Annotated in this window: 50 protein-coding genes, 1 pseudogene and 1 riboswitch (1 of these 52 running past the window's edge); of the genes and pseudogenes, 29 read left to right on the top strand and 22 right to left on the bottom strand. The window is 61.0% G+C overall.

Features of this window, described 5'->3' with window-relative positions; translation table 11 throughout:
• The 3 genes in view from PY649_RS22865 to PY649_RS22855 are tightly spaced (at most 42 nt apart) and all read left to right on the top strand, a layout consistent with a single transcriptional unit that may run on beyond the window.
• A protein-coding gene (locus tag PY649_RS22865; RefSeq protein ID WP_285871021.1) for an ROK family transcriptional regulator crosses the window boundary here: on the top strand, positions 1-988 show its 3' portion. The gene continues 218 nt to the left of window position 1, outside the view; only the last 988 of its 1,206 coding nucleotides appear in the window; its start codon lies off the left edge, out of view; its stop codon occupies positions 986-988.
• A 42-nt stretch (positions 989-1,030) separates the two neighbouring features.
• Entirely contained in the window at positions 1,031-2,131 is a 1,101-nt protein-coding gene (locus tag PY649_RS22860) for a Gfo/Idh/MocA family protein (protein WP_285871019.1), read from the top strand.
• A 15-nt stretch (positions 2,132-2,146) separates the two neighbouring features.
• Positions 2,147-2,788 carry a ThuA domain-containing protein gene (locus PY649_RS22855; RefSeq protein ID WP_285871018.1) on the top strand — a complete coding sequence of 214 codons (642 nt, stop codon included), beginning with the start codon at positions 2,147-2,149 and terminating at the stop codon, positions 2,786-2,788.
• A gap of 106 nt (positions 2,789-2,894) precedes the next feature.
• On the opposite strand, the gene PY649_RS22850 is transcribed toward PY649_RS22855, so the two are convergent.
• Positions 2,895-3,734: an oxidoreductase gene (locus PY649_RS22850; protein WP_285871016.1), complete on the bottom strand. Its 840-nt coding sequence runs from the start codon at positions 3,732-3,734 to the stop codon at positions 2,895-2,897.
• 105 nt (positions 3,735-3,839) lie between these two features.
• On the opposite strand from PY649_RS22850, the gene PY649_RS22845 reads away from it, so the two are divergent.
• Positions 3,840-4,766 (top strand): LysR family transcriptional regulator, encoded by a 927-nt coding sequence (locus PY649_RS22845; protein ID WP_285871015.1) that lies wholly within the window; start codon positions 3,840-3,842, stop codon positions 4,764-4,766.
• A 91-nt stretch (positions 4,767-4,857) separates the two neighbouring features.
• Positions 4,858-5,886 carry a CorA family divalent cation transporter gene (locus PY649_RS22840; protein WP_285871014.1) on the top strand — a complete coding sequence of 343 codons (1,029 nt, stop codon included), beginning with the start codon at positions 4,858-4,860 and terminating at the stop codon, positions 5,884-5,886.
• A gap of 29 nt (positions 5,887-5,915) precedes the next feature.
• Here the strand turns inward: PY649_RS22840 and PY649_RS22835 are convergent, their stop codons facing one another.
• From PY649_RS22835 to PY649_RS22800, 8 genes are all read right to left on the bottom strand, one after another.
• Positions 5,916-6,971, bottom strand: a complete 1,056-nt coding sequence (locus tag PY649_RS22835) for an ABC transporter ATP-binding protein (RefSeq protein ID WP_285871013.1) — start codon at positions 6,969-6,971, stop codon at positions 5,916-5,918.
• A 31-nt stretch (positions 6,972-7,002) separates the two neighbouring features.
• Positions 7,003-7,809, bottom strand: a complete 807-nt coding sequence (locus tag PY649_RS22830) for an aldo/keto reductase (protein WP_285871012.1) — start codon at positions 7,807-7,809, stop codon at positions 7,003-7,005.
• A gap of 4 nt (positions 7,810-7,813) precedes the next feature.
• Entirely contained in the window at positions 7,814-8,644 is an 831-nt protein-coding gene (locus PY649_RS22825) for a carbohydrate ABC transporter permease (RefSeq protein ID WP_285871011.1), read from the bottom strand.
• The gene (locus PY649_RS22820) at positions 8,641-9,498 is read right to left on the bottom strand and encodes a carbohydrate ABC transporter permease (protein ID WP_285871009.1); all 858 of its coding nucleotides are present in this window, start codon (positions 9,496-9,498) and stop codon (positions 8,641-8,643) included. Before PY649_RS22820 ends, PY649_RS22825 begins: the two co-directional genes overlap by 4 nt.
• A 275-nt stretch (positions 9,499-9,773) precedes the next feature.
• Positions 9,774-10,994, bottom strand: coding sequence for an ABC transporter substrate-binding protein (locus tag PY649_RS22815; RefSeq protein WP_285871007.1), 1,221 nt, complete (start codon positions 10,992-10,994; stop codon positions 9,774-9,776).
• Between the two features lie 64 nt (positions 10,995-11,058).
• Entirely contained in the window at positions 11,059-12,180 is a 1,122-nt protein-coding gene (locus PY649_RS22810) for a mannonate dehydratase (RefSeq protein ID WP_285871005.1), read from the bottom strand.
• 115 nt (positions 12,181-12,295) lie between these two features.
• Positions 12,296-13,474 carry a mandelate racemase/muconate lactonizing enzyme family protein gene (locus PY649_RS22805; protein ID WP_285871004.1) on the bottom strand — a complete coding sequence of 393 codons (1,179 nt, stop codon included), beginning with the start codon at positions 13,472-13,474 and terminating at the stop codon, positions 12,296-12,298.
• 116 nt (positions 13,475-13,590) lie between these two features.
• Positions 13,591-14,286 (bottom strand): RraA family protein, encoded by a 696-nt coding sequence (locus PY649_RS22800; protein ID WP_285871003.1) that lies wholly within the window; start codon positions 14,284-14,286, stop codon positions 13,591-13,593.
• A gap of 154 nt (positions 14,287-14,440) precedes the next feature.
• Between PY649_RS22800 and PY649_RS22795 the strand changes: the two genes are divergently transcribed.
• Both PY649_RS22795 and PY649_RS22790 read left to right on the top strand, forming a co-directional pair.
• Positions 14,441-15,226, top strand: coding sequence for an IclR family transcriptional regulator (locus PY649_RS22795; protein ID WP_285871001.1), 786 nt, complete (start codon positions 14,441-14,443; stop codon positions 15,224-15,226).
• 72 nt (positions 15,227-15,298) lie between these two features.
• Positions 15,299-16,494, top strand: a pseudogene (locus PY649_RS22790) (mandelate racemase/muconate lactonizing enzyme family protein).
• A gap of 150 nt (positions 16,495-16,644) precedes the next feature.
• Here the strand turns inward: PY649_RS22790 and PY649_RS22785 are convergent.
• Positions 16,645-17,934 (bottom strand): ABC transporter substrate-binding protein, encoded by a 1,290-nt coding sequence (locus PY649_RS22785; protein WP_285871000.1) that lies wholly within the window; start codon positions 17,932-17,934, stop codon positions 16,645-16,647.
• Between the two features lie 161 nt (positions 17,935-18,095).
• Between PY649_RS22785 and PY649_RS22780 the strand changes: the two genes are divergently transcribed.
• The 4 genes from PY649_RS22780 (at position 18,096) to PY649_RS22765 (ending at position 22,835) form a co-directional block, all read left to right on the top strand.
• Complete coding sequence (locus PY649_RS22780; protein WP_285870997.1) at positions 18,096-19,118, top strand: LacI family DNA-binding transcriptional regulator; 1,023 nt, start codon at positions 18,096-18,098, stop codon at positions 19,116-19,118.
• 42 nt (positions 19,119-19,160) lie between these two features.
• A complete protein-coding gene (locus tag PY649_RS22775; protein WP_285870996.1) occupies positions 19,161-21,017 on the top strand; it encodes a DUF2264 domain-containing protein in 1,857 nt (618 codons plus the stop codon).
• Entirely contained in the window at positions 21,014-22,039 is a 1,026-nt protein-coding gene (locus PY649_RS22770) for a hydroxyacid dehydrogenase (protein WP_285870994.1), read from the top strand. Before PY649_RS22775 ends, PY649_RS22770 begins: the two co-directional genes overlap by 4 nt.
• A 208-nt stretch (positions 22,040-22,247) precedes the next feature.
• Positions 22,248-22,835, top strand: coding sequence for a transglycosylase SLT domain-containing protein (locus tag PY649_RS22765; RefSeq protein ID WP_285870992.1), 588 nt, complete (start codon positions 22,248-22,250; stop codon positions 22,833-22,835).
• 135 nt (positions 22,836-22,970) lie between these two features.
• On the opposite strand, the gene PY649_RS22760 is transcribed toward PY649_RS22765, so the two are convergent.
• From PY649_RS22760 to PY649_RS22745, 4 genes are all read right to left on the bottom strand, one after another.
• Entirely contained in the window at positions 22,971-24,233 is a 1,263-nt protein-coding gene (locus PY649_RS22760) for a Gfo/Idh/MocA family protein (protein ID WP_285870991.1), read from the bottom strand.
• Between the two features lie 258 nt (positions 24,234-24,491).
• Positions 24,492-25,913: an enolase-like domain-containing protein gene (locus PY649_RS22755; protein WP_285870989.1), complete on the bottom strand. Its 1,422-nt coding sequence runs from the start codon at positions 25,911-25,913 to the stop codon at positions 24,492-24,494.
• Positions 25,914-26,169: 256 nt separating this feature from the next.
• Complete coding sequence (locus PY649_RS22750; RefSeq protein ID WP_285870987.1) at positions 26,170-27,315, bottom strand: Gfo/Idh/MocA family protein; 1,146 nt, start codon at positions 27,313-27,315, stop codon at positions 26,170-26,172.
• 144 nt (positions 27,316-27,459) lie between these two features.
• Positions 27,460-28,155 carry a TetR/AcrR family transcriptional regulator gene (locus PY649_RS22745; protein WP_285871071.1) on the bottom strand — a complete coding sequence of 232 codons (696 nt, stop codon included), beginning with the start codon at positions 28,153-28,155 and terminating at the stop codon, positions 27,460-27,462.
• Between the two features lie 182 nt (positions 28,156-28,337).
• Here PY649_RS22745 and PY649_RS22740 point away from each other — a divergent pair, with 182 nt between their 5' ends.
• The 6 genes from PY649_RS22740 to PY649_RS22715 all read left to right on the top strand — a co-directional run bounded on the left by PY649_RS22740 (position 28,338) and on the right by PY649_RS22715 (position 34,873).
• Positions 28,338-29,624, top strand: coding sequence for an ABC transporter substrate-binding protein (locus PY649_RS22740; RefSeq protein ID WP_285870985.1), 1,287 nt, complete (start codon positions 28,338-28,340; stop codon positions 29,622-29,624).
• 37 nt (positions 29,625-29,661) lie between these two features.
• The gene (locus tag PY649_RS22735) at positions 29,662-30,597 is read left to right on the top strand and encodes a carbohydrate ABC transporter permease (RefSeq protein WP_432761393.1); all 936 of its coding nucleotides are present in this window, start codon (positions 29,662-29,664) and stop codon (positions 30,595-30,597) included.
• Complete coding sequence (locus PY649_RS22730) at positions 30,590-31,474, top strand: carbohydrate ABC transporter permease (RefSeq protein WP_432761390.1); 885 nt, start codon at positions 30,590-30,592, stop codon at positions 31,472-31,474. Before PY649_RS22735 ends, PY649_RS22730 begins: the two co-directional genes overlap by 8 nt.
• A gap of 171 nt (positions 31,475-31,645) precedes the next feature.
• Complete coding sequence (locus tag PY649_RS22725) at positions 31,646-32,671, top strand: Gfo/Idh/MocA family protein (protein ID WP_285870983.1); 1,026 nt, start codon at positions 31,646-31,648, stop codon at positions 32,669-32,671.
• Positions 32,672-32,678: 7 nt separating this feature from the next.
• The gene (locus PY649_RS22720) at positions 32,679-33,749 is read left to right on the top strand and encodes a Gfo/Idh/MocA family protein (RefSeq protein WP_285870981.1); all 1,071 of its coding nucleotides are present in this window, start codon (positions 32,679-32,681) and stop codon (positions 33,747-33,749) included.
• Positions 33,750-33,793: 44 nt separating this feature from the next.
• Positions 33,794-34,873 carry an ABC transporter ATP-binding protein gene (locus tag PY649_RS22715; RefSeq protein WP_285871069.1) on the top strand — a complete coding sequence of 360 codons (1,080 nt, stop codon included), beginning with the start codon at positions 33,794-33,796 and terminating at the stop codon, positions 34,871-34,873.
• Between the two features lie 75 nt (positions 34,874-34,948).
• Here PY649_RS22715 and PY649_RS22710 read toward each other — a convergent pair whose 3' ends face one another.
• From PY649_RS22710 to epmA, 7 genes are all read right to left on the bottom strand, one after another.
• A complete protein-coding gene (locus tag PY649_RS22710) occupies positions 34,949-37,420 on the bottom strand; it encodes a glycosyl hydrolase 2 galactose-binding domain-containing protein (RefSeq protein WP_285870979.1) in 2,472 nt (823 codons plus the stop codon).
• 67 nt (positions 37,421-37,487) lie between these two features.
• Positions 37,488-38,447 (bottom strand): DUF1839 family protein, encoded by a 960-nt coding sequence (locus tag PY649_RS22705; RefSeq protein ID WP_285870978.1) that lies wholly within the window; start codon positions 38,445-38,447, stop codon positions 37,488-37,490.
• 8 nt (positions 38,448-38,455) lie between these two features.
• Positions 38,456-39,364 (bottom strand): amino acid--[acyl-carrier-protein] ligase, encoded by a 909-nt coding sequence (locus PY649_RS22700; protein ID WP_285870977.1) that lies wholly within the window; start codon positions 39,362-39,364, stop codon positions 38,456-38,458.
• A 5-nt stretch (positions 39,365-39,369) separates the two neighbouring features.
• The gene (locus PY649_RS22695) at positions 39,370-40,563 is read right to left on the bottom strand and encodes an acyl-CoA dehydrogenase family protein (protein ID WP_285870975.1); all 1,194 of its coding nucleotides are present in this window, start codon (positions 40,561-40,563) and stop codon (positions 39,370-39,372) included.
• Positions 40,563-40,814 carry an acyl carrier protein gene (locus tag PY649_RS22690; RefSeq protein ID WP_285870974.1) on the bottom strand — a complete coding sequence of 84 codons (252 nt, stop codon included), beginning with the start codon at positions 40,812-40,814 and terminating at the stop codon, positions 40,563-40,565. Before PY649_RS22690 ends, PY649_RS22695 begins: the two co-directional genes overlap by 1 nt.
• A 357-nt stretch (positions 40,815-41,171) precedes the next feature.
• Entirely contained in the window at positions 41,172-42,224 is a 1,053-nt protein-coding gene (locus PY649_RS22685) for a lysine-2,3-aminomutase-like protein (protein WP_285870973.1), read from the bottom strand.
• The gene (gene epmA / locus PY649_RS22680; protein WP_285870972.1) at positions 42,221-43,285 is read right to left on the bottom strand and encodes an EF-P lysine aminoacylase EpmA; all 1,065 of its coding nucleotides are present in this window, start codon (positions 43,283-43,285) and stop codon (positions 42,221-42,223) included. The genes PY649_RS22685 and epmA overlap by 4 nt, the downstream gene beginning before the upstream one ends.
• Positions 43,286-43,435: 150 nt before the next feature.
• Here epmA and efp point away from each other — a divergent pair, with 150 nt between their 5' ends.
• From efp to PY649_RS22665, 3 genes are all read left to right on the top strand, one after another.
• The gene (gene efp, locus PY649_RS22675; protein WP_285870971.1) at positions 43,436-44,005 is read left to right on the top strand and encodes an elongation factor P; all 570 of its coding nucleotides are present in this window, start codon (positions 43,436-43,438) and stop codon (positions 44,003-44,005) included.
• Between the two features lie 137 nt (positions 44,006-44,142).
• Positions 44,143-44,370, top strand: a complete 228-nt coding sequence (locus tag PY649_RS22670; protein ID WP_285870970.1) for a DUF4160 domain-containing protein — start codon at positions 44,143-44,145, stop codon at positions 44,368-44,370.
• Positions 44,363-44,776, top strand: a complete 414-nt coding sequence (locus PY649_RS22665) for a DUF2442 domain-containing protein (RefSeq protein WP_285870969.1) — start codon at positions 44,363-44,365, stop codon at positions 44,774-44,776. The genes PY649_RS22670 and PY649_RS22665 overlap by 8 nt, the downstream gene beginning before the upstream one ends.
• A gap of 12 nt (positions 44,777-44,788) precedes the next feature.
• Here the strand turns inward: PY649_RS22665 and PY649_RS22660 are convergent, their stop codons facing one another.
• Positions 44,789-46,651, bottom strand: a complete 1,863-nt coding sequence (locus PY649_RS22660; RefSeq protein WP_285870968.1) for an ABC transporter ATP-binding protein/permease — start codon at positions 46,649-46,651, stop codon at positions 44,789-44,791.
• A 168-nt stretch (positions 46,652-46,819) separates the two neighbouring features.
• On the opposite strand from PY649_RS22660, the gene PY649_RS22655 reads away from it, so the two are divergent.
• The 9 genes from PY649_RS22655 (at position 46,820) to PY649_RS22615 (ending at position 57,576) form a co-directional block, all read left to right on the top strand.
• Positions 46,820-47,662 carry an AAA family ATPase gene (locus tag PY649_RS22655; protein WP_285870967.1) on the top strand — a complete coding sequence of 281 codons (843 nt, stop codon included), beginning with the start codon at positions 46,820-46,822 and terminating at the stop codon, positions 47,660-47,662.
• Positions 47,663-48,023: 361 nt separating this feature from the next.
• Positions 48,024-48,101: riboswitch (SAM riboswitch) on the top strand.
• 47 nt (positions 48,102-48,148) lie between these two features.
• Positions 48,149-49,075: a homoserine O-acetyltransferase MetA gene (gene metA, locus PY649_RS22650; protein WP_285870966.1), complete on the top strand. Its 927-nt coding sequence runs from the start codon at positions 48,149-48,151 to the stop codon at positions 49,073-49,075.
• A gap of 2 nt (positions 49,076-49,077) precedes the next feature.
• Positions 49,078-50,265 carry a vWA domain-containing protein gene (locus PY649_RS22645; protein WP_285870965.1) on the top strand — a complete coding sequence of 396 codons (1,188 nt, stop codon included), beginning with the start codon at positions 49,078-49,080 and terminating at the stop codon, positions 50,263-50,265.
• Positions 50,266-50,578: 313 nt separating this feature from the next.
• Entirely contained in the window at positions 50,579-51,604 is a 1,026-nt protein-coding gene (locus PY649_RS22640) for an aldose epimerase family protein (protein WP_285870964.1), read from the top strand.
• A 227-nt stretch (positions 51,605-51,831) separates the two neighbouring features.
• Positions 51,832-52,605: a GntR family transcriptional regulator gene (locus tag PY649_RS22635; protein WP_285870963.1), complete on the top strand. Its 774-nt coding sequence runs from the start codon at positions 51,832-51,834 to the stop codon at positions 52,603-52,605.
• Positions 52,602-53,633: an SIS domain-containing protein gene (locus tag PY649_RS22630; protein WP_285870962.1), complete on the top strand. Its 1,032-nt coding sequence runs from the start codon at positions 52,602-52,604 to the stop codon at positions 53,631-53,633. Before PY649_RS22635 ends, PY649_RS22630 begins: the two co-directional genes overlap by 4 nt.
• A complete protein-coding gene (nagA, locus tag PY649_RS22625; RefSeq protein WP_285870961.1) occupies positions 53,633-54,790 on the top strand; it encodes an N-acetylglucosamine-6-phosphate deacetylase in 1,158 nt (385 codons plus the stop codon). Before PY649_RS22630 ends, nagA begins: the two co-directional genes overlap by 1 nt.
• Before the next feature lie 23 nt (positions 54,791-54,813).
• A complete protein-coding gene (locus PY649_RS22620) occupies positions 54,814-55,542 on the top strand; it encodes an SIS domain-containing protein (RefSeq protein ID WP_285870960.1) in 729 nt (242 codons plus the stop codon).
• 417 nt (positions 55,543-55,959) lie between these two features.
• Complete coding sequence (locus PY649_RS22615) at positions 55,960-57,576, top strand: ABC transporter substrate-binding protein (protein WP_285870959.1); 1,617 nt, start codon at positions 55,960-55,962, stop codon at positions 57,574-57,576.
• The last annotated feature ends 95 nt before the right edge of the window (positions 57,577-57,671 follow it).

The following is a 57,671-nucleotide window of genomic DNA, read 5'->3' as shown; positions in this document are numbered from 1 at the left end:
GCGTGTCATGCTGGAGCTCAATCCGGATGCCGCCCGCGTCGTCGGCGCAAAAATCGCAGCCAACCGCATGGTTTTCGTTGTTGCCAATTTCCGCGGCGAGGTGCTCTCGACGCTGACGCTCGCCCTTCGGGTCGACCGGCAGCCGATCAGCGTCATCACCGACCTCATCGAGGACGGCGTACGCCGCTGCGTGGTCGATGCCGATCTGGCACTCGATGAAATCGATTCGGTCTGTCTCGGCCTGCCCGGCGTTATCGAACACCGCACCGGCCACGTGCGTTCCAGCCCGATCTTCCGCGAAAACGGCGTCGATTTTGCCAAGGACATGTCCGAGCGGCTGGGCGTCACCACCATCGTCGAGAGCGATGCCCATGCGATCACCTTGGCGCACCACTGGTTTGGCGAGGCGAGAGATCTCGACGATATGGTGCTGGTGTCGCTGGAACAGACACTCGGCCTCGGCGTGTTGCATGGCGGCCAACTGTTCCGCGGCGCCGGTGGCTTGAGCCACAATCTCGGTGACCTCGCGCTCGGTATCGGGCCGCAGGGCATGATCAGGCTCGCGAGCCTGGCAGGTGAAAGTGCCATTCTCGGCGACCAGCCGAACGGCGGCCGCTTTGCCGAAGCCATCCGCCTCGGCCGCGGCATGGCCCATGCTAAAACATTGATTGCAGCCGAGGACAACACACTGATCAGCGCGGCGATCCGGGCGGGCGAAGCCTGCGGCATGGCGCTTGCCAATATCGTCACCTTGTTCGCGCCGCCGCGCGTTATCCTCGTCGGATCGAGCCTTGCGCTTGGCCAACCCTTCCTCGACAGCCTCCGGGACGCCTATTCCCTGGCGATCCCGCCATCGATCAAGGGCGTGACCGAACTCGTCTTCGATCAGTCGACGGATGAAACCTGGGCGCAGGGCGCGGCTGTGGTCGCACTGCGCGAACTCTACGAATCTCCTTGGGGAACGACAGGGCCGGCCCCGGCGCTCTGACCCCGCAAGGTATGCACAGACACTTCATTTGGAGGAAGTTCTATGGAAAAGGTCGGTATCGGCATCATCGGTTGCGGAAATATTTCCGGAGCCTACCTCACCGCGATGAAATCGTTCCCCATTCTCGATATCAAAGGGGTCGCCGACCTCAATCGCGAACTCGCCGAAACAAAGGCCGCCGAATTCGGCCTGAAAGCCGTTGACGTTGCCGCCCTGTTCGCTGATCCCACGATCGAGATTATCGTCAACCTGACCATCCCGAAGGCGCACGTCGCCGTCGGCCTGCAGGCGCTCGACGCCGGCAAGCACACCTATTCCGAAAAACCGCTCGGCATCAACTTCGCCGAGGGCAAGAAGCTCGCCGACGCCGCTGCCGCCAGGGGCCTGCGCATCGGCGCGGCTCCGGATACCTTCCTCGGCGGCGGCCACCAGACGGCGCGTGCTGTCATCGATGAAGGCGCGATCGGTATTCCGGTCGGCGGTACCGCCACCTTCATGTGCCCGGGCCATGAACGCTGGCACCCGAATCCGGCTTTCTATTACGAAGTCGGCGGCGGCCCGATGCTCGACATGGGTCCCTACTACATCACCGACCTCGTCAATCTGCTGGGCCCGGTTTCCCAGGTAGCCGGCTTTGCAGTGACCCCTCGCAAGGAACGCATCATCACCAGTGAGCCGCGCAACGGCGAGCGTATCCCGGTGCATGTGCCGACCCATGTCGCCGGCGTCATGGCCTTTGCCAACGGCGCTGTCGTGCAGATCGGCATGAGCTTCGACGTCGCCGGCCACAAGCACGTGCCGCTCGAAGTCTACGGCACCGAGGGCACGCTGATCGTGCCTGACCCGAACCGCTTTGCCGGCCCTGTCGAATACCTCAAGAAGGGCGGCCAGTTCGAGGAACGCGAAGTCACGGCCCCTTATGCCGACGGCAACTATCGCTCACTCGGTGTCGCCGATCTGGCGCATGCCATCCGCTCCAACCGGCCACACCGCGCCAATGGCAGCCTCGCGCTGCATGTGCTCGAAGTCATGGAAGCCTTCCAGACCGCATCCGACACAGGCCGCACGGTCGCCATTACCACCAAGACAGAACGCCCGGCCCCGCTTTCCGAATCCCTCGTGGACGGTAAGATCGGCCGCTAATTCAGGAGAACCATCATGCGTGAAGCACTTATCGTCTGGGGCGGCTGGAGCGGTCACGAACCGCAGGAATGCGCCCATATCGTCCGCGACATGCTGCAGGAGGACGGCTTCAAGGTCTACCTCGAAAACAGCACGGAAGCCTTTGCCGATCCATCGATCCATGACCTCAGCCTGATCGTGCCGATCGTCACCATGTCGAAGATCGAGAAGGAAGAAGTGAAGAACCTCGCCGCCGCGATCGAAAGCGGCGTCGGCATTGCCGGCTATCACGGCGGCGCCGGTGACAGCTTCCGCGAAAGCGTGGAATACCAGTTCATCATCGGCGGCCAGTGGGTCGCCCATCCCGGCAACATCATCGACTATACCGTCAACATCACCAAGTCAGACGACCCGATCATGGAAGGGATCACGGACTTCCCTTACACGTCCGAGCAGTACTACATGCATGTCGATCCGTCGAACGAAGTGCTGGCAACCACGACCTTCACCGGCGATCACGCCTACTGGATCGACGGCGTCGTCATGCCGGTCGCCTGGAAGCGGAAATACGGCAAGGGCCGCGTCTTCTATTCCTCGCTCGGCCACCAGGCCAAGGAATTCGACGTGCCGCAGATGAAAACCATCTTCCGCCGCGGCGCCAACTGGGCGGCGCGTTAAGTCCGCTTTCGTTCTTCGGAATGGAGGTTGGCTCTCTCCCCTCTTCTCCCCGCCCGCGGGGAGAAGACAACGGTTCCAGAAGCGGTCGCCGGCTTCAAACTCAGTCTCAGGCGTCAAGCCGCGTATTCGAACCGACACCCTTCCAAATTCCGAGATCGGCTAGCAACCGTTCCGCATGTTGGCGGACCGCATCGATGGCGTCATCACCCAATTGAAGCCGCAGCGGCGTGTTTTCGCTAGCCAGCGCAATATCGATCGCGGCTGCGGCTTTCAGTGGATCGCCGACCTGGGTTCCATCCATATCGAGCATCGCTTTTCGAACGCCGGCGAGCGTCTCCCGGTAGGCATCATGGCTCGGCATGAAACGCTCGGCATTGCTGACAAGTGACGTTCTGAAAGCACCGGGCTCGACGATGAGCACCTTGATCCCGAACGGCGCGACCTCTTGGGCGAGTGCTTCCGAATAACCTTCCAAGGCGAATTTCGTTGCGGAATAAGCTCCGACGCCTGCAAAGGACATCTGGCCTCCCATGCTGGAAATATTGACGATCGCTCCTTTTCCTCTTGCCCGCATGTGAGGAAGTGCCGCGCGGGTGACAGCCATGGCACCGAAGAAATTCGTATCCATCAGAGCGCGGAGTTCGGCCTCCGGCGTTTCCTCCAGCGCCCCGACAATTGCATAGCCTGCATTGTTAATGAGAACATCTATGCCGCCGAACGCCGTAATGGCGGCGGCAATGGCCTGCTCCGCGGCGGCGGCGCGGTTCACATCGAGTTCGACCGTCAAAAGCCGGTGGCCTCCCTCCGGCTGCAGCGATTGAAATTTTTCTCTCGCTCTCGCGGTGGCAACGACATTGTAGCATTTCGAAAGCGCATATCGAGCAAATGCAAGACCAAATCCGGATGAGGCGCCAGTGATGAACCAGGTGGGTGTCGAGGTGGACATAGCGGTGATCTCCTGACCGCAGTTGATGTTGAGACCTACTATATCGGCAGGAGATAGATTGATAATATGGTTCTATCCGCACTCCTTATGCGATAGGATTCATGAATGGACCGCGATCTCCTTGCTCATTTGCCGGTGTTTCTTGCCGTGGCGCGCCAGGGCAGTTTCGCCGGCGCGGCTGCGGAGCTTAGCCTAAGCCCCTCCGCAGTGAGCCACGCGATCCGGATGGTCGAGTCGCGGCTTGGCGCGACATTGTTTGCCCGCACCACCCGGAGCGTCGCCTTGACGGAAGCCGGAAACCATCTTCTGGGCATCATCAGGCCGGGGTTCTCGCAGATCGAAGACGGGCTTGACCAATTTCGCGCCAACACGGGCAATGTAACCGGCGCGCTGCGCCTCAACGTCCCTCGCACTGCGCTGGCATTGGCGATCACCCCTGTTATCGTCGAACTTGCGCAGCGTTTCCCCCAACTGACGGTGGAGATCGCCATCGATGATGCATCGGTCGATATCATCAGCGGCGGTTTCGACGCCGGAGTACGGTTGGGAGAAATGATCGCACAGGACATGGTCGCGACGCGTCTGACCCCTCCCTTTCAGATGATCCTCGTCGCAGCGCCGGATTATCTGGCCCGAAGGGGCGAGCCACGGGCCATACAGGAGCTCGCAAATCATAATTGCATCGGATTTCGGCAAATCACGTCGGGCAGCCTCTACGACTGGGAACTGAACGACGGTGGAACCATGGTCTCGGTTGCCGTCAGGGGAAGCTCGATCGTGACCGATGCCACCTATGCCAAGGAACTTGCCCTGGCGGGTGTCGGCATTGCCTATCTCATGGAACCTCTGGCCGGAGCGGAAATTGAAAGCGGAAAGCTGAAGCAGCTACTGCCTGAAACAGCAATCGAAGAGCCTGGTCTGTTTCTATATTATCCAAAGCGCGCCGCCACCGCGCCAAAGCTCCGCGCATTCATCGACGTCGCCAAACATAAGCTGAAATCTCAACTGGCGCAGCGCCGCTTGCCACTTTAGCCCGACCTGATAAACTGACATCCAGCACGTCACAAACTATTGTGCTGCTTGCGTTTTTGGTGCTGTAGAGCGCGGGATGGATCAAGGCGCAATGGGAGCATCGAACACCTCTGCTGTCGCCTACGGCACCGAGCCGGGTGTGCGCTTCGCCTCCCAGCTCGACGGACATGGCGGCTGCAAGCAGCTCTGCATGGACGAGGTCTGTGCCTGGAGACCCGGCGAGGGCGTGACCTGGCTGCATCTCGAGCGCGATCATCCGGCCGCCGCCGAATGGGTCAAGCACAAGAGCGGCTTCGACCCCTTCGTCATTGAAGCCCTGCTGGAGGAGGATTCCCGCCCCCGCGTCGAGCCGGTGGGCGACGGGCTGCTGATCATCCTGCGCGGCGTCTGCGCCACCTCGCCAGATGGTGCGACGCAGAAACCTGACGATATCGACCTGGTGCCCATACATCTCTGGGTCGATGGCAACCGCATCGTCTCCCTGCGCGACAGTGGTCACTACATCACGGCGCTGCGCGATATTCGTCTGTCGCTGGAGAAGAAAAAGGGGCCGCAACGTACCGGCGACCTGCTGGCCATGATCGGCGACAAGCTGGTGCGCGACCTGGAACCCGTCCTCGACGCCATGGATGAAGAGGTGGACGAACTCGACGAGCTGATCTTTCATGGTGACGCCAGTCAGGTGCGCGAACGTCTGAAGCTTTTGCGCCGGCGCGCGGTGCAGCTTCGCCGTTACCTCGCGCCGCCGCGCGATGCACTGAATCGCATCGAGCATGACGACGCGCCCTGGCTGGCCGAACGCGACAAGCTGCGCATGCGTGAGGTCATCGACAAGCTGATGCGCTATATCGAATATCTCGACGCCATCCGCGACCGCACCAGCATCCTGCATGACGACCTGTCGACCGTCATCAGCGAGCGCATCGCCCGCAATTCCAACCGCCTCGCCGCGCTTGCCGCCCTGCTTCTGCCGCCGAGTGTCGTGGCCGGCCTCTTCGGCATGAATGTCGGCGGCATTCCCGGCGTCAACGACACCTGGGCCTTCGTCATCATCGTCGTCTTCGTCACGGTAAGCTCGGTCGCCACCCTCTGGGTGCTGAAGCGCATCAACTGGCTTTAGATTGCCGCTGAACCGCACGCGTTTGCCGGTCAGCCCTCCAGCCGCTTGCCTGTTTCGGCGTCGAACAGGTGAATATTGTCGGTCTCGACACCGATCTTCAGGATTTCGCCCGGCGAGTTGAGAATTCGCTCGCGGAAGACGCCGATCAGGTCGTGACCGCCGAGACGCATGGCGACCTGGGTTTCCGACCCCATCGGCTCGACGGTGACGATCTCCGCGGAAAGCCCTTGCGGGTCCAATCTCAAATGCTCCGGACGAATGCCGAGCGTGATCGGTTGATCGCCGCGCGCAGCCGCGCCATTGACGGCGACCCGCGTCCCGTCATCGGTGACGAAGCTGCTGCCGTCCAGCCGCCCCTTGAGGATGTTCATGCTCGGCGAGCCGATGAAACCGGCAACAAAAAGATTGGCTGGGCGGTCATAAAGTTCGAGCGGTGAGCCGATCTGCTCGACGATGCCGCCATGCATGACGACGATGCGGTCGGCCATGGTCATGGCTTCGATCTGGTCGTGGGTGACGTAGATCGTCGTGGTCTTCAACCGCTGGTGATTCTGCTTGATTTCCGAGCGCATCTGCACCCGCAGCTTCGCATCGAGGTTCGAAAGCGGCTCGTCGAAAAGAAAGACTTTGGGATTGCGCACCATGGCGCGGCCCATGGCGACGCGTTGGCGCTGACCGCCGGACAGATGCCGGGGATAACGCTGCAAGTAGGGTTCGAGGCTGAGCATGCGCGCTGCTTCCCCCACCCGCTTGGCAATCTCCGGCTTCGGCGCGCCGGCAAGCCGGAGCGAAAAGCCCATATTGGCCTCGACCGTCATATGCGGATAAAGCGCATAGGATTGGAAGACCATGGCGATGTCGCGCTCCTTGGGAGCGACATTGTTGACGACCTTGCCGTCGATGGCGATCTCGCCGCCGCTGATGGCTTCCAGGCCGGCAATCATGCGCAGCAGCGTGGACTTGCCGCAGCCTGAAGGGCCGACCAGCACGGTGAACTCGCCGTCGGCTATGTCGACGGAAACGTCGTGCAACACTTCCAACGCGCCATAGCTCTTGCGTACCCCTGCAATTTTCACTGAGCCCAAAGGTCTAACTCCGCATATCGAGGAAAAAGGGTCAATCGTCCCAGCGGGGCGATTTTTCGGGATTGATGCGGCGGTAACCGCGGTTGAGAGCACGGATGTCGTTGATATCACTCTCGCTGAGCGAAACGGTGAGAGCGGCGTGGTTGCCGCGCAGATTCGTCTCGCTGGAGGAAGACGGGATGACGACATGTCCCTCTGCCATCAGAAAGGCGAGCGCGACCGCCGAGGCCGAAACGCCATGGGCAGCGCCAATTTTCGAAAGCACCGGATCGTCGCGGATTTCGCCCTTGGCCAGCGGCTGATAGGCAGTGAGCGTCAGGCCGATGCTGCGGGCATAGGCTACGAGCTTCGGCGCCTGCAGATAAGGATGGATCTCCACCTGATTGGTCGCGATGGCGCCCGGACCCAGAAGCGCGCGGGTCCGTTCCAGCAGGGCGATCGGAAAATTGGAGACGCCGATCAGCCGGGCATAGCCCTGCTGCTGGGCCTCGCCGAGCGCCAGCACGTAATCCTCGAAGGGCACCGCATCCTTGTGTGAGGGCCAGTGGATCAACAGCAGGTCGACCTGATCGACGCCGATCGTATCAAGGCTGGCGCGAACGGATGGCAGGAACTGAGCCGTGTCGAGCCTGGTGTCGGCAACCTTGGTGGTGATGAAGAAATCGCCGCGCGGCAGACCGGACGCGCGCACCGCCTTACCGACGGACTCCTCGCTATTATAGCTCTGCGCCGTGTCGAGATGCCGGTAGCCGATCTCGATCGCCTTCAAAATGGCCGCCGCGCCGTCATCGCCGATGCGGCCGCCGGTGCCCAGACCCAGTTTCGGAATGGTGGTCATGATCCTATCCCTTGGTTGCGCCGGCGGTCAGACCGCCGACAAAGAGGTTTTGGAAAAACAGGAAGAGCAGCGCGATCGGCACAGTCATCACCATCGAGGCCGCCATCACCCCGCCCCAGTCGGTGTTGAATTCGGTCGAGAATTCGGCAAGGCCGATCGGCAGCGTTTTCACGGAACTGTCGGTCGCAAAGCAGAGCGCGAAGATGAACTCGTTCCAGGTGGTGACGAAGGCATAAACGAGCACCGCCACCAGCCCCGGCGTCGACAGCGGCAAAGTGATGCGGAAGAGGATGCCGAGGCGCGAGGCTCCGTCGACGATCGCCGCTTCCTCCAGCTCGACTGGGATCGCCTTGAAATAGCTGGTCAGCATCCAGACGCTGAGCGGCAGCGTGATGATCATGTAGACGAGGATCAGGCCCCAATAGGTGTTGACCAGATGCAGGTAGCGCAGTGTGATGAACAGCGGCACGATGATCGCAGCCGTCGGCAGCAATTGCCCGACCAGTACGAAGGTCTGGAAGAACGGCTTTCCCTTAAAATCGAAGCGGGCGAAGCCGTAGGAGGCAAAGATGGCAAGGATCAACGCCAGCGCCGTCGAGCCGACGGAGATGATGACGCTATTCATGAAATAGCGCGGAATGTTGGAGTTGAAGATCACCGTGATGTAATTGGCGATTGTCGGCGCGTCGGGCAGCCAATGTGGCGGCACGGTGTAGAGCTCCGGCAGCGCCTTGATCGACGACAGCGCCATCCAGGCGAAGGGAAAGAGGCAGACCAGCACAAGCATGACAGACGCGATGGCGATGATAATGGTCGCAGGAACGCTTCTGTTCATCGCGCTTCCCTCGCCGATATCGCCTGCATTTTCAGGTAGATCGCGACAATGATCGCCGCCACCACGAAGAAGATCACCGACAGCGCGGCCGCCTGATTGAACTGAAAGCCCTCAAAGGCGAGCTTGAATATCTGGATCGGCGTGATCAGCGTGCGGTTGGCCGGACCGCCGCCAGTGATCGCGTAGATGATGGTGATGGAATTCAGCCCCCATATCACCAAGAGCAGCGTAACCGCCGTGATCACCGGCCAGACCTGCGGCAGCGTTACGAAGCGGACTTCCTGCCAGAAATTGGCGCCGTCGAGCTTGGCCGCCTCGTAGAGATCGGCGGGAATGGCCTGCAGGCCAGCCAGCACCATGATGGCGACGAAGGGAAAGAGTTTCCAGACGTTGATTGCGATCAGCACCGGCATCACCGTATCGCGATTGGTGAGCCAGCTAATGGGTGCCGGAATGACGCCCACACCAGTCAGCATGTAATTGATGATGCCGAACTCGGTATGGAACATCCACGCCCAGGTGGTGGCAGCGACGATGCCGGGCACGACCCAGGGGATGAGGGTAATGGAGCGCAAAAGGCTGCGGCCCGTGAATTCCAGATTGAGCAGGATCGCCGCCGCGGTGCCGAGCACGACCTGGAAGACGATCGAACCGCCGACGAAATAGATGAGATTGATGAAAGCCTGCGTCGTGACCGCGGGCCGCAGCACATTGGCGAAATTCTTGATCGTCAGGGCGCCCCGTGCGTCGGTGGCGCTGAGATAGCCGGTATAGAACACCGGATAGGCGATCAGCATCGCCAGCACGATCATCGCCGGTAGGATGAAAAGAAGTCCCGTCGATTGACGGCCCATGGGTCAACCTTTCCAGAAAATAACATCGCACGCCGGAGAACCCGGCGGGCTGTCACTGTCAAATTTGCATGCCCCATGCGAGCCGAGATTCTTCATCCGTCCTCGCCCTTCGAGGGCGCTTCGCGCCGCTTCCGGGTGAGGACTGATCTCCTCGGCAAGCGCCGTTCTCTCTCTCCGCCTCATCCTGAGGTGCCAGGCGATAGAGCGTCAGCGAAAGTGGGCCTCGAAGGAGGAGGTGGCCCCGCAGCCACCCCGTCCGCCGAACCCGCCCAGTCTCAGCTCTCAAGCAGCGCCTGGATTTCGTCATTGGCCTGGTCCATCGAAGCTTTCGGATCCTGGTCGCCGGAAAGGATGCGCTGAACACCATCGAACAGTGCCTGGCTGATCTGCACCCAATGCGGTGTGTTCGGAGACGGCCGGCCATAAGGCAGGATCGCCGCGAACTGCTTCAGCATCGGATCCTGGAAGCGCGGCAGGTTGAGCGCCGAGACGCGGGCCGGGAAGGTGTCGGTGAAGAAGCCCTGATTGTCAGACGTGTTCAGGAATTGCAGGAATTTCCTGGCGTCGTCCGGGTTCTTGGCGTCTTTCGGGATGACGTAGCTCCAGCCGCCGATGACGCCGGCGGTCTGCTTGCCTTCCGGATGCGGCGTCGCCATCGCACCGAGATTGATCTTGGCGTTGGCCTGGCGGATGGGCGCAACGTCGTACTGGCCGGTTTGATACATCGACACCTTGCCGGCGATGAAGAGCTGGCGGTTGGCGATGCCGTCGTTTTGAAGCGTCGAATCCGGCGAATATTTATTCTTGTAGAAGTCGGTGTAGAACTTCACCGCCGCCACGGCTTCCGGCGAGTTGACCACGGCGCTCTTGCCGTCGGGGCTGATGATGTTGCCGCCGTTCATCCAGATCAATGGCAGCAGGCGGGTGACGGTATTGCCGACTTCACCGCCGCCGGTGATCGCCATGCCGAATTTGCCGCCGGTCGTCATCTTCTTGGCGGCATCGGCCCATTGATCCCAAGTCTGCGGCGGGTTGGCCGGATCGAGCCCGGCAGCCTTGAAATCATCAAGGTTATACATCACGCCGACACATTCGATGCGATAGGGGATGCCATAGAGCTTGCCGTCATAGGTGTCGTAATTGATCGACGCCTTGTTATAGTCGTCCTTGTCCTGGATGACGTCATCGAGCGGCAATACGAGGTCCGACTGCGCATAACCCTGCACCCAGGGATGCTGCACTTCGATGACGTCGGGTGCGGCGCCCGATTGCAGCGCCGTCAGGATGCGCTGCGGCAGGCCGTTGGAGGTGGTGATCTCCAGCTTGACGGTAATGCCTGGATTGGCCTTCTGGAAATCGGCGGCCAGCTTCTCGGCGCGCGGCTGGCCCCAGTTGGGCGTCCACCAGACGACTTCGCCGGCCATGGCAACGCTGCTCAAAAGCGACGCTGCTGAAAACGCGACAGTCGCGAAGGCCGCCATTCTGTATTTGCTCATCGTCTCCTCCTTTATAGGCGGCACGATCGCCGCCGTTTTTCCTCCGGCCAACACTGGCTTTGCTCTATGAAGCAGCCCTCTCCTCCTCGAACGAAGCCGCCTCCTGCGACCGCGCCGGGCCGAGCGCATCGGCGTTGATCGTTAAGGCTTTCATGAAACCGACCGTGTAGGCATGACCCGCATGCCAGGGCGCCGGGCAATCCAGCGCCGGCACATGATCTGGCACCATGACCCCCTCAAACCCCTCGTCGCGCAGCACGCGGACGATCTCAGCCATATCGATATCTCCATCATCGACAAAGGTCTCGACATAGTGCGGGACCTTGCCGCGCACATTGCGGAAATGCACATAGGCGATGGCGCCGGCGCGGGCGAAATGCCGAGTCGTGCTGTAGATGTCGCCTTCGACCATCTCTGCGAGCGAGCCGATGCAGAATTCGAGCGCATTGGCCGGGCTCGGTGCCAGCGCCAGCAGCCGTTCATATTTGGCGTGAGTATTAACAAGACGCGCCGTGCCGCGCAGCCGCGCCACCGGCGGATCGTCGGGATGGGCGGCAAGCCGCACATTCGCCTTCTCGGCAACCGGCACCAACTCCTTCAGGAACCAGGCGAAACGCGCCCAAAGCTCCGGTTCTCTGACGGTAGCCGGCACGGCACCGGGAATTGCCGGTCGATAGCGCATGTTCATGACCATGCCGTCCGGAAGCGGACTTTGCGCATCGAACTCATCGGCATTGAAGACGGCCGTTATCGCCCCGCCGCGAGCGATGCGCTTCTGCTGCCAGCCCCAGACGCCGGCGAGCGAAAAATTGTAGCCGATGACGGGAATGCCGGCCCGGCCGGCGGCGCGCACCAGCTGCTTCAGCCCATCCATCTGCTCGAATTTCTTCGGGCCGTCGAGCAGGATATCCGACCAGAAATTCGGCGAGATGTTCTCCATCGCCGCGATCTTCAGGCCATGACGGGCGCACATTGCGACAATGTCGGCCATGCGCTCATAGCTCCAGAGCGGCGCGTCGGCGCACTCGCCGTTGATCGGCCCGACGCCCTCACGATAGGGATCGCCTTCCGAATTGCGGGCATAATCGGTGAGATGCACCACAACGTCGCCGACCCCGAGCTGCGCGGCATAACGCGCACCCTCCTCGCTCAATCGATCACCGCTGAGTGTCAGACCTACCCTCACCACGTCCTCCCAAGACGATGCTGGTATTCCCGATTGACTAGTTCAAATTTGAAACTCGTCAATTCTTTGGTAAACTTGCGACAAGAGCGTTTCGCTGTCAATTCCTCAGCGTGACTCATGTCTTCGGCGCATTCGAAAGCGTCGCGGCACCGGCCGCCACGCCGCTGGTGTTCATGCTGCCGTCGAAGAGCGGCACGTTATAGGGTGCGTAGGGATAACGCGCGCAGGCCTCCTCGATCAGCTCGACGCCGAGGCCGGGCGCGGTCGGCGCGAGAATGGCGCCGTCCTCGAATTGCAATGTTTCGCTGACCAATTCCTTGCGCCAGGGCACATCGATCGACACCGTCTCGAAGATCGAGAAATTCGGCACCGCCACCGACATATGCAGCGTCATGGCGTTCATCACCGGACCAACCGGATTGTGCGGCGCGACAGGGATCAGGTGATGATGCGCCATATGCGAAATCCGCTTGGTCTCCCCCATGCCGCCGGCATGCGAAACATCGGGCTGCAGGATGTCGACGGCCTTCTTGCTCAGGGCTTCCAGGAATTTGCCGGGCTCGAACCAGCGCTCGCCGGCGGCGATTGGCACGGGGCTGTGGGCACGGACGTCGACCAGCGCATCGATGCTTTCCGGCGGCGTCGGCTCTTCGATCCATCTAAGATCGTAAGGGGCCAATTCCCGACACATGGCGATCGCGGTCGGCACGTTGAGCCGACCGTGCACATCCAGCATCAGATCGACTTCGGGGCCGACGGCATCGCGAACGGCTGCGACGATATCAATCGTCTGGCGGCGCTGTTTGCGGTCCATTTCGAGGTCTGCGACATCGAACGGGTCCCATTTGAGCGCCTTGTAGCCCATGGCGACCGCCTTGCGCGCATTCTCGGCATATTGATCCGGCGTCGTCGCACCGAAAAACCAGTGGTTGGCATAGCATTGCACCCGATCGCGATATTTGCCGCCCAAAAGCTCGAACACCGGCACGCCGAGCGCCTTGCCCTTGATGTCGAGCAATGCCGCCTCGATGGCGCCGAGCGCAGTGCGAAACACCGCCCCCGTACGCCAATAGGAATCGCGATGCAGCTGCTCGACGATCGCATCGACCGCGAACGGATCGCGGCCGATCAGCACGCGTTCCAATTCCTCCAATGCCGAGACGACCGTCTTTGTCTTCCATTCGAGCGTCGCTTCGCCCACGCCTTCGTAGCCCTCGTCGGTGTAAAGCTTGACGAAAACGAAGTTGGTGCGTGAGACGTTGGCGACAAAGACTTTCTGTGCCGTGATTTTCATGGCTCCTCCAATACGCAGCCAAGGACTTGCGTTGATGTCATGCTGCTTTCGCCTCAGAGCGGGATGCCGAAAAGTGTGCGCTGTTTTCGGGCGACATCCCGCTCTAACTTTTTGATTTAGAGACGGCCGTATTTGGCATAGACATCGGCGACGTCGCCGCCGGCGCGGATCTCGTTGCGGGAGCGATTTTCGATGGTGATCATTTCTTCGGCACGGGCCAGGACGGCATCGACCTTGTCGGCCGGGATGACAACCACGCCGTCCATGTCGCCGAACAGCCAATCGCCGGGCTCGACGCGAATCTGCGCGGTCAGCGTGCCGGTGACCGCGATCGGCACTTCGATGCCGCTGATGCGCGTGCGCTTGCGCGACTCGATCGGCGAGAGATAGCGGGTAAAGACCGGCCAATCCTCCATACCGATCAGGATATTGCCGTCGCGAATGCCGCCGTCGACCACGATGCCGGTGGCGCCGCGGCTCTTCGAGCCTGTGCTCATCAGCTCTCCCCAATGGCCGGAATGACGTTCGCCTGCGGCCGCGATCAGCACCACACAGCCCGGATACATCTTGCGGAAGAAGGTGAAGGTCTTCACTTCCTCGATGTCGTATTCTTCGTCTGTGCGCACATCGGCGCTGACCTTGACGGTGAAAGCCGGGCCGGCGATGCGCATCGAGCGGTCGAGCGCCCGGATGCCGAGGTCGATGCACTGATTGGGCAGGCCCATCTCGTCGAGAATATCGTAGACAGCCGCGGTGTAGAGCTTTTTGAAACGCGCGGCTTTGTCGGCAATCGCGGCCGTATCTCTTTCCATCGTGATTTTCCTCCTCGCATGGAACGGACTCTGGCGGCACCGTTCCCGGATAAAACGATCAGGTCGCCTTATCCATATTTGAACTTCCTCTGTTCAATAATGCATGGTAATGGGATGACCAAAGAAATGTCAACGCCTCCGAGACCAAGTTTGAATGATTGATGATACGAATGAAACGGCAGCTGCGAAGCACACGATTCCGGTCATTGACCGGATGATGGATGTGCTCGGCCTGCTCGAACGACGATCGAACGGCGCCACGATCCGCGAACTGACAACGCAACTCTCCCTGCCACGCACGACGATCTACCGTATCCTCAACACCCTGCAGGGCCATGACATGGTGCGCCGTGACAACAATGGCAGCTATACGCTGGGCCGGCGGCTGCTGACGCTTGCCTCGCATGTCGTCGCCAGCGTCAGCGACATCGACATCGCCGCCATCGGCCAGCCTTTCCTCGACCGGCTTTCGGCCGAGCTCGGTGAAGGCAGCAAGCTTTCGGTGATCGACCAGGACGGCATATTGGTGGTGGCAGCGTCACAGGGGCGGCGCGAATATGCATTGACCGTGGCGCCCGGCCAACGCATGCCGATCCATGCCGGCGCAGCGAGCAAGCTGCTGTTGGCGCACCTGCCGCCGGACGAGCTGGCCGTCTGGCTGGCCAAGCCGCTGATCGGCTATACGCCGAAATCGATCACCGATCCGAAGAGGCTGGCGGGCGAGCTTGTCCGTATCAAGCGCCTTGGCTGGGCACAGGACCGCGGGGAAAACGCCCCCAGCATCCACGCCTTTGCCGCCCCGGTCTTCACCAAGACAGGACGGCTGGCGGCGGCAATCAGCGTGCCGTTCCTGGCAGGTGCCGAACCGAGCCGCATGGAGGAAATCCGGCTTGCCGCCATCGACGCAGGGCGAGCGATGAGCGAGGCCATGCCGGTCTGAAGGTATCAGCGCATGATCCAAAAAGTGCGACGCGGTTTTGGGATCAAGCGCCAACAGGAAATAGGAGGAGCAATGAAAATTGTCGACGTCAAATGCGCCATCATCGGCAAGAGCCCGATCGTTCGGATCGTCACCGATGAGGGCATTTCCGGCTACGGCCAGGCCGAAACTTGGAAGCCCTATCTGAAACCGCACATCCTCGCCTTCCGCGAGGCGCTGATTGGTGAAGATCCGACCAATGTCGAACGCTGCTGCTGAAGATCCGCCAGCGCGGCGGCTTCAAGCCCTGGGGCTCGGCGGTCAGCGTCATCGAAATGGCGCTCTGGGATATAGCCGGCAAGGCAGCCGGCGTCGCGGTCCACAAGCTGCTGGGCGGCCGGGTGCGCGACCGCGTCCGGGTCTATAACGGCTCCATCCGCTTTCCGCTTGCCGGCCACCGCCCGGAAGACCTCGCCGACGATCTCAAGAAGATGATGGCCTTGCCTGAGGGTTTCACCATCATCAAGCAGCCGATCGGCTTTCATTCGCCGATGAAACGCGAGATTCCGAACTTTTACTACGGCGAACCGAACGCCAGCCCTTTCCACGGTGCGCTCGATCGCGGCCCGATCACCGAAAAAGGCTTGCGCCATTTCGTCGATTGCGTCGCGGCCATGAAGGAGGTTGCGGGCGACACCATCGGTTTGGCCCTCGATTGCGGCCCCGGCTGGATGCTGCCCGACGCGATCCGGCTCGCCCGCATGCTGGAGCCCTATAATCTGCTCTGGATCGAAGACCTCTTGACCGGCGACTATACGCCCTGGGTCAACGCCGGCGTGTACCGCGAACTGACCCGCATCAGCACCACGCCGATCCATACCGGCGAGCAGATTTATCTGCGCCAGAACTTCAAGGAACTGATCGAAACCCAGGCCGTCAACGTGCTTGGCCCGGATCCAGCCGATGTCGGCGGCATTGCCGAGCTCAAATGGATCGCCGAATATGCCGATCTGCACTCGATCCTGTTCGCGCCGCACGGCACGGCCAACGGCCTGCTCGGATTGGCCGCATTGATACAGGTTTCGGCCACGCTTCCCGCCAACTTCATCGCCTTCGAATATACGACGGGCGATCCCGATTGGTGGTACGACATCGTCGAAGGGCTGCCGGAGGTGATCGTCAAGAACGGCTTCATCGATGTCATCGACCGTCCCGGCATGGGCGTCGATCTCATCCCGGAAAAGGCCAAACGCTATCTCGCCGAGGACGATCGCGACTTTTTTGGCTGATTTTCGGTCGTGTTCTCAAAAGGAAGGCGCCGCTAAGCACAATCCGCCCTCTCCCCCCAAATGGGGGAAGAGGACAGGGATGAGCGGCCAGACAAGCAGTTCCCGCTAAGCGAAAATCGCCTGACACGCACCCATATAGCCAGCTATCTATCAGGTCCTCTTGAGCTTCGCCTTCCCTTCATCCACTAGCTTTTGCGCGGCTTCCGCAACCGTGATCTTGCCGAAAGCGAGCTGATCTGCGACCGGGCGCATGACGTTCTGGTCGAATTCGGTCGCGCCGAGCGGCGCCGGCACGGGATAAGCGCCGACCTGATCCTTCAATAGGTCGACATATTTCACTGTCTGCTGCTCGGTCGGATTGAGCATCGGCAGGATGGCGGCGCGAACGGCCGGTGACATCGGCACGCCACGCTCGACGCCGAGAATCTTGCCGGCGTCGATATCGTTGACGAAGAAATCGATGAATTTCGCGGCTGCTTCGCCATTCTTCGTGGTGGCGCCGACACTCCAGATCAGAGCGGGGCGGTAATAGTGGCCTGAAGGACCATCCTTCTTTTCGCGTGGCAGAAGCGTGATGGCGAGCTTGCTTTTCACGACGAGCTGATAGCCGACGAGCTGGTTCGAGTAGGCCATGCCCATGGCCGATTTGCCAAGCGCCAGGCTGTTGCTCTCGATGACGTTCTGGTCGAGCGTCTGCACATCGGCGGAAACCGTGCCGCCGCGCTGGCGCAGATCTTCCCAATAGGCATACCATTCCTTGGCGTCGTCGACACCGAAGCCGAGACCGCCCTCGTCCGTGTAGAGGCTCTTGCCGCGCTGGCGCAGCCAGGCATCGAAGACATAATTGTAGCGCGCGCCGTAGGGGCCGCCCCAATAGCTGCGCTTGCCGGACGCCTTGGTCATTTCCACCGCCAGATCGGCATATTCGGCCCAGGTCGTGTTTGGACCGGGCGGCGTCAGGCCGGCCTTCTTGAAGGCATCCTCATCATAGAACAACGCAAAGGAATTCAATCCGAGGCCGATGCCATAGAGCTTGTTGTCAACGGTCGTCAGCTTCAGCATATCCTTGCCGAAACTGTCCACCTTCAGCGTCGAGGGCACGAACTGGTCGAGAGGCAGGCAGGCGCCGCGCTTCGAATAGTCCGAAATCGTGCTCGGCTCGAGCTGGAAGACGTCGGAAATGTCCTGGCTGGCCATGGCCGTCGCGAGTTTGGTCCAGTAGCCGTCGCCGCTGATGCTTTCGCCGACAACGGAAATATCGGGGTTCTTGGTGTGAAACAGCTCGGCGACAGCGACCGTACGCTTGTTGCGATCGGGCGAACCCCACCACGTCGCCCGCAATTTCGTCGAGTCGGCAAAGGCTGGCAGTGATCCGCCGAAAGCGAGGCCTGCGGCGGCTCCTGCAGTTCCAATCATGAATGAACGGCGATTCATGCGCATGAGATTCCTCCTTCTCTTGCGATACCCATTGTTGTTATCCGCGACGATCTCCCGACGCCTTCTGCGGATACATTCTGGATGAGAATATGCAATTTTATTGCTGAGCGCAATAAATAATCTTTTTCTTGCAAATTTGCGTAATTTGCATAACTATTGCCGACATGAGTGAAATTCGAACCAAACGTGTCAGGCAAGCCGATATTGCCAGCAGGGCCGGCGTCTCCGTCTCAACGGTGTCGCGGGTGCTCACCAATGAACCTGGAATCAGCGACGCGATCCGCCAGCACATCTTCAAGGTTGCGAGCGATTTGGGCTACCCTATGAAGCAGGCCGCAGAAACCATGCCGGCCGCGCTGGCACTGATCGCCAGCGACAGCGTTACGGGCGGCCTGAGCGTGTTCTACGAAGGCATTGTCGAGGGCCTGCGCGCCGAGGCGGCTGAGCGCGGCATGCCATTCGACATTCGCCTCGTCCGCGAAGCGAGGACAGCGCCCGACCATGTAAGGGAATATCTCCAGACGGCGGGCGCCGAAGGCTTGTTTCTCGTCGGCATCGATCCGTCCGACGAACTGCGCCTTTGGCTGGAAAATAGCGGCACACCGCTCGTGCTCGTCAACGGCACCGATTCAAGGCTCCGCTTCGACGGCGTCTCGCCCTCGAATTTCTTTGGCGCCTATGCCGCGACCCGCCGGCTGATCAACGCCGGCCATCGCCGCATCCTGCATCTTACCGGTTCGCATCGCCAGACGATCCTTGAGCGCATCCGAGGCTTCGAAGCGGCGATTGCTTCCGTCGAGGACGGCGAAGGCCGGCTTGTGCCGCTGACATTCCGAGGCAGCGCCACCGCCGAAGCCCACGCCGCCACCATTGCCGCTCTTGCCGAGGATCGCAGCTTTACCGCCGCCTTCTGCATGAACGATTTCGTCGCCGTGGGCGTGCTTGAAGCAGTTCTGGAAGCCGGTCTGCGCGTGCCGGATGACTTTGCCATCGTCGGCTTCGACGACCTGCCCTGTGCGCTGATGACCAATCCGCGCCTGGCCACCATGCGTGTCGACCGCCTTGCCATCGGACGCGAAGCCATTGGCCTGATGATCGCCCGTTTCCGCAATCGCGAGGCGCCCGCGCGCCAAGTTTGCCATGCCGTCATACCCGTCCCCGGCGGCACCCTTCCGCCCGAAATCTGATCCCGCATCTTTAGCGGCAACGACCGAGGAAGAGCCAGACCCATGATCTACGAACCCGCCAGCACCAACCCGCTCGCCGGCAATCCGCTGGAAAACCGTACCGATATGCGCCGCGCGTTGATCGACCTGTTCTACCCACTTCTGCCTTATTTCTCCAAGGGCAATGCCCGCGTTCGCATCGACGCCGCCGGCGCGCATTTCGACCGCGCCGCCGCCGATCTCGAGGGTTTTGCCCGTCCACTCTGGGGCCTCGCGCCTCTCGGCGCCGGCGGCGAGAACTTTGCCTATTGGAACCGCTATGCCGAAGGGATCGCCAACGGCGTCGATCCCAGCCATCCGGAATATTGGGGTACCGTCAACGGCCGCGATCAGCGCATGGTCGAACTCGCCGCCCTAGGCTTTGCACTTGCGCTCGTGCCCGACAAGATTTGGGAGCCGCTCGACAATAGAGCCCGCAACAATCTTATCGCCTATCTCAAGCACGCCCGAACCTTCGACTATGCCGACAACAATTGGAAATTCTTCCGCGTGCTCGTGGATATCGCTCTCGACCGGCTCGGCGCCGAGTTCGATCGCAGCCTGACCGAGGACTACCTCAGGGAATTGGACGGACTTTATATCGCCGATGGCTGGTATCGCGACGGCAATGTCAGACGCGTCGATCACTACATTCCCTTCGCCATGCATTTCTACGGGCTGATCTATTCCAAGCTCGTCGACGACGACCGCGCCAGGCGCTACCGCGAACGCGCGGTCCTGTTCGCCAAGGATTTCCGCCACTGGTTCGCCCCTGACGGCGCCACCGTGCCTTTCGGCCGAAGCCTGACCTATCGCTTCGCCTGCGCCGGCTTCTGGTCGGCGCTCGCTTTTGCCGACGTCGAGGCGCTCCCCTGGGGCGAGATCAAGGGGCTATGCCTGCGCCACCTGCGCTGGTGGGCCGACAAACCGATCGCCAATCGCGACGGTACATTGCCGATCGGCTACGGCTATCCCAACCTGCTGATGTCGGAAAACTACAATTCCGCCGGCTCCCCCTACTGGGCCTTCAAGGCCTTCCTGCCGCTGGCGCTCCCCGAGACGCATCCCTTCTGGACCACCGAGGAAAAGCCGCATGTTGCCGAACCTGCGATCGTGCCGCTGAAGCACCCAGGCATGGTGATGATGCATGGTAAGTCGGATGTCGTAGCGCTCTCCTCCGGCCAGGAAAACCTGCAGATGCGCTTCGGGTCGGAAAAATACGCCAAATTCGCCTATTCGGCCCGTTATGGCTTCAGCGTCGAAAGCGACGAGCGCGCCTTTGCGGGCGGCGCCTTCGACAGCATGCTCGCCTTCAGTGACGACGGCCTGCACTACCGCGTCCGTGAGGCAAATGAAGAGGCGAAGCTTGCCGGCGACACGCTTTACGCCAAGTGGTCGCCCTGGCCTGATGTCACCGTCGAGACCTGGCTGATCCCGGCGGCACCCTGGCATATCCGGCTGCACAAGATCTCAACTCCGCGACCGCTGCAGACCGCCGAGGGCGGTTTTGCCATCGCCCGGCGGGATTTCGAAGCCGATACGCTTTCTTCGCAGAACGGCGCAGCCTATGTCGTCGGAGAGGAAGATTTCAGCGGCATTATCGATCTCGGCTCGACGGTGGCGCGCGAAGGGCTGGCGCAAAAGGCGCCGCCGAACACCAATCTGATCGTCGCCAAGACACTTGTGCCGCAATTGCGCGGGACGATTCCCGCGGGCGAGACCATTCTCGCTTCCGCTATCCTCGCCGAACACGACCCCGCTGCCGTCTCCGGCGCCTGGACAAAGCCGCCGGCGAAACCCGATCTCGATGCCTTGCGCGCGCTGATCGCCGAAAGGGGCGTCACCGTCAGCGCCATCGAAGCGCCCGGACGGCTGGCATGACACAAACTGCTTCCAAGCTGCCCGCCATCGCTTTCGCCATGATGCCGTCGCGCACGCAGCATGTCCTGACGCCGGAACTGATCCAGCGGCTGGATACGATCGGTCGCGTGCTCGACGCCGCGCCTATGGAGCGCTTTGACGACGAAAGGGCGCAAAAGCTGCTTGGCGAGACGGAAATCCTGATCACCGGTTGGGGCGCGCCGCATATCGACGCCGCCGCGCTGGCGCAGGCTCCGCATCTGAAACTGGTGGCGCACGCAGCCGGCACTGTGAAGGGCCTGATCGAGGACAGCCTGTTCGACAGAAGCATTTCGGTAAGCCATGCGGCGCAGGCCAACGCCCTGCCGGTCGCCGAATTTACCCTCGCCGCCATTATCTTTGCTGGCAAACAGGTCTTCCGCTTTCGCGATGTCTATGTGGCCGACCGCCATCGCGGCCGCGCACAGCCGATGCAGGGCCAATCGATCGGCAACTACGGCCGAACAGTCGGCATCATCGGCGCATCCCGCATCGGCCGACGTGTAATCGAACTGCTCGCCCCGTTCGACTACAAGACCCTGCTTTGCGATCCGATGGTCGATGACGCCGAAGCACGGCGTCTTGGCGTCGAGAAGACTGAACTCGACGCCTTGATGGCTCGCGCCGACATCGTCTCGCTGCACGCTCCGTCACTGCCGGCGACACGGCATATGATCGGCGCTCGCCAACTGTCGCTGATGAAGCAGGGCGCGACCTTCATCAACACGGCGCGCGGCGCGCTGGTCGATGAACCCGGCCTGCTCGCGGCACTGAAAACCGGCCACATCGACGCGATTATCGATGTCACGGATCCCGAAATCCCGGAGGCAAGCTCTGCCTTCTATGATCTGCCGAATGTCTTCCTGACGCCGCATATCGCCGGCGCCGTCGGCCTGGAACGCACCCGCCTCGGCGAGATGGCGGTCAAGGAGGTCATCCGCTTCATCGAGGGAAAGCCCTTGCTCTACGAAATCCGTCGAGACGACCTGGCGCGCATGGCGTAAAGCCTCGGAATCATCACCAAACCGCCGCATTTCGGCACGGGCGGAAAACCCGTTTTTAATCATTCTGGGCTAGCAATCTCGTTGCGCATGCCGGCCAAAATTTCGACTTCGAATTTTTGGTAGGGACTATGCGCCAACGAGTTGTTGCTGCGTTCTTTTGCGCGTCCACAAGATGCGGCGCAGCAATGAAGAGGTTCAGGTTCTAGTCATGCGTACCCGTATCCTATCCATCGCCGCCGTACTGCTGCTCGCAGTGCTGGCGGGCTGCGCCACGGCTCCGTCCCATACCCGCAATGTCTGCGCGATCTTCGATCAGCGCGACGGCTGGTTTAACAATTGGCAGCGCGCCGCAGAGCGTACGGAGCGGGAATACGGCGTGCCGGTGCCGATCCTGATGGCGACGATCTATGCTGAATCCGGCTTCCAGCCACATGCCCGGCCGCCGCGCCGGAAACTACTCGGCTTCATTCCGTGGACGCGGCCTTCCAGCGCCTACGGCTATTCGCAGGCTCTCGACGGCGCCTGGGATCACTATCAGCGAGACACAGGCCGCTGGGGCGCGAGCCGCTCGAACTTCTCCGACGCGATCGAATTCATCGGCTGGTATCACGCCCAGAGCCATGTTCGGAACGGCATCCCGCTGAACGATCCCTACAATCTTTATCTGGCTTATTATGTCGGTTGGAAGGGCTATCAACAGGGAGCCTGGCGCGGCAATGCCGACCTGCAGCGCACCGCACAGAAGGTCGCCAGCATGTCTGCGCTCTATGCCTCGCAGTTGCGCAATTGCAATTGAGTGACCCTTCGAGGCGAGCCGCCAGAGCGGGATGCCGAAAAAGTATGCGCGGTTTTCGGGCGACATCCCGCTCTAACTTTTTGATTTAGAGACGGATTCAGATTTCAGGTCGATTCGACCTGAAATCATCCGGCTCTAGGGCCGCGCCTCGAGCAGGTTGAGGCCCTCATCCTGGCCCCAGATATCGGCGAGCGACACTTGTTGGCCGGTCCTGCTGCTTTCCAGTGCTGCGATACCGCAGAGAACCGAAAGCGCGCCAGCGCGTGAGCCCGCGCGCTGTCTCAGTTCGTCATTCGGCCCCGACCGCAGCAGCATGTTGCGCAGCCGGTCGTCGCCGCCGTAATGGCCGCCCGAAGAATAAGGCACCCAGATACGCTCGACATCGCCGAAATTCTTCATGACGACGATCTCGTCGGCAGGAGGCGTCGTCCAATGCTGCTTCTCATACTGGCGCAGCTCGATACGACCCTTGTGGCCATTGAAGGCGATATGGTGGCCTTCGATGGGCATGTAAGTGTTCAGCGAATAGGAGACGTTGACGCCGTTGCGATAGCGGATCGCGGCGACCATCGTGTCGGGAATGTCGATGTCCTCGCGGAAGACGCAGGCGTCGCGAACATAGCCGTCGACCGTGGACGGGTCCTCGTAGAGGCTCTCAAGCAGTGGCGTGGCGCTGATGTCGAGATAATAGTCGCACTCGTCCCTGTACCGACAGCTGCGACAGCGCTCGCCGCGGAAAGGACCCTTGCGGCCGTAATGCTTGAGATCGGCAAAGGCGGACACCGTTTCCGGATCGGAATCGAGATACCAGTTCAGAAGGTCGAAATGGTGCGTCGCCTTGTGGACGAAAAGACTACCGGAATTTTCGACAAAGGCATGCCAACGCCGAAAATAGTCGGCGCCATGGCTGGTATCGAGATACCAATGAAAATCGACAGACGTGACATCGCCGATGACGCCGGAGTTGATGAGTTCCTTGATCTTCGCGGCCGTCGGCGCGAAACGATAGTTGAAGGAAACGTCCACCCGCTTGCCCGTCCGTGCCTCGGCATTGAGGATGCGTTTGATCTTGTCGACCGTCGTCGTCATCGGCTTTTCACTGATGACATTGGCGCCGGCTTCCAGCGCCTTGACGATCAGATCGTCATGAGTGGAATCGCGGGTGCAGATGATGACGAGATCCGGCTTTTCGACCCGCAACAACTCGTCGAAATCGGTGTAGACGGGCACCGACGCGCCGATATATTCCAGCGCGCGCTTGGCTCGCATCCCGTTGAGATCGCAGACGGCGACCAGCTCGACCTCGTTGCTCCAGCGCTCGACCAGATCCTTGCCCCACATGGTGGCGCCGCGATTGCCCGTGCCGACCAGGGCGTAGCGTTTCTTCGATGAAGACATGATTTTCCTCCAGAATCTGCAATAACGACGGTCGGGTCAGCCCTGCTCGGCCGCACCTCGTTGCCTGGCCTCTCACCCCAACCCTCTCCCCGCAAAGCGGGGAAAGGGGGTTTATCGTGCATGATGTGCCTCGATCCGCATGGTTGGATCGGCCGGCTCCATAGTCCCCTCTCCCCGCATCCGCGGGGAGAGGGCTAGGGTGAGGGGCCATGCAGGAGCGTGCGTCACAGATAAATGCGCCTGACCTTAACCAAAATCCTACTTCGGCGACGCCTCCATTGCGCTCCACTCCGGCTCGACGGACGAGCCGAGGCCGATCGCGTTGATGACCGAACCAATGTCAATCTTCCCGCCCTCGATCTTCAGCCGCGTCCGCCCGTCGCGAACGGCATAAAGATCGGAATGAACCCGAGCGAAAGCGACCTGCTCGGCCTCGGGCGCGCCGGCCATGCCGTCGACATAGTGGTGGCCGTTGCGCTCGATATGCGTCATGCCGATCAGCGAGGCGAGCGCCAGATCCTGTTGCACGGCGAGGCCGCCCTGTGTGGTCAGGTCTTCCGCAGACATGAAATAGGCTGTGCCGTCATCGGCGCTCCACTTGGCGACGCGCGCCCGGTTCAACAGCGAGCGATAGAAGCCCTTGCAGGATTTGGACGAAATGCCGGTATAGCCAAGTCGCCTGGCCGTCACGAAAGCATCGATATCGGCATCGGATTCATCGATCTCGACCGGCTTGAAGGCCGCAAGTGCGCTCACCGGCTTCTCGAAGGCATGGGCACGAGCAATCGGCTGCTCGACAAACAGGATCGATGCCGCAAAACGAGCGAGCCGCGGCTCAGCCTCGATGCGCGCCAGCAAATCGGCGACGGCCTCCGCGGAGCCAAATTGCTCGTTGCCGTCGAGCGTTACGGAATAGGCCGACATCTTGGCGTCGATGACAGCGGCGATGCGGCAGAGACGGTCGATATCGGCATCGGCAACGCCAGACACCTTCACCTTGAAGAAAGTCAGGCCATAGGCGTCGATCGCCTCCTCGAAACTTTCCGGCAGGCCGTCGTTCAGACGGTCGGCAGCCGGGATGTCGCTTGCCCGGATAGCATCGACCAGACCGACCGTATGCCGCGCGGCAAGGCTTTCGGCCGGCGCCAATCCCGACAGGAATTTGGGCAGGTCGAAACCTGCCAGATCGGGCGCCGTCGATGCATCGATGCCGGGGCGATTTGCCCTGATCGCCTGTGCGACCGGCAACCCTTCCAGCCGGCAGAGTGCATCGAGAACCGCCCGATTGGCGAGCGCCAGGCCGAAGGACGCGACGAGGCCGTTCAGCGTCTCGGCCGCGGCCCGCGCATGGTGGGCCGCTTCGACGGCCGAATGCAGCGAGAAAGCCGTACCCAATCCCGCACCTTTCAAGGCGTCGAGCGCCAGCGCCAGCGAACGGCGAAGCTGGTTCTCGTTATCGGCATTGGAGAGTTCCGGCGATTTATCGAACCATTTCGGCACCATCAGCTCTGCCGCCATGCCGCTCGCCGAGTGGCCGCGGTTGTCTTCGATGCGGACACGCAGAAAAATCTGCCGCGCCTGCCGCAGCGTCGCCGCGCCGAAGCGGAAAGGAAGCCGCAGTGTCACCGGCCGTTCGAAGGTCTCGGCCTCGACAAGTCTGATTTTCAACGGTTCGATCATGGGTTCAAGCTCTCCTGCCGCTAGTCGGGCCAGTCTGTCTATGCCGCTTCTGTGTGCCCGGCCCCTCACCCCGCAAGCGGGGCGAGGGAGTTCTATCGCGCTAACCGTCGCTTTTCGCGAATGGCAAGCACCACTTTGCTCGGTCGTCCCCTCTCTCCGCGAGAGCGGGGAGAGGGCAAGGGTGAGGGGCCAGGCACATAGATGCGGCACCCGCGAGATATCCTGACCATCCCGATAATTGAGGAGCCATCGCCCCTCAAATCTCCAGCGGCTCGACATCAAGCCAGCGGCGTTCGGCCCAGCTCTTCAGGCCGAGAGAGGCGAGCTGGACGCCCTTGGCGCCTTCCGTCAGGGTGTGGCGCCAGGGTGCGTCTTCGAGCACATGGCGCAGGAACATTTCCCACTGGATCTTGAAACCGTTGTCGTAAACCTGATTGTCCGGCACTTCGTCCCAGGTGTCGTAGAAATCGATCGTCTGCGGCTGGTCGGGATTCCAGACCGGCTTCGGCGTGTTGACACGATGCTGGGTCCAGCAACGCGTCAGTCCCGCCACTGCCGAGCCATGCGTGCCGTCGACCTGGAAGGTCACGAGGTCATCGCGGCGGACGCGGACGGCCCAGGAGGAATTGATGTGGGCGATGACGCCGCCTTCCAGTTCGAAGGTGGCGTAGGCCGCATCGTCGGCATCCGCAACATAACGGCGACCGGCCTCGTCAACGCGTTCGGGAATGTGGGTGGCGCCTAGGCAGCTGATCGCCTTCACTGGCCCGAAGAGATTGTCGAGCACATAGCGCCAGTGGCAGAGCATATCCAGGATAATGCCGCCGCCGTCTTTCTTGCGATAGTTCCAGGATGGGCGCTGCGCCGTCTGCCAGTCGCCTTCGAACACCCAGTAGCCGAATTCGCCGCGAACGGAGAGGATCTTGCCGAAGAAACCGCTGTCGCGGAGCATCGCGATCTTGCGGAGGCCCGGCAGAAACAGCTTGTCCTGCACGACGCCGTTCTTCAAACCGGAGGCCTTGGCCTTGCGGGCGAGCGCTATCGCCGTATCGAGATCGTCGGAGATCGGCTTTTCGCAATAGACATGCTTGCCGGCGTCCAGCGCCTTCGAAATCAGCTCGGCGCGCATCTGAGTGGTCGCCGCGTCGAAGAAGATCGCATCGTTTGGATCGGCAAGCGCGCCCTCGAGATCGGTGGTCCATCGCTCGATGCCGTATTTGCGGGCCAGCTCTTCCAGTCGCGCCGCGTTGCGGCCGACAAGGACCGGATCTGGCATGACTCGTTCGCCGTTCGACAGCAACACGCCGCCTTCAGCGCGAAGCGCCACGATCGAGCGGATGAGATGCTGGTTCAGCCCCATGCGTCCCGTGAGGCCGTGCATGATGATACCAACGCGCTTCATGATCCCTCCTGAATATTTGACCCGACTCCCTCCAGAGTCAGGAAAAGCAAAGGCTTGGTTGACCAGCCAAGGTAACTATATAGTTACACGATCGCGCGATCTCTCCGGATTTGTCAATCGCCTTTCGAAAATTTCTGACAGTCATCAGGCCTTGATCGAGGACAGGGTCACCGAAACGATGTGCTCGCCCCAGGCTTTCAGCGCCGCCGGCGCCGTCAGCTTTCGGGCAAAAATCGTCGAAAGCGTATGGCGATTGGACAGGTAGAAGAAACCAAGCGCCGCGATGGTAAGGTAAACGGACACCGGATCAATGCCCGGCCGGAAGATGCCGGCTGCTTCACCTCGTCGCAGCACGTCTGCAAGCTCGTCGATGAAATGCGAGTGCATCGCCGAAATCTTGTCGGAACGCTTCAGATACCGTGCTTCATGCAGGTTTTCGGTGACAAGCAGGCTCAAGAATTCCGGATGATCGAGGAAATGATGCCAGGTGAAGAGCGCAAGCTCCCGCATCCCCTCCTCGGGATCGCGATGGGCAAGATCGAGATTCTTCTCGGCGCTGCGGATCTCCGCATAGGTCGCTTCCAGCACAGCAACGTAAAGCCCCTCCTTGTCGCCGAAATAGTGATAGAGCATGCGCTTGTTGGTCTGCGCGCGCGCTGCGATCGCATCCACTCTCGCGCCGCCGAAGCCATGGGCAGCGAATTCCTCTGTCGCCGCTTCCAGGATCGTCGCATGGGTGCGCTGCGGATTGCGCGCGACCCTCTTCGGAGTCGGTTCCGCATTCCCGTAAGCGCCTGCTTTCGCTGATTTTTCCGTTCCTTGCGTTGCTCTGGCCACCATGGACATTCCCCCTCCCCGATCTATCTCTTTCGCAACGGACGCCTCCAGCCTCAGCGCGGGTCGTTTTGATTGTGATACGATTGGCGCTTGACAGCGGTCGCGTTTCTATCCAACTTGTAACCAAATAGTTATATCATGCAAAGCAGTTCGTAAATCACCGGTTAACTGGGGAGGAGACCAGGATGACTTTCGCGATCAATCGCCGGCAATTACTTGCTGGTATGGCAGCCGCCGCTGCATTCGGCAGCGTCGGGCTTGGCCGCGCCAACGCGGCAACCTCGATGCGCTTTCTGTGGTGGGGTTCGAAGGAGCGAACCGACCGCACGCTAGCGGCCATCAAAGCCTATCAGGGCAAGAATGCCGATGTCTCGATCGCGGGCGAATCCTTCGGCTGGGACAACTACTGGACACGCCTGGCCACCCAGACAGCGGGCGGCAATGCGCCCGACCTGATCCAGATGGATTATCGTTACATCTTCGAATATGCGCGTCGCGGCACGCTGCTGGACTTCACGCCCTATATGGGCAAGGGACTGGCGATCGATGATTTCGGCGCGCCCAACATCGATTCCGGCAAGGTCGACGGCAAGCTTTACGGCGTCAATCTCGGCGTCAATTCCAGCATGGCCGCCGTCAATACCGTCGCCTGGGCGGAAGCGGGCGTCGAGCCGATGCATGACGGCATGACGTGGGATCAATTTGCCGAGGCATGCGCCAAGGTCACGGCTGCCGGCAAGCGGCGCGGCTTCTACGGCTCCCAGGACGCAAGTGGCGTCGAGCCCTCCTTCGAATGCTGGCTGCGTCAGCGCGGCAAGGCCCTTTATACCCCCGACGGCAAGCTCGCCTTCGAGGCCAAGGACGCCGCGGATTGGTTTGCGTTCTGGGGCCATATGCGCGATATCAAGGCTTGCGTGCCGGCCGATGTCCAGGCGCTCGATCAGCTGACCATCGAGACGAACATGATTGCGCTGCGCAAGGCAGCCGTCTGTTTCGCCCATTCCAACCAGTTCATCGCCATCCAGGGCCTCGGCAAGGAAAAGCTCGACCTCTTCGCCTATCCGAATCCCGGCCCCGACGGCAAGCCCGGCCAATATCTGAAGCCGTCGATGCTGATGTCGGTTTCGGCTGCATCGCCCAACAAGGACGCCGCCGTCGCCTTCGTCAACTATCTGGTGGAAGACCCCGACGGCACCAAGGCGCTCGGCGTCGAGCGCGGCGTTCCGGCTTCCTCCAAGATTCGCGGGTTGCTGACGCCGGATCTCGATGCCGCGAGCAAGCAGGTCGTCGACTATATCGGCCGCCTGACGCCACAGGTCGGGGCGCTGCCGCCGTCTCCGCCGAACGGCGCCGGCGAAAATGCCTTCCTGCTGAAGAAGATCGCCGAGGAAGTAGCCTTCGGCAAAACCAGCGCCCAGGACGCTGGAGCGAAGTTCGTCGAACAGGCGGCGGCAAACGTAACGCGAGGCTAATACCGTGGGTACAAACCGCAACAGCGTCGCCGGTGGCATGGCCATCGGCGCGAACGCGCCGGTGCGCGTCGAAACATATCAGAAGGCGCCAAGCGCGTTTGCGCGCAATGCGCCGGGCTATCTGTTTCTCCTGCCGTGGTTCATCGGCTTCTTCGGCCTGACCCTTGGACCGGCGATCGTGTCGCTCTATTTGTCCTTCACCGACTATAACCTGCTACAGGCGCCGCATCTGGTCGGGCTGGATAATTATGCGCGCATCGCCACCGGCGACGACAAGTTCATCTCCTCTATGCGGGTGACCCTGTTCTATGTCGTCTGCTCGGTGCCGCTGAAGCTTGCCTTCGCGCTGTTGGTGGCGCTGTTGCTCAACCGCGGCATTCGCGGCCTCACGATCTATCGTGCCATCTTCTATCTGCCGTCGCTACTTGGCTCGAGCGTCGCCATTGCGGTGCTCTGGCGGCAGATTTTCGATGGCGACGGCGTCGTCAATACCCTGCTGTGGTACGTGTTCGGCATCAATGGTCCGAGCTGGATTTCGAACCCCAACTACTCCCTCTACACCCTCATCATTCTGGCGATCTGGCAGTTCGGCTCGCCGATGATCATCTTCCTTGCCGGCCTTCGGCAGATTCCGACCGATCTCTATGAGGCGGCGAGCCTCGACGGCGCATCGAAGGCGCGGATTTTCTTCAAGATCACCCTGCCGCTGCTGACGCCGGTCATCTTCTTCAACGCCGTCGTGCAGACCATCGATGCCTTCAAGGCCTTCACGCCGGCCTATGTCATCTCTTCCGGCACCGGCGGTCCTATCGACTCGACGCTGTTCTACACACTCTACCTCTACCAGGAAGCCTTCGGCTATTTCCGCATGGGGTACGCCGCGGCTCTCGCCTGGGTGCTGGTGATCATCATCGCGATCTTCACCGCTTTCTCCTTCCTCTCCGCTCGTTATTGGGTCCACTACGATGACTGACGCGAAGCTCATCCACTTTCCCGACGATCTGAACCCGCCGCGCGAGCGGCCCTGGTTCCTGTCTATCATCATCCATGTCGCTCTGGTCGGCGCATCGATCGTGATGCTCTACCCCCTGCTCTGGATGCTGTCCGGCTCGATAAAAGACCAGAATGAAATCTTCGGCACGGCCTCGCTGATCCCGTCGCAATTCGACTTCAGCTCTTATTACCGCGGCTGGTTCGGCGGGCAGGTCACCTTCGGCTCGTTCGTGTGGAACTCCGTCGTGATCGCCGTCCTTTCCGTCATCGGCAATGTCGTCTCCTGTTCGCTGGCGGCCTATGCCTTCGCGCGGCTGAATTTCTGGGGCAAAAATTTCTGGTTCGCGCTCATGCTCGGCACGCTGATGCTGCCCTATCACGTGACGCTCATCCCGCAATATATCCTGTTCCTGAAGCTCGGCTGGGTGAAAACCATTCTGCCGCTGGTCGTGCCGAAATTCCTGGCGGTCGACGCCTTCTTCATCTTCCTGATGGTTCAGTTCTTCCGCGGCATCCCCCGTGAGCTCGACGAGGCCGCAATGATGGACGGGTGCAGCCCCTGGCGCATCTACTGGCGCATCATGCTGCCGCTGTCGCTGCCGGTTCTGGCAACCGCGGCCATATTCTCCTTCATCTGGACCTGGGACGATTTCTTCGGCCCGCTGATCTACCTCTCCGACATCAACACTTACACGGTGCAGCTCGGTCTCCGCTCTTTCGTCGACTCGACCGGAAGCTCCGACTGGAGCAGCCTGTTCGCGATGTCGAGCATCTCGCTGATCCCCGTCTTCCTGATCTTCCTGTTCTTCCAGAGGCTGCTGATCGACGGCATCGCGACCGCCGGCCTCAAACGCTGACACGAACCCCACGGTCCCGAATGCCCAAGGTTTGGGACCGTAACCAAAGCAATTCCAGCAATAGTGCGAAGCGGTTTTGCGTCCGGAATTGCGTGAAACAAACAGAGAGCATTTCCAAGCTTCATTGGAGACGGAAATGCTCTCGATAAACCCACTGAAAGGAAATGTCGCATGAGCGCGCTGCGCTTTGCCGCCATCGGCCTCAATCACGATCACATCTACGGCCAGGTCAACGTCATGCTGCGGGCCGGCGCCGAACTCGTCGCCTTCCATGCCGCCGAGGACGACCTCGCCGCCATCTTCGCCGGACGCTTTCCACAGGCGAGACGCGTTGCCGACAAGAGGGAAATTCTGGAAGATAGCTCCATCGCGCTCATTGTCAGCGCGGCCGTGTCCAGCGAGCGGGCCGGCCTTGCCGTCGAGGCCATGCGCCACGGCAAGGACGTGATGCTCGACAAGCCCGGCATGGTGACGCTGGATCAGCTCGCGGAAGTGCGAAAGGTACAAGCCGAGACCAAGCGCATCGTCTCCATCCTCTATTCCGAACACTTCGAGACGGCATCCACCGTCAAGGCAGGCGAACTGGTCAAGGCCGGCGCGATCGGCAAGGTGATCCACACGACCGGTCTTGGGCCGCACCGGCTGCGCAAGCCGACCCGGCCGGAATGGTTCTTCGACCGTAAGCGCTATGGCGGCATCATTACCGACATCGCTTCGCATCAATGCGAGCAGTTCCTGTTTTTCGCGGACTCGCTGGAAGCCGAGATTCTGTCGGCGACGGTCTCAAACCGTGCCAATCCCGACACGCCCGGCCTGCAGGATTACGGCGATTTCCACCTGCGCACGCCTGATGTCACCGGCTATGTCCGCGTCGACTGGTTCACGCCCGACGGACTTTCCACCTGGGGCGACGGCCGCCTCTTCATCGTCGGCACGGAAGGCACGATTGAGTTGCGCAAATATATCGATGTCGCCGGCCGTCCCGGCACGGACCATCTTTTCCTCACCGACCGCAAGGGTATGCAGCATATCGATTGCGGCGGCGTAGAGCTGCCTTACGGCCGGCAACTGGCCGCTGACATCAGGGACCGCACCGAAACAGCGATGGGACAAGACCATTGCTTCAAAGCCATGGAGCTGGCGCTGAAGGCGCAGGCTCTGGCTGAAGCTACATCGCTCAACAGCGTACAAAGGTAATTTGCACATGTCCGACGTAAAGAAAGTTGCGGTCATCGGTCTCGGCATCGGCCGCTCGCATATTGTCGAAGGCTATCTGCCGCATCCGGACCGCTTCCAAGTCGCCGTGGTCTGCGATCTCAACGAGGAGCGCCTGAATGCCATCGGCGACGAATTCGGCATCGCGAGGCGCATCAAGGATTTCGTCGAGGTCCTGAACATGCCGGACATCGATATTATCGATATCTGCACGCCGCCCGGTTCGCATTTCGAGCTGATTCTGCAGGCGCTCGCCGCAGGCAAGCACGTGGTCTGCGAAAAGCCGCTGGTCGGCTCGCTCGCCGATATCGACGCCGTCATCGCGGCGGAAAAGACGGCCAAGGGCAAGCTGATGCCGATCTTCCAATACCGTTATGGCGACGGCATCCAGAAGGCCAAGCGCATCATCGACGCCGGCATCGCCGGCAAGCCCTATGTCGCCACCTCCGAAACCCACTGGGTCCGTACCGGAGAATATTATGCCGTTCCCTGGCGCGGCAAATGGGCGACGGAACTCGGCGGCGTGCTGATGACGCATTCGATCCATCTGCACGACATGCTGACCTATCTGATGGGGCCGATTGCCGGCCTCTTCGGCCGCGTCGCCACGCGCGTCAACGATATCGAAGTGGAAGATTGCGCCAGCGCCAGCCTGCTGATGGAGAACGGCGCGCTCGCGACGATCAGTGCGACACTCGGTTCCCAGGAACAGATCAGCCGCCTGCGCCTCGCCTTCGAAAACGTCCTGATCGAAAGCAACCATGAGCCCTACAGCCCCGGCCAGGACCCGTGGAAGATCATCCCGGCCAATGATGAGGTGGCAGCGAAGATCGATGCATTGCTTGCCGATTGGACACCGGTGCCGATCCGTTTCAACACGCAGATGAAGCTGTTCCATGAGGCGCTGGTTTCCGGCGGGCCGCTGCCCGTGACCACGGTCGACGCCCGCCAGGCGCTGGAGCTGGTAACCGCGTTCTACGAATCGTCGGAAACGCGCACCGAAGTCCGCTTTCCGGTCGGCCCGGAAAGCACGAAATATAAGAGCTGGAGGCCAGCATGACGCCGGCCGCGCAAGCCATCAGGACGAACAAGGAGGAAGCGCCCATGGCGACAAGCGTCTCGCTGCAGAAGGTTATCAAGCGTTATGGCGAGCTCGAGGTCGTCCACGGCATCGACCTGGAAATCGAGCCCGGTGAATTCGCGGTTTTCGTCGGCCCCTCCGGCTGCGGCAAATCTACGCTGCTGCGCATGATCGCCGGCCTGGAGCCGATTTCCGGCGGCGCGCTCTATCTCGACGGCAGCCGCATGAATGACGTCCCCGCGTCCAAACGCGGCATCGCCATGGTGTTCCAGTCCTATGCGCTTTATCCGCACATGTCGGTCTACAAGAACCTCGCCTTCGGCCTGGAAACGGCGGGCATGAAGAAGCAGGAGATCCAGCCGCGCGTCGAAAAGGCGGCCGAAATCCTGCAGATCAAGCAGCTCCTGCAGCGCAAGCCGAAGCAGCTCTCCGGCGGCCAGCGCCAGCGCGTCGCCATCGGCCGCGCCATTGTGCGCGAACCGAAGATCTTCCTCTTCGACGAGCCGCTGTCCAATCTCGATGCCGAATTGCGCGTGCAGATGCGCGTCGAAATCGCTCGCCTGCATCAGAGGCTCGGCAATACCATGATCTACGTCACCCACGACCAGACGGAAGCCATGACCATGGCCGACAAGATCGTGGTGCTGAATGGCGGCAACATCGAACAGGTCGGCGCGCCCCTAGATCTCTACAACAAGCCGCGGAACAAATTCGTTGCCGGCTTCATCGGCTCGCCGAAGATGAACTTCCTCGACGCAAAGATCGTCGCTTCGGACGACGGCTCCGCGGTCATCGATCTCAACGGCCAGACCGTTCGCCTGCCGCGTCGGCTGGGCGGCCTCCAGCCCGGACAGGCCGTCACTCTCGGCGCCCGCCCGGAACATCTGAACGTCGGCGATCGCGGCCTGGCGCTCGGCGATGCCCGCGTCGATCTCGTCGAGCATCTCGGCGGCCAGACAATCCTCTACGTCACGCTGCAGGGCGGTCAGGCGCTGACGGTCGCGCTCGAGGACCAGCAGGCCATCCGCGCCGGCGAAACGGTCAGCATTCATATCGATCCCGAGCGCTGCCACCTGTTCGGGCCGGATGGAATGACTTTGTGACCGGAGCCAGCGGCGGACACTGAGTTATCTCGCCCACCAAGGGCGAGATAGGGCGGCTTGCTTGCCGCACCTCAATCAGACCTCCACGATCCGCCGGCTGCCGATAGTGCGGATCTGGCCGGATGGGATGGCATCGGCCGGAGCACCCTCTCTCCGGTATAGCCTTAACCGCCGCGTCACACCCGGCGACAGGTGAAACCAGTCATCCTCCGCCCGAAAGGCTTCGAAATCGATCTGGACCGATTGCGCCAGCCGGTCGCTGCGCAGATCGAGGAACCAGTGATCGTCCTGCTGCGCGACGGATGCCGTGATTTCAGCGTCACGGAAGGCTTTCGTCCTGCCCAACGGAAAATAGAAGGCTTCCGCGATCAGCGCCCCGGTCTCACGCGCGGTGAGACGCGCCATCGTAACGTCATGCGACGGCGGGCCGAAGCGGAAGGCATAGGTCGTGTCGAAAAAAGCGCCGAAGAGATCCGTGCAGGCGATCTTGTGCTTGCCGCGGGCTTCGACCGATAACTCCCGCGTGCCGCTGACCACGGTTTGCCGCCCATCTCGTAGGCAAGCCACATCGAGATCGAGGTCAAGGGCAACATCGCTTTCGTTGATGACATGCACGTCGAGGCCATTGGTGCCTTCGTCGGTGAGCAATACCTGTACCGGCCGGAAGGCGCGGCGGAGCGCATACCATATGGGTTTCGGCTCGCCCGTGGAATCGATCACGCCCCAGCCGGGGCCGGGCAGCAGGTCCTGCAATGTCCAGACGAGGGCACCGTTGCAGCCGGAGCCCTGGCGGCGCCATTCGGCATAGGTCTCTTCCGCGACTTCCCCGGTAACGGCTCGCGACAGATCGAGATAGAGACCCGGATCCTCCCGCCGCAGTCGGTTCGGTTCGAAGCCGTAGAGTTCCGTCAAATAATGGTCGCGCACATCCTCGAAATCCCAGGAAGCACCACGATCACGCGGCACGCGCTCTTTCCATAGCGGGCTATGGACTGCCGGGACCGGCAGATGCCGCGCCAAGGTCCGCGCTTGCGGCACATGCGCGAAAGCCAGGCTTTCCGCCGCAAATCGGACATCGGCACGGCGTGCATCGCCAAGCAGCCGCATATAGGCCCCAACACCATAGTAATGCGTCACGCCCGCATTCGGGGCAAACGGCATAGCGCCGCCCGAGGGAGAATTGACGACATAGGGAACATCAGGGCGTAAGGCCTTAACGACGGCCGGAATGATCTCCTCGACAATTGGGCTTGCCCAAAACCGTTCCGGCAATCCGAGCATCGCCGCCTGCTGATACATCTCGCTGCCGCCACACAGCACAGCGAGCGACGGTGACAGGCGTGTTCCGGAAAGAAGCTGCGCCGCTTCCGCCTCGACATGGGCGTTGAATACCTTGTCGTTCTTTGGATAATCGAAATTGGCGAGCATGAAATCCTGCCAGACCAGCAGGCCGAGTTCGTCGCAGAGCCGGAAGAACTCCGCGGTCTCATAGGCCATGGTGCCGCCGATGCGGACCATGTTCATGCCCGCCTCCGCCGCCAGCCGCAACCAGGGCTCGTAATCTTCTCGGCCGCCGGGCAGACGGGCAACATCCGCCGTCGTCCAGACGGCGCCGCGGCAGAAGATGCGCTCGCCATTGAGGACAAGCGCAAAATCCCGTCCGTCCGCGCCGCGGTCTACCGCGAGCCGGCGGAAGCCCGTGCGCCCGATCGGATGTTCGACGCCATCGACGATCAGCGCGACATCGTGGAGATAGGGTGTTCCGTGGGTGTGCGGCCACCATGGCGTCACGCCGGGGATTTTCAGGATCGCAGTGCAATGACCGTTATTGTCTTTCACGAACGCCTGCTCGACGTTGCCGCAGCGAAGCACGATCTCGCCGACATGTCCCTGGATCGAGAGTGAGGCATAAAGCCGGCCTTCGCCGTCTTCTAACAGGTCTGGACGCATCGAAAGATCGCGAATGACGGGATTATGCGGCCGCAACAGCGAAATCGACCGCCACGGACCGACGGCGTGGATTTCCGGGCACCAGCCGGGCATGTGGCCGAGCAGGGTCGCGCGAACCAGGCGCAGCCCCTGCGGAGTGATCATCTGAGGCCGCCAGCGGGCTCTTGGGCCGGGTTCGGCAAGCCGTGGTTCCAGGGCGCGAAAACACAGTGCCAGCTCGTCGCCGCCAAGCAGATGAACGGCGAGTTCGTGCGCCTCGAACATGCTCTCGGAGACGAGGATTTTTCTGCCGTTCAGAAAGACTTCGCAGAGCGTCGCCAAGCCCGCGAGCCTGAGAACCGCGTTGCCAGGGTCGGCATCGACCAATCGGCAAAGATACCAGGCGTCCTTGTCGTTCAGCGGATGGGGATGCTCTCGATTGAAGAGACCGGCCTTTTCCAGGGCCTCGGCCACCGTGCCTGGCACCGACGCCGGGATGAACCCCGCCGAAAGCGGCAGGTCCGAAGGCGAGGCGCAAGCGCCCGCATCCGTCAGTACCAGATTCCATCCTTCGCTCAGCAGCGTCTCGCCGCCAAAGCTTGCCAAACGCCCGTGCATTGGATCTCCCGGCTCAAAACTTGATCCTAAAAGTGCAAAGCAGCTTTTTGGATAGGATCATGTGCCACTAAAGCTTTTGTTCAAGCAGCCCCATCATGGAATCCCATGCATCCGCAGCCGGATCAAGGGCCGTCTGCAGGGGCTCGAATTTCTTGCGGGTTATGGCGCGGGCAAGCTGGAACTGTACCGATTTCGCCACTTCCGAGATCCGCCGTGCCGCACTGGCCGCCTCGGAAAAATCCGCCGACAGCCAGTCGAGATGACTGCCCGCCAGCTCGAAATTGGCGCCGAGCTGGCGCAGCGTATTGAAGGCATATTTGTGGAAGAAGCCGAAAGGCCGCTCGGCCACCGCTTCCACCTGTGCCGGGAAAACCGCTGCGAAGGCGCGGACGGGATTGGCCGTTGGACGACGGCGGAAATGGAAGGCCAGAAGTTGCCTGGATGTCTGCCGGATGGCCGCATCGCCCGGCGTGCTCTCCGGAAACTTCGCGAATTCGGTATAGGGCAGGAAGGGCAGATCCTCTTCCGTCAGATGCAGTTGGAACAGCCCGTCGAAATCCTCGCTGGACAGCTGGAAGAAGCCGCCGTTGTGGAAATAGTCGAGCTCCCGGCCCGCCATATCCAGCCTGTTGATAGCGACGGTCGTCTTGCCGTGCTCGCGGCGATAACCCACACCCTGTGTGTCGGGCATATAGAAGGAATCCATCTCGACGAGGCAAAGCCGGCCACGACCGATCTGCTCAGCGACATGGTGCTGCACCTTGTCGTAGATTGCCAGTTCGGTACAGCGGATGCCGTAGAGCGCCTCCAGATCTTCGAGCGGCGCTTTGAAGAAGGTGAACTGATCGCCCTCGAAGTCCTGCGTCACCGTGAAGCCGAGCATGGCTTCCGGCGGCAGTCTCCGGCTAGAAAGCACCTCGATCCAGAGATCGATATAGCAATTGCTTTCCGGCCACATGCGTTCGCTGTCGTGCAACGGATGCGGCTTGTAAGCGGCGGGGTTCAGTCCCTGAAAGACGGCAGCCATGGAGACGATCAGCCCCACAGCGCCTTGCGCACGCTCTCAGGCCATTCCTTGACGTCGAGGCCGTGGGTGTGAAACAGCGCCAGCGCGATACGCTCCAAGCCGAAGCCGACACAGGCCGTATGGGCGACACTGCCGTCGGCAAAGTTCAGACCCCATTTCGCGCCGAAGGCGTCCTGATGGTAGTTGAAGCTCATGCAGGCGGTCGGTTTGGCGGTCGAGGTGATCGGGATCAGCAGCTCGAACTTCAGGTTCTGGTCGCGCTGGTTATTGGCAAGCATCTTGCCGGCGCGGCCGAAGAACGGATCGTTGGCGACGTCGATGGTCACGTCCAGACCGACGGCCTTCATCATCTCGACGCCGCGATCCATCCAGCTCTGGCGGAAATCCGTCACGTGCTTATCGGTGCCCATGCAGACATATTCGCGCATGCGGAAGAGCTGCTGGCGAGCCGGATCCTTGGAAGGCTCATGGCGGAAGCAATAGGATTGCAGGTCGAAGAGTGCGCCGCCGTCAGGTAGTGCGCCGCGCTTGGCGACCGTCGGATAGAGCGGATAGCAAGCCGCCGGCGTCAGCACGATGTCGGTCGCTTCCTGATCCTTCGTCCAGTCCTCACCCACTTCCATGCACTTCAGCAGGCTCATGTGATCCAGCTCGTTGCCGCAGAAGCTGTGTACCGTGCCGGCGAGCTGCGGAAAGCTCTTCATGTAGCCGCTCTTTTCGAAGAAGGCGCGGTTCATGCCGGGCGGAAACCGGATGGCTTCGGCACCGTCGGCGCCCCCGAACTTGTCGATCAGTCGCTCGAACGCGGTGATGACGTCTTCAAACTGGCCGCTCCGGCCATAGAGACCGTCAACACCGGTGTCGATCAGAAGACCGGAATCGAAAAGACGGTCGAGAAACGAGGTCTGCATATCCATGACGATTACCCTAATAGGCTGGTATCTTGTTTGTGGACGAGCAGCATGGTCGACGTATTGCCGAGAATGCGGTCGTTCGAGATCATCAGTTGAGCGGAATGGGCGTCGCGCAGATGGCGACCAAGGCTGTAGGGCGTACCATTCTTGTAGCCCATGATGCCGCAGATCAGCATCGCGTGGTTGATGATCGGCAGGATCATTTCCGACGACGCGATCTTGACGTTGTTCATGGCGACGGCGAAGGCCATCGAGGAGAGCCGGTCTGCATCGACCTTGGCCTCTTCATAGACTTTCAGGCCGGCAACGACGTTCGATTTCACCATCTGCAACAGGCTGGAGACTTCCGCCAGCCGCAGCGCGCCGGGCGGCTGCGAGCCGGGCGACTTGCGGGCCGCGGCGCGGACGAATGCCTGGGCGCGGGCTACCGCATCGGCAGCGATGCCATACCAGACGCCGCTCCAGAGCAGATGCGAGCTTGCCAACATCGACTGCGCGGCAATTTCGGCAAACGGCTTCGGCAGGATCTGCACAGCCGGCGCCTCACCTTTGAAGAGGAAGCCGTCGGAGCAAGTGCCGCGCATGCCAAGCGTGTTCCACTCGACGGTGCGCTCCAGCGTGTATTGATCCCTAAGGAAGACCGTCATCACCTGGTCGGATGAGGCCGCTTCGGCATGGCTGCGCGAAGTGATGAGAATCGCGTCGGCATGGGCGCCATAGGAAATGACGGTCGCGTCCTTCTCCAGGAAGCAGCGGTCGCCTTCCACCTTGATGGCGCAAATGCTGTTGCGGAGATTGCCGCCGATGCCGCCTTCCGTCGTCGCAGAAGCCAGCAGAAGCTGATCCTTGGCAATACGGCGCATGAACTCGCGGTGCCAATCGCTGCCGGCGCCGTGCTCGACCAGGCTCGACAGCTTGATCTGATGCATGGCGAAAACCATGGCGCTCGCCGCACAGGCCTGGCCGAGGATCGAGCAAAGCTCGGCTATTTCGGTGATCGACGCCCCCTCGCCGCCAAGATCGGCAGGGATCTGGATCGACAGCAGCCTCTCGGCACGCATCGCATCCACAGCCTCGCGCGGGAACCGGCCCTCGGAGTCGACTATATCAGCATATTTGCCGGCGATTGCCGCGACGCGCGCGGCGCGCACCGCAGCTTTGTCTCCGGCTCCGCCTTCAACCAAAGCGACCGCGACGTTCATCAGGCGACCTTTCGGCTATCCAGGATCATTGCGACCGTCTTTTCGATGGCGACGATGCTCGCAAAGGATTTGCGGTTCAGCAGATTGTCGGGAAATTCGATGTCGAAGGCCTCTTCGATGCCGAGCATGAGCTGTACCGACGCAAAGGACGACAGCCCTGCCGCGTAGAGATCGGCGTCGTCGGTAATCTGATCCACCGCAACGGGGAGCGCACCAAACTTGGCCAGCAATTCGCGAATCGTCTCATTCATTCTGTAGTACCTCCAGGCAATCGCAAACACGACGGCAGCTAGGCCGTCTTATCCTGAGCCCAGAAGTAACAGGGAAAATAGAACATTCTGCTAAGCGACTTGGTAAATATAACCTGGTTATACTTAGCAATAAAACTTTATTTTTTAGGATTGTCTAAATATAATTTACCCTATGTAAGGCATACAACCCGGCGTTTAAACAGAAATATCTTAAATTTCTAAAATTTTCATAGGATGAATTGCAGAAACGCGGCACTTAACAACAGGGTTAACGCACTAAATTTTTTAGAAAATTTCCTCAAATACCGCGCCTTGAACGTCATGGAGCAGGTGTAACGGGACAAACCGCAAGCGAGCCTATCCCTCCGGCGGATAGATATGCTCGCCGCCGCGATAGTCCGAGACGGAATAGCAGCCTTCACCGAGCTCGCGGACGGTTTTTCTACCGATATCCGCCTTGCCGTGGCCGCCCGGGATATCGAGGATATAGGTGGGCTGGCAGAGGCCGGAAATGCGGCCGCGCAATGCCGCGACGATCTCCTGACCCTCCGCGATCGTCAGACGGAAATGGCTGGTGCCGGGGGCAAGATCGGGGTGATGCAGATAATAAGGCTTGATCCGCGTCTCGACGAAAGCCTTCATCAATGCTGCCAGCACATCCGGATCGTCATTGACACCCTTCAGCAGCACGGATTGGCTGACCAGGACGATACCGGCATCGACGAGCCGGGCGCAAGCGGCGCGCGCCTCCGCGGTCAGCTCGCGCGGATGGTTGGCATGCAGCGCCACATAGGCCGTCTTGCCGCTCGCCTTCAGCGCCTCAATCAGCGCTCCATCAACCTTGAGCGGATCAACAACGGGTACGCGCGTATGGAACCGGACGATCTTGACATGCTCGACGTCGGCGAGCGCCCTGAGCATTTCCTCCAGCCGGCGCGGCGACAGCACCAGCGGATCGCCACCCGTCAGGATGACTTCCCAGATCTCGCGATGATCGCGGATATAAGCAAAGGCACCATCGAGGGCCGCAGCATCCAGCGTCCCAAGTCCCTGCGGTCCAACCATTTCTCTGCGAAAACAGAAGCGGCAGTAGACCGGGCAGACGTGCACCGCCTTCAGCAGCACGCGGTCGGGATAGCGATGAACGATGCCTTCGACGGGGCTATGGGCATGATCGCCGATCGGATCGGCCCGCTCTTCCGGCGTGACGACCAGTTCGGCCACCCCAGGCACGAATTGCCGGGCAATGGGATCGGCGCGATCGGCGCGATCGATCAGCTTCGCCATGGCGGGCGTGAGCGCGATGGCGTAACGGTCCGCCACTGCTTCCAGCGAAAGGGCTTCGCCGGCATCGATCAGACCGGCTTGCTCGAGGTCGTCGACATTTCTAATCGGACGCATCACATTCATGAACCAAACTCCGAAACCGGTGCCCAGAGCACCTGTTCGATCCGCGAGGCGCCGGTCGCCAGCATCACCAGACGGTCGAAGCCAAGCGCTATGCCGCTTGCCTCTGGCATGACGGCAAGCGCTTCAAGAAATTCCTCGTCCAGCGGATAGGTCTCGCCATAGATGCGCTCTTTTTCGGCCATCTCGATCTTGAAACGCCGCCGCTGCTCGTCGGCATTGGTGAGTTCGCCGAAGGCATTGGCGAGCTCCACGCCGCAGGCGTAGAGCTCGAAGCGCTCGGCAACGCGATGATCGCGCGCCGACGGCCGAGCGAGGGCAGCTTCCGAGACCGGATATTCGTCGAGGATCGTCACCCGGCCGAAGCCGAGATAGGGCTCGACCTTTTCGACCAGCACGCGGCTGAAAAGATCCGGCCAGTGATCGTCCTTTGCAACGCGCATGCCGACGCGCCGCATCTCGGCTGCCAGATGCTCGCGATCCGTCGATCCGTCGAGGCCGATCGACCCGAACAGATCGATCCCCGCGTAACGTTCGAAGGCGGCAGCGACGCTAATGCGCTCCGGAGTCAGAAACGGATCGGTTTCGGCGCCGCGATAGCTGAGTTTCTTCGCCCCCACCGTCTTCGCCGCCAGCGCCAGCAGCGCGGCGCAATCGGCCATCAGCGCTTCGTAGGTCTCCCCTGCCCGATACCATTCCAGCATGGTGAATTCCGGATGGTGCAACGGCCCCCGCTCGCGATTGCGATAGACATGGGCGAAGCAGGCGATGCGCTCCTCACCGGCGGCCAACAGCTTCTTGCAGGCGAATTCCGGCGAGGTGTGCAGATAGAAGGGCGCCTTCTGGCCGTCCGTCGTCAGCGCCTCGGTGGCGAAGGCATGAAGATGCGCCTCATTGCCCGGCGACACTTGCAGCGTCGGCGTGTCGACTTCGATGAAATCGTTGCGGATGAAGAACTGACGCAGCGCCGCCTGGATGGCATTGCGGCCAATGAGGAACGGCCGCCGGTCCGCGTGGACGGTGCGGGTCCACCAGGGGGACGCTTTGCTGCTCGTTGGCTCCATTGCACGCTTTCTTCTCAGGATCGCCAGGGATGGGGGTGGCTATTTCTGCTGATTTAGGGTAGTTGCGCCCCCAAGCAAACAATAGCTGCGTCTCGAGGTGTATTTCGACAGTCCTCTACGACGCGACAAGCCGAGTTACAAGGAAGTCTTATGGTCAAGGTCATCGCCTCTTCAGTCCGCAAGGGCAACGTTCTCGACGTCGACGGCAAGCTCTACGTCGTCCTCACCGCTCAGAACTTTCATCCGGGCAAGGGCACGCCGGTCACTCAGGTCGATATGCGCCGCATCGTCGACGGCGTGAAGGTGTCCGAGCGCTGGCGCACCACCGAGCAGGTCGAGCGCGCCTTCGTCGAAGACGTGAACTTCCAGTACCTGTACGAAGACGGCGAAGGCTTCCACTTCATGAACCCGGCCACCTACGATCAGGTCGTCGTCGATGTCGAGACCATGGGCGATCAGAAAGCCTATCTCCAGGAAGGCATGACCTGCGTCCTGTCGATCCACGAAGGTGTTCCGCTGGCACTCGAACTGCCGCGCCACGTCACGCTGGAAATCACCGAAACGGAACCGGTCGTGAAGGGCCAGACTGCTTCGTCCTCCTACAAGCCCGCCATGCTGTCGAACGGCGTGCGCACCATGGTCCCGCCGCACATCAATGCCGGCACCCGCGTCGTCATCGCCACGGAAGACAATTCCTACGTCGAGCGCGCCAAGGACTGAGCGATCGGCCTATTGTTTCACGGGAAACGCCCTATCCTCACGGATGGGGCGTTTTTGTTTTTGCACAATGATAATCGGGTGAATGCTTTTGCCGAACCGACACTTGAAATACCTAAGTTGTTAGGTTATTTTCTCCCATGGTCACAGTTCTTCGTCAGCATGGGATGCGCTTCGTCGTTTATACAGCGGATCATGAACCTCCCCATGCTCATGTTGTCGGCGAAGGTGAAGCGCGGATCGATATCGTCAATCTAACCGTAATCACACAAGGCGGTATGTCTGATAGAGACGTCCGCCGGGCGGTAGCGACAATAGAAGCAAACCAGCAATTGTTCCTCGACACCTGGAGAAAATATCATGGTTGAGGTCACTGATGCGGAATTGGCGCGAGCAAAGCAGCGTTGGGAGGCCGAACGAGCTGAAAGACCTATTCCGGTTTCCGTTCGCTTCGATAACCTGTCGGAACGCGTCGTTGTTGAATTTACGAACGGAGCATCCTTTATGTTCCCAGCCCGCTCGCTAGAGGGTTTGGAAGAGGCAACGGCTGCGCAATTGGCCGAAGTCGAGCTCTTAGGCGAGACGGGACTGCATTGGGAAAGTCTCGACGCCGATTACACAATTACCGGTCTGATGAACGGAATATTCGGCACAAAAGCATTTATGGAAGCCCAGCGCCGTGGCGGCCAATCCCGCTCCCCCGCGAAAATCGCGGCAAGCCGTGCAAACGGTGCCAAAGGTGGGCGTCCCAAGAAGTCTGCAAAGCACTCCTGACACCGCCGCAAACTACCGCGATGGTGCATTCGCCTTCTTGGGCGTCGCATCCGGTACCGCTGCCGCCGGCGGTACGGCTGCCGCGACGACCTCTTCGTGCTCCTCGGGCGACACCAACGCCTGAAGATGCAGGACGCGCGGCGACATCGCCTGGAGATAGGCGTCCGAGCGGCCGATATAGACCACAGTGGCGTCGGTGAATTCCGTCAGCAGCGCCGAGAACTTGGCCTGCATATCCGGCTCCAGCCCTTCCATGACTTCGTCAAGGATGATCCACTTCGGCTTTGACAGCAGCAGATGCGCAAAGGAGACGGCCTTTTGCTCGTCATTGTCCAAAAGCCGGTCCCAGCGCGCCTGCGTATCGAGCCGGCTCTTCAATCGGCCGAGGCCGACCTTGTCCATCGCAGCTTCCACAGCGGCATCGTCATAGGCATCCCGATCCTCGGGAAAGCAGATCGCTTCGCGCAGTGTACCGCCGGGCACATAGGGCGTATGCGGCATGAACAACATATCTTCCATCGGTGGCAGGCTGATCGTGCCCGAGCCGCAATTCCATTGATGCGCCAACGACTGGAACAGCAATCTGCGGTTCACGCCATGATCACCATTGATCATGATGTGCTCGCCGGCGGTGATCGTCACCGTGCCTTCGCGGATACGGAAGCCGTTCTCGATGGCGTCCTCGCTGGTTTTGGTGGAAATCTCCATGTCGGTCCAGACCATCGTGCCGGGCGCAGCCTGATCGAAAGCGATGGTATGCGGCATGTCCGCGCCGTCGTCCATCTCCGTCAGCGCCTGACGGAAATCGGTGACGCGCATCAGCGTGGCGCGCCATTCGGCGATCGGGCCGAAATTGGCGACATACCAGCGCAGGGCGGAATTGACCTGATTGAAGGCGCCGACCGCCACCATCAACTGGCCAAAGGTCAGCCCGCCGGAGAAATAGGCGGGCGCAGCCACCAGGATCGGAATGATCAGCACCAGCCAGCCGTAGCCGGCCGAAACCCAGGTTAGATTGGTATTGGCAATGGCAAGTTGGCGGATAACGGCGAGCACGGCCGAGATATCGACATTGATCCGCCGCCGCTCGTTTTCCTCGCCGCCGGCAATGGTGATCGCCGGCATATGTTCGTTGGCATGCATCAACGCAAAGCGCAGCTCGGCTTCCTTGGAATAACGGTCGGCATTCAGCCGCACCAGCCGACGGCCGACGAATTGGCTGAGGAACGAGGCCGAACCGGCATAGAGGATCGCCGCCCAGACCATATAGCCGGGGATGGCAAAACTCATGCCCTTGAAATTGAAAACCATGCCGCTCGACAGTTCCCACAGCACGCCGATGAAGCTGAGCAGCAGGATCGTCGCCTGCACCAGGCCGATCGCCAGGCCCGTCGTGCTTTCGGCGAGATTGCGTGCATCCTCGTGCAGACGCTGGTCCGGATTGACGCCGATCAGGCCGGAGGAAGCGAGACGGAGAGCGCGTTTGGCCTGCAGCCATTGGTCGACGAGATCACGCGCCAAGCCCTCGCGCATATAAAGCGCGGCCATCTGGTTAAGCCAAGCCTGTACCACGTTGAGGACCAAAAGCGAGCCAGCAATGATGCCGAAGATGCCGAGCTGATGGAAGAACGCGCCAGTGTCGCGCCGCGCCAGCGAATCATAAAAGGGCGCATTCCAATTGTTGAGCAGGACCTGGACATAGGCCGTGACCAAGATAATCGCGAATAACGCAATCGTAAGCGAAATAATCTTGACGCGAACGGCGGAATTCCAAAAGGCGGAAACCATCATCCGCAGCCGATAGAGGACGCTCAAATCGTAACCGACCTGGTCAGCTCCCCCGATATTCGGCTTGGCTTGCGTTTCAACTGCCATCAACACTTCCCTGCAACGCACTTAATCCTCAGTTAATCATGACCCGCTCACATGTCCATCCATGTGGTACGTCAACGTGATCACGTTCGGTATATACACCGTTTCACGTCTTGAACCGAGTAAGGCCAAGGAATAGCTTGCGCCTCAAAGATTGATGAAAGCCTTCCAATGCAATTTCAGGGTACCGCAGACTATATCGCCGACAAGGATTTGATGGTCGCTGTCAACGCCGCCATTCGGCTGGAACGGCCACTTTTGGTGAAAGGCGAACCGGGTACCGGCAAGACCGAACTGGCCCGTCAGGTCGCCTCAGCCCTCGATCTCGACCTCATCGAATGGAATATCAAATCGACCACCAAGGCGCAGCAGGGTCTGTATGAATATGATGCAGTCTCGCGCCTGCGCGACAGCCAGTTGGGCGATGCGCGGGTCAATGACGTCAGGAACTACATCCGGCAAGGCAAGCTCTGGCAAGCCTTTACGGTGCCGAAAAAATGCGTGCTGCTGATCGACGAGATCGACAAGGCCGACATCGAATTTCCGAACGATCTGCTGCAGGAACTCGACCGCATGGAGTTCCACGTCTACGAAACCGGCGAAACGATCCGTGCCGCCGTGAGGCCGATCGTCATCATCACCTCCAACAATGAAAAGGAACTGCCGGACGCCTTTCTGCGCCGCTGTTTCTTCCACTACATCCGCTTCCCCGACGCCGAAACGCTGACACGCATCGTCGAGGTGCACTATCCCGGCATCAAGCAGACGCTGGTACGGGCCGCCCTCACCCAGTTCTTCGAGATCCGCGATGTGCCGGGGCTGAAGAAGAAACCCTCGACCTCCGAAGCACTCGATTGGATCCGCCTCCTCGTCGCCGACGACATCGATCCGGCGACCTTGCGCGGGGATGCCAGGAGCGTTCTGCCGAAGCTGCATGGGGCTTTGCTGAAGAACGAGCAGGATGTGCACCTATTCGAGCGGCTGGCCTTCATGGCGCGCGGACAAGGGAGATAAGCTAGGTTCGACATTCCCGCTGATCAGACAGCAATTGCAGTCTCTCCCGATAAGGAGGGGGGAACAAAGTCACCCGCCCTCGCCCTTCGAGGCTGCGGCTTTCAGCCTCCGCACCTCAGGGTGAGGGCTGATCTTTTGCTCCTGCGCGCAAACTCTCTCTGCCTCACCCTGAGGTGCCTTGGCGTTGGAGCGTCAGCGCAAAGGCCAAGGCCTCGAAGGGCGAGGCAGCCCCGGAGCCAACAATCTAAGAAGCCGCCACACAAGCGCTTCTTGAACATCTGTAAGCGGCAACCGACATCAGAACGCAGCGCCAGCCCCGCAAAGCTTGCCCCATTGACCCGCAGGGGCAGCAGGTCTATTGAATTTCTCCCGTGGTGATTTGGCCGGCCGGCTTGCAGCCACGTTAAAAAAGTCGCTAAAGGGCCGCGTGCGGACCGGTAGCGATTCTTGTCGCGGCCGGTTTTTTGTTTTTAGTGGTGTGAAAAGATGCCCATCAAGATTCCCGATACGCTGCCCGCATTCGAAGCCCTCCAGACCGAGGGCGTGCGGGTGATGACCGAAACGGTGGCGATCCGTCAGGATATCCGCCCCCTTCAGATCGGGCTTCTCAATCTCATGCCGAACAAGATCAAGACTGAGGTGCAGATGGCGCGTCTCGTCGGCGCCTCGCCGCTGCAGGTGGAATTCTCGCTGATCCGCATCGGCGGCCACAAGGCCAAGAACACCTCGGAAGAGCATCTGCTCGCCTTCTACCAGACCTGGGAGGAGGTGAAGCAACGCAAATTCGACGGCTTCATCATCACCGGCGCACCGATCGAGCTCTTGGATTATGAGGACGTCACCTACTGGAACGAGATGCAGCAGATCTTCGACTGGACGGCGACCAACGTCCATTCGACGCTAAACGTCTGTTGGGGCGCCATGGCGGCCGCCTACCATTTCCATGGCGTGCCTAAATATACGCTGAAGGAAAAGGCCTTCGGCGTTTATCGCCACCAGAACCTGAAGCCGTCCTCGGTCTATCTCAACGGTTTCTCCGACGATTTCGCCATTCCGGTCTCGCGCTGGACGGAAGTGCGCCGCGCCGACATCGAAAAGGTGCCGGGCCTGCAGATATTGATGGAATCGAGCGAGATGGGCGTCTGTCTCGTCCACGAGCAGGCCTGCAACCGTCTCTACATGTTCAATCACGTGGAGTATGATTCCACCTCGCTGGCGGATGAATATTTCCGTGACGTGAATGCGGGCGTGCCGATCAAAATGCCGCACAATTATTTCCCGCATAACGACCCGGAGATCGCGCCGCAGAACCGCTGGCGCAGCCACGCGCATCTGTTCTTCGGCAACTGGATCAACGAGATCTACCAGACCACGCCCTATGATCTCGAGGAGATCGGCCAAGAGAGGTTCTGACCTTGTTCATTCCCTTCTTCCTGAAGCTGAAGGAAGCGAAGGTTCCGGTGACGCTCCGGGAATTCCTGTCGCTTCTGGAGGGAATGGAAGAAGGGATCGCGGACTACGATGTCGAGGCCTTCTATTATCTGGCCCGAGCGGCCCTGATCAAGGACGAGCGCTTCATCGACCGTTTCGACCAGGTCTTCGCCGACTACTTCCGCGGTGTCGAGGCAGTCGGCGGTGACAGGGTGGCGACCGAGGCGGCTGCCATCCCCGAGGAATGGCTACGCAAGCTCGCCGAAAAACATCTGACGGACGAGGAAAAGAAGCTGGTCGAGGCGCTCGGCGGCTTCGAAAAGCTGATGGAGACGCTGCGTGAGCGTCTTGCCGAACAAAAGGGACGGCACCAGGGCGGCTCGAAATGGATCGGTACGGCGGGCACTTCGCCGTTCGGCGCACATGGCTACAATCCCGAAGGCGTGCGCATCGGCCAGGAGGCATCCCATCATCGCAAGGCGGTGAAAGTCTGGGACCGCCGCGAATTCCAAAATCTCGACGACAGCATCGAGCTCGGCACCCGCAACATCAAGGTGGCGCTGAAACGGCTCCGCCGCTGGGTGCGCGAAGGAGCAGCCGAAGAACTCGACCTTTCGGGCACGATCCGCTCCACCGCCGAACATGGCTACCTCGACGTCCAGACCCGGCCGGAGCGGCGCAATGCCGTTAAACTGCTGATGTTCTTCGATGTCGGCGGCTCGATGGACGATCATATCCGCGTGGTGGAGGAGCTGTTCTCCGCGGCTCGCGCCGAATTCCGGCACATGGAGTATTTCTATTTCCATAACTGCCTCTACGAAGGCGTGTGGAAGGACAATCGCCGCCGGCGAGTCGACGGCACAGCAACGGCCGATCTGATCCGCACCTTCGGCTCCGATTATCGCGTCGTCTTCGTCGGCGACGCCTCGATGAGCCCTTATGAGGTCACCCATCCCGGCGGCTCGGTGGAACACTGGAACAGGGAGGCCGGCGAGGTCTGGCTCAACCGCATCACCGGCCATTTCCGCAAATGCGTCTGGCTCAATCCCGTGCCAGAAGGCTATTGGAGCCACACCACCTCGATCTCGATCATCCGCCGCTTGCTTGCGGAGCGGATGTATCCGCTGACGCTCGGCGGTTTGGAGAAGGCGACGCGGGAATTGTCGCGTTGATCATACTTGATTGACCGCTAGTCTCTGTCTTGCCTGTTTGATGGTTATGGTCAGGCGAGTCTGCCGGTTGCGCACAAGGCTAAATCAAAACCAAACTCTCCTGACAAGCCCAAACCAAAACCGACGCACCCCTCTGTCGTACGCCTTGCACATTTCCAGCGCAGTCTGCCGCTTCCGCGGCCGTCGAGGGAAAACCCGAGTGGCACTTGATCGACAATCCGCCGCGCCTAAATTTCGCAATCGACTGATTGCGGACCGGCGCAAATGGGGGCAGGTTCTGGCTTCGAATTTTCAATAGGAATGGATAGCTGAAATGACGGACAATGGTTTGGAACGCGAAGTTTTTGGAACGACGGCGAATGGCGAGACGGTCTATCGCGTCAAGATATCAGGCGGCGGCCTGACGGCCCACATCATAACCTGGGGTGCCGTCATCCAGGACCTGCGCCTGGAAGGTCACGGCCCGGCGCTGCTGCTCGGCTTCGATAATTTCGCCGACTATCCCGCTCATTCCTCGTATTTCGGCGCCACGCCCGGCCGCTGCGCCAATCGCATCGGCGCTGGCCATTTCAAGCTGGACGGCAAGGAATATCAGCTCGAACTCAACGAAAAAGGCGTCACCCATCTGCACGGCGGCAAGGACAACATCGCCAAGCGCAACTGGACGATCGTCGAGCACGCCGCCGACCGCGTCGTGCTGAAGATCGTCGATCCCGACGGCCGCGCCGGCTATCCCGGCAAGTGCACGATCCAGGCAACCTATTGGGTGCATGGCAACGGCGAATTCTCGATCACTTACGAATCGACCACCGATAAGCCGACGCTCGCCAATGTCTGCCAGCACGCCTATTTCAACCTCGACGGCCGCGACGACGCGCTCGGTCATGACATCATGATCGCCGCGGATCACTATACGCCGACGGACGAGAAGCAGGTGCCGACAGGCGAGGTTCGCCCCGTCGCCGGCACCGTCTTCGATTTCCGCGAAATGGCGCCGATGAAGCGCTTCGATGGCGCCGAACAGGCGCTCTACGACCACAATTTCTGCCTGTCCTCGGAGCGCACCGCCAAGCGCTCGGTCGTTCTGGCGCGCAGCGTCAATTCCGGCGTCTCGCTGGAAGTGCGCACGACCGAGCCCGGCGTGCAGTTCTACGCCGGCTTCAAGCTCGATGTTCCCGTTCCCGGCCACGACGGCCGCAAGATCGGCCCCTTCGCCGGCTTCTGCCTGGAAACTCAGGTCTGGCCGGATGCCATCAACCATGAGGGCTTCCCGAACGCCGTTCTTCGCCCCGGCGAAGTGCTGCGCCAGGAAACGGACTACATCTTCACCAAGAATTGAGCTGAGGGCGCAATTTCCCGAAATTGTCGGCCACAGGCACTCCGCTTTCAGGTGGAACCACTTGAAAGCGGATAAAATCGCCTAGATTCAAAAGACTAGAGAAACCTCCGTGCGCTCAGGCGAGCGCGTGACGTTTGAGGCGCACTTCGCGCCCCGTCGATTCATATTCAGGCTACAGATCAGATTCATCTTGCGAATTGGTTCTAAATAGGTTCTACAAAGAACCCATGGATAGAACCAGTTTGATTGCAGAACTGAACAGCCGTGGCCTGCGCGACGAGGCCATGACCGGGCCGTTGTACAAACGCCTGGCGCAGGCGCTGACCGGCCTCATCCAGGAAGGCCTGCTCAAATCGGGAACGGCACTGCCGGGCGAGCGTGATCTGGCCGAGGCCTTGCAGGTCGGCCGCGTCACGGTCCGCACCGCCTATCGCGATCTGCTGGCCTCGGGTGCGATCGAGTCACGTCACGGCAGCGGCACATTCGTGTCGGAGCGCGTCGAGCGTATCGAACAATCGCTCTGGCGCCTCTCCTCCTTCTCTGCCGATATGCGCTCGCGTGGCCGCGAGCCGGCGGCAAAGATCCTCTCGCGTACCGTCAGCCCGCCCGCCCCGGAAGAATCCTTCCTGCTCGGTCTCGGCCAAGATGAGCCGGTGCTACGGCTCGACCGCCTGCGTCTTGCCGACGGCCAGCCGCTCGCCATCGAGCGCGCCGTCGTTCCGATCAAATTTCTGGGCGAGGATGCGGTTTCCGAGGGTTCGCTCTATGATGCGCTGACGGGGAATGGCTTCAAGCCGGTCCGGGCCCTGCAGCGGCTGACGGCGGTGACACTCGATCCGACCTCCGCATCGATCCTCAACGTCAAGGCCGGCGCGCCGGCGCTTTTGATCGAACGTATTTCACGCCTGGAAGACCAGCGCGTCGTTGAATACACCCGCTCGCATTATCGCGGCGATGCCTATGATTTCGTTGCCGAATTAAGAATTGGAGATGACCCATGAGCGAGACCCAATCCCTGATGCTGGCGGAGGCCGGCCAGTCGCCTGACGTCGTGGCGACCCTGCTTGAGAAGGAAAAGCCCGTCTTTGCCGAAATCGCAAAGCTCTTTTCCTCCAGCCGCCCCTCTGTGATCACGACGGCAGCGCGCGGTTCTTCCGACCACGCAGCCACCTTCTTCAAATATCTCTTCGAAATCTGCCATGGCGTGCCCGTCGCCTCGGTCGGCCCTTCGATCGCCTCGGTCTATGGCGCTCCTCTCCACCTGAAGGGCGGCGTCCACTTCACAGTATCGCAATCCGGCGGCAGCCCCGACATCATCGCGCTGCAGGCAGCCGCCAAGCAGGGCGGCGCCACGACGATTGCTGTCGTCAACGTCGCCGACAGCCCGCTCGCCAAGGAGGCCGACATCGTGCTCGGCCTCAATGCCGGTCCGGAAAAGAGTGTTGCCGCCACGAAATCCTTCATTGCCTCCGTCGCCGCACTTGCCGGCGTCACCGCGGCAATCTCGGGAGACCAGAGGCTTGCCGCCGGCCTCGCCAAATTGCCGGAAGCGCTCGCGGCGACATCGGGGATCGACGGCAAGGCCGCCGAGGACGTGCTCTTCAACGCCACGTCGCTTTATACCGGCGGCCGCGGCCCTGCCTTCGCCATCGCGCTGGAGGCGGCGCTGAAGGCCAAGGAAACCTCGGGCCTGCATGCCGAGGCCTTTTCGCTCGCTGAGCTGATGCACGGGCCGATGCGGCTGGTGCAGCCCGGCTTCCCGATCATCGCCTTTTCGCCGGATGATGCCGCCTTCGCCAACAATGCCAAGGCGCTAGAACGCCTGCAGAAGCTTGGCGCCACGGCCGTATCCTTCTCCACCGCCGCGCTCCCCGGCATTAACCTGCGCATGCCCACCACCGGCAACGGCCTGCTCGACCCGCTGGTGTCGCTGCTCTGCTATTATCGCCTCGTCGAGTCCGTGACGCGGCGCAAGGGCTTCGATCCGGATAAGCCGGCTAATCTTCTCAAGGTAACGGAGACCATGTGATGGACTACAAGGTCTTTACCGGCGCCCGCATTTTCGACGGCGAACGGTTTCATGAGGATAGCGCCCTGGTGATGGGCAATGGCCGGGTGCACACGATCACCGCCGCCAACAATGTGCCCGACAATGCCGAAGTCATCCGCCTTCAAGGCGGCGTGCTGTCCCCCGGCTTCATCGATGCGCAGGTGAACGGCGGCGGCGGCCGCATGCTGAACGATGAGCCCTCTGCCGAATCCATGTATATGATCGCCGACGGGCATCGCCCCTACGGCACCACGGCGCTGCTGCCGACGCTGATCACCGATGTCGCAGCGGCGACAACGGCGGCGATCGAATCGGCGACCGAGGCCGTCAAGGCCAATCGTGGCGTCGCCGGCCTGCATCTCGAAGGCCCCCACCTAGCGCCGGCCCGCAAGGGCGCGCATCTGGCCGAGCTGATGCGCCCCGTCGAGGACAGCGACGTCAAGACCTTCATCCGCGCCCGCGAGGCGATCGGCACCCTTCTTATTACCATGGCGGCGGAGCAGGTCACCGAACGCCAGGTGCAGGCGCTGAACGAAGGCGGCGTCATCGTCAGTATCGGCCACAGCGACTGCACTGCGGAGGCGGCCGATGCCCGCTTCGACGCCGGTGCCCGCGGCGTCACCCATCTCTTCAATGCCATGAGCCAGATGGGCCATCGCGCGCCGGGTCTCGTGGGAGCCGCGATCGACCATCCCGCGCCCTGGTGCGGCATCATCGCCGACGGCCACCATGTCGATCCGCGGGCGCTCCGCATTGCACTTCGCGCCAAGCGCGGCGAAGGTCGGCTGTTCTTCGTCACCGACGCCATGTCGCTTGTTGGTACCGATCTTCCGAGCTTCACCTTGAACGGCCGCACCGTCTACCGCACCAAGGGTGGCTATTGCTCGAAGTTGACACTGGACGACGGCACGCTCGCCGGCTCCGACGTCGATATGGCATCGACGATCCGCTACGGCGTCAACGTCCTCGAATTGCCGCTGGCGGAAGCCTTGCGCATGGCGACGTCCTATCCGGCCCGCTTCCTGCGGCTCGCGGATCGTGGTCACCTGACGCCTGGCGCTCGTGCCGATCTCGTCCATATCAACGATGGCATCGAAGTCACCGGGACCTGGATCTCGGGCCAGCCGTCAGCCTGAAACGCAAACGAGAGAGGCGCGCAATGACCGCAGTCACGGACAGCTATTTCTCCGCCATCATCGGCCGGCTGGAAACCTTGAGCGAAACGCTCGCCGAACCGATGGCGAAGGCAGCCGAAGTCATCTGCGCTGCCGCGCGAGCCGACCGCCGCGTCTATGTCTTCGGCACTGGTCATTCGCACATGCTGGCGGAGGAGGTGCATTACCGCGCCGGCGGCCTCGCCTTCACCATCCCCGTGCTGGTCGGCTCGGCCATGCTGCATGAAGGCGCCGTCATCAGCTCGGTCTATGAACGCACCGAGGGTCTGATACGGCCGATCTTCGAACGCTATGGCATGCAGCCCGGCGATGTCCTGATCATCGCCTCCAATTCCGGCGTCAACGCCGCCCCGATCGAGGCCGCTGACTACGGCCGCGAGATCGGCGCTACTGTCATCGCCATCACCTCGCTCGCTTACTCCGCGGCCATCGCCAATGGCCGTCGCCGCTTGGCCGATATCGCCGATATCGTCTTCGACAACGGCCTGCCGCCGGGCGACGCCCTCATCGATCTGCCGGGCGGTGATTTCAGAGTCGGGCCGGCATCGACCGCCATCGGTGCCACGGTGCTGAACGCAATCTTCGCCGAAGTCGCCGCCGAACTTTGCAAGGACGGCGACCCGCCCGTCTATCTCAGCGCCAACATGCCAGGCGCCAAGGAGATCAATCAGCGTCTGGTGAAAAAATACCGGCCGCGCAATCCGCATCTTTGATCGGATGCTTATCCCGCCCGCTGCACTCATCGACGGCGGGCGGGGAAGCAAGAAACTGGGATTCCGCCGAGGCTCGGCCCCTTCGGGAACTGTTGAGCTTTTCGCGGAACCGCCCGCGACAGAGCGCTCCTCTATGCGCTTGCCGGAGATGCCGCCCGAAAGCGGGAGGCTTCTAGTGATATTCCAAGGCGCTCCCTTGACGCGCACCCCACTCACCAGCATAGTGCCTGATGAGCAATCTTATATCCGATCTGATTTTATGCTGAGGCCTTGGGAGGGGCAGCAGATCGAGCCTATAGGATTGTCTTGAACGGCCGGTCGCATCGATCCTCGCACGATGAAAACAGCGAACATGAAGCATAGGAGATCTCGATCGGCGGCTGACAATCATTCGAACGCATCTGGGAGGAAAACAGGATGAGCGTTTCGCGCAGGGAGTTTCTCGTTCAAACCGGATTGGTGACAGCCGCAGCCGCCTTGGGCTCCAGCGTCGCAAGTGCGCCGAGCTTTGCGGCTGATAGCGGCAGCATCACAATCGCGCTTGCCGCCCGCGGCCCAGTCGGCCTTAATCCGCAGCAGACCGGTCTCAACGGTGGCGACAACTGGGGGATTTACCAGATGTACGACACCTTGGTGAAAGCACCCGATGGTCGCTGGGCGGTGAAGCCGGGAGAGTTTCTGCCGAGCATCGCCGAAAGCTGGGAATCCTCAGCCGATGCCAAGACCTGGACCTACAAAATCCGCAGGGGCGTGAAATTTCACAAGGGCTACGGCGAAGTAACCGCCGATGACGTCGTCTTCACATTCGGCCGCCAGCTCGATCCGAAACTGCCGACGGCCAACAAGGTCTTCTATTCCAACATTGCCACCTGCGAGGCCGTGGACCCGGTGACGGTCCGCTTCACGCTGAAAAGCCCGGATCCGCTGTTCAACGGCAGTTGCGCTTCGACGCTCAGTGTCTCAATTCTTTGCAAGAAGGCATTCGAGGAGAGAGGCGACGGCTACAACACCGACCCGATCGGCACCGGTCCCTACCAGGTCAAGTCCTTCAGCCAGACGGACGGAATTCAGTTCGTTGCCTTTCCGGATCATTTCGACGGCCCCCCAGTCACGCCCAATCTGCAGATCTCCTACATCGCCGATACGACGGCACGCACCCTCGCCTTTGCATCCGGTCAGGTCGATATGATCGAAGGCGTGCGTGCGCCAGGCTGGATCGACTCGATCAAGCAGCGATTGCCGCAGACGATCTTTGATGCGACGGCGCCAGGCAGCCACAATACGCTCAATATCAATCTGACGCGCAAGCCGCTGGACAATCTCAAGGTGCGGCAAGCCATACGCTACGGCATCGACAACATGGCGATTGCCACCGCCTTCAACGGCATTGCGGCACCCATGGTCGGGGTGGTTGCTTCAGAGTTTGCCGGCTCCGTGAAGCTCGCCGATCTGCCGCCGGAACTGCAATACAAGCCCGATTCGGAAAAGGCGAAGGCGTTGCTTGCCGAGGCAGGCTTTCCCGACGGCGTGACGATCCCCTGCTACGTCAGCCAGCGCGAGGACTACTCCTCGATCATGTTGATGATACAGGAACAGTTGCGTGGGGCGAATATCAAACTCGATCTCAGCATGATCGACCACAACGCGTTCCATGCGGACAACCGCCTCGACAAGAATGCGCTCGCTCTCTACTCATCGAGCTTCCCGCCGGTACCGACGCTGACGCTCTCCTCGCAGCTCGCCGCCGCGGCCGAAGTCAAGGCCGACGGCAAGGGACAGGGCAATTACAGCCACTACGGCGTCGCCATTCCCGGCATTGATGATCTTCTTGCTCAAGCCCAGAACGAACCTGATTTCAATAAGCGCATCGCGATCATCCAGGCGGCTGAAAAGAAGGTACTGACCGATCTTCCCCTGCTCGGCATTATCACCCTGTCCTATGTGATTGCCCGAAATCCGCGCATCGATATCGGCTACAAGGTCGAGTCGGGCCCGGCCTATTGGTCGCTCGCAAAGGCCAAGCGCACCGCCTAGGCTGTGGTGACGATTTAACGGTTTGGCTTTCCAAGTCGAGGCAAATCAGATTCAAGACTGCCTTTTGGAGGTTGGTCATGAATGCCGGTGGGCTC

Origin of the sequence: Rhizobium mayense (genome assembly GCF_030272705.1) — a bacterium.
Lineage (GTDB): Bacteria > Pseudomonadota > Alphaproteobacteria > Rhizobiales > Rhizobiaceae > Rhizobium > Rhizobium mayense.
This window is presented reverse-complemented; position numbering and strand designations above follow the sequence as displayed.

What these genes read in the sequence shown, in the direction of transcription:
- PY649_RS22660 (WP_285870968.1), bottom strand. Translation starts at nt 46,651, where the DNA reads ATGGCAGTTGAAACGCAAGCCAAGCCGAATATCGGGGGAGCTGACCAG.
- PY649_RS22725 (WP_285870983.1), top strand. Translation starts at nt 31,646, where the DNA reads ATGAGCGCGCTGCGCTTTGCCGCCATCGGCCTCAATCACGATCACATC.
- PY649_RS22740 (WP_285870985.1), top strand. Translation starts at nt 28,338, where the DNA reads ATGACTTTCGCGATCAATCGCCGGCAATTACTTGCTGGTATGGCAGCC.
- PY649_RS22765 (WP_285870992.1), top strand. Translation starts at nt 22,248, where the DNA reads ATGCGTACCCGTATCCTATCCATCGCCGCCGTACTGCTGCTCGCAGTG.
- PY649_RS22825 (WP_285871011.1), bottom strand. Translation starts at nt 8,644, where the DNA reads ATGAACAGAAGCGTTCCTGCGACCATTATCATCGCCATCGCGTCTGTC.
- PY649_RS22685 (WP_285870973.1), bottom strand. Translation starts at nt 42,224, where the DNA reads ATGAATGTGATGCGTCCGATTAGAAATGTCGACGACCTCGAGCAAGCC.
- PY649_RS22750 (WP_285870987.1), bottom strand. Translation starts at nt 27,315, where the DNA reads ATGAAGCGCGTTGGTATCATCATGCACGGCCTCACGGGACGCATGGGG.
- PY649_RS22770 (WP_285870994.1), top strand. Translation starts at nt 21,014, where the DNA reads ATGACACAAACTGCTTCCAAGCTGCCCGCCATCGCTTTCGCCATGATG.
- PY649_RS22630 (WP_285870962.1), top strand. Translation starts at nt 52,602, where the DNA reads ATGAGCGAGACCCAATCCCTGATGCTGGCGGAGGCCGGCCAGTCGCCT.
- PY649_RS22830 (WP_285871012.1), bottom strand. Translation starts at nt 7,809, where the DNA reads ATGACCACCATTCCGAAACTGGGTCTGGGCACCGGCGGCCGCATCGGC.
- epmA (WP_285870972.1), bottom strand. Translation starts at nt 43,285, where the DNA reads ATGGAGCCAACGAGCAGCAAAGCGTCCCCCTGGTGGACCCGCACCGTC.
- PY649_RS22820 (WP_285871009.1), bottom strand. Translation starts at nt 9,498, where the DNA reads ATGGGCCGTCAATCGACGGGACTTCTTTTCATCCTACCGGCGATGATC.
- PY649_RS22665 (WP_285870969.1), top strand. Translation starts at nt 44,363, where the DNA reads ATGGTTGAGGTCACTGATGCGGAATTGGCGCGAGCAAAGCAGCGTTGG.
- efp (WP_285870971.1), top strand. Translation starts at nt 43,436, where the DNA reads ATGGTCAAGGTCATCGCCTCTTCAGTCCGCAAGGGCAACGTTCTCGAC.
- PY649_RS22635 (WP_285870963.1), top strand. Translation starts at nt 51,832, where the DNA reads ATGGATAGAACCAGTTTGATTGCAGAACTGAACAGCCGTGGCCTGCGC.
- PY649_RS22745 (WP_285871071.1), bottom strand. Translation starts at nt 28,155, where the DNA reads ATGGTGGCCAGAGCAACGCAAGGAACGGAAAAATCAGCGAAAGCAGGC.
- PY649_RS22715 (WP_285871069.1), top strand. Translation starts at nt 33,794, where the DNA reads ATGGCGACAAGCGTCTCGCTGCAGAAGGTTATCAAGCGTTATGGCGAG.
- PY649_RS22795 (WP_285871001.1), top strand. Translation starts at nt 14,441, where the DNA reads ATGATTGATGATACGAATGAAACGGCAGCTGCGAAGCACACGATTCCG.
- PY649_RS22800 (WP_285871003.1), bottom strand. Translation starts at nt 14,286, where the DNA reads ATGGAAAGAGATACGGCCGCGATTGCCGACAAAGCCGCGCGTTTCAAA.
- PY649_RS22700 (WP_285870977.1), bottom strand. Translation starts at nt 39,364, where the DNA reads ATGGATATGCAGACCTCGTTTCTCGACCGTCTTTTCGATTCCGGTCTT.
- PY649_RS22755 (WP_285870989.1), bottom strand. Translation starts at nt 25,913, where the DNA reads ATGATCGAACCGTTGAAAATCAGACTTGTCGAGGCCGAGACCTTCGAA.
- PY649_RS22720 (WP_285870981.1), top strand. Translation starts at nt 32,679, where the DNA reads ATGTCCGACGTAAAGAAAGTTGCGGTCATCGGTCTCGGCATCGGCCGC.
- PY649_RS22670 (WP_285870970.1), top strand. Translation starts at nt 44,143, where the DNA reads ATGGTCACAGTTCTTCGTCAGCATGGGATGCGCTTCGTCGTTTATACA.
- PY649_RS22705 (WP_285870978.1), bottom strand. Translation starts at nt 38,447, where the DNA reads ATGGCTGCCGTCTTTCAGGGACTGAACCCCGCCGCTTACAAGCCGCAT.
- PY649_RS22775 (WP_285870996.1), top strand. Translation starts at nt 19,161, where the DNA reads ATGATCTACGAACCCGCCAGCACCAACCCGCTCGCCGGCAATCCGCTG.
- PY649_RS22690 (WP_285870974.1), bottom strand. Translation starts at nt 40,814, where the DNA reads ATGAATGAGACGATTCGCGAATTGCTGGCCAAGTTTGGTGCGCTCCCC.
- PY649_RS22850 (WP_285871016.1), bottom strand. Translation starts at nt 3,734, where the DNA reads ATGTCCACCTCGACACCCACCTGGTTCATCACTGGCGCCTCATCCGGA.
- PY649_RS22860 (WP_285871019.1), top strand. Translation starts at nt 1,031, where the DNA reads ATGGAAAAGGTCGGTATCGGCATCATCGGTTGCGGAAATATTTCCGGA.
- PY649_RS22760 (WP_285870991.1), bottom strand. Translation starts at nt 24,233, where the DNA reads ATGTCTTCATCGAAGAAACGCTACGCCCTGGTCGGCACGGGCAATCGC.
- metA (WP_285870966.1), top strand. Translation starts at nt 48,149, where the DNA reads ATGCCCATCAAGATTCCCGATACGCTGCCCGCATTCGAAGCCCTCCAG.
- PY649_RS22840 (WP_285871014.1), top strand. Translation starts at nt 4,858, where the DNA reads ATGGGAGCATCGAACACCTCTGCTGTCGCCTACGGCACCGAGCCGGGT.
- PY649_RS22780 (WP_285870997.1), top strand. Translation starts at nt 18,096, where the DNA reads ATGAGTGAAATTCGAACCAAACGTGTCAGGCAAGCCGATATTGCCAGC.
- PY649_RS22620 (WP_285870960.1), top strand. Translation starts at nt 54,814, where the DNA reads ATGACCGCAGTCACGGACAGCTATTTCTCCGCCATCATCGGCCGGCTG.
- PY649_RS22710 (WP_285870979.1), bottom strand. Translation starts at nt 37,420, where the DNA reads ATGCACGGGCGTTTGGCAAGCTTTGGCGGCGAGACGCTGCTGAGCGAA.
- PY649_RS22855 (WP_285871018.1), top strand. Translation starts at nt 2,147, where the DNA reads ATGCGTGAAGCACTTATCGTCTGGGGCGGCTGGAGCGGTCACGAACCG.
- PY649_RS22640 (WP_285870964.1), top strand. Translation starts at nt 50,579, where the DNA reads ATGACGGACAATGGTTTGGAACGCGAAGTTTTTGGAACGACGGCGAAT.
- PY649_RS22845 (WP_285871015.1), top strand. Translation starts at nt 3,840, where the DNA reads ATGGACCGCGATCTCCTTGCTCATTTGCCGGTGTTTCTTGCCGTGGCG.
- PY649_RS22655 (WP_285870967.1), top strand. Translation starts at nt 46,820, where the DNA reads ATGCAATTTCAGGGTACCGCAGACTATATCGCCGACAAGGATTTGATG.
- PY649_RS22615 (WP_285870959.1), top strand. Translation starts at nt 55,960, where the DNA reads ATGAGCGTTTCGCGCAGGGAGTTTCTCGTTCAAACCGGATTGGTGACA.
- PY649_RS22785 (WP_285871000.1), bottom strand. Translation starts at nt 17,934, where the DNA reads ATGCGCATGAATCGCCGTTCATTCATGATTGGAACTGCAGGAGCCGCC.
- PY649_RS22730 (WP_432761390.1), top strand. Translation starts at nt 30,590, where the DNA reads ATGACTGACGCGAAGCTCATCCACTTTCCCGACGATCTGAACCCGCCG.
- PY649_RS22735 (WP_432761393.1), top strand. Translation starts at nt 29,662, where the DNA reads ATGGCCATCGGCGCGAACGCGCCGGTGCGCGTCGAAACATATCAGAAG.
- PY649_RS22805 (WP_285871004.1), bottom strand. Translation starts at nt 13,474, where the DNA reads ATGAAAATCACGGCACAGAAAGTCTTTGTCGCCAACGTCTCACGCACC.
- PY649_RS22815 (WP_285871007.1), bottom strand. Translation starts at nt 10,994, where the DNA reads ATGAGCAAATACAGAATGGCGGCCTTCGCGACTGTCGCGTTTTCAGCA.
- PY649_RS22695 (WP_285870975.1), bottom strand. Translation starts at nt 40,563, where the DNA reads ATGAACGTCGCGGTCGCTTTGGTTGAAGGCGGAGCCGGAGACAAAGCT.
- nagA (WP_285870961.1), top strand. Translation starts at nt 53,633, where the DNA reads ATGGACTACAAGGTCTTTACCGGCGCCCGCATTTTCGACGGCGAACGG.